General features: G+C 44.2%; 45 protein-coding genes (2 of these 45 cut by a window edge). 22 read left to right on the forward strand and 23 right to left on the reverse strand.

What is annotated here, in order from left to right; translation table 11 throughout:
* Positions 1-25, reverse strand: the beginning of a protein-coding gene (locus ACYX4N_RS13080; protein ID WP_476054319.1) for a TIGR03503 family protein. 1481 nt of this gene lie to the left of the window's left edge; only the first 25 of its 1506 coding nucleotides appear in the window; the start codon lies at positions 23-25; the stop codon falls past the left edge of the window.
* Positions 26-79: 54 nt separating this feature from the next.
* Positions 80-799 carry a DNA polymerase III subunit epsilon gene (dnaQ, locus tag ACYX4N_RS13085; RefSeq protein ID WP_474856011.1) on the reverse strand — a complete coding sequence of 240 codons (720 nt, stop codon included), beginning with the start codon at positions 797-799 and terminating at the stop codon, positions 80-82.
* Positions 800-910: 111 nt separating this feature from the next.
* On the opposite strand from dnaQ, the gene rnhA reads away from it, so the two are divergent.
* Complete coding sequence (rnhA, locus tag ACYX4N_RS13090; RefSeq protein ID WP_474835520.1) at positions 911-1381, forward strand: ribonuclease HI; 471 nt, start codon at positions 911-913, stop codon at positions 1379-1381.
* Positions 1382-1543: 162 nt separating this feature from the next.
* Here rnhA and ACYX4N_RS13095 read toward each other — a convergent pair whose 3' ends face one another.
* Entirely contained in the window at positions 1544-2524 is a 981-nt protein-coding gene (locus tag ACYX4N_RS13095) for an NAD(P)H-quinone oxidoreductase (protein WP_476056448.1), read from the reverse strand.
* Positions 2525-2738: 214 nt separating this feature from the next.
* Between ACYX4N_RS13095 and ACYX4N_RS13100 the strand changes: the two genes are divergently transcribed.
* On the forward strand, positions 2739-3932 hold the full coding sequence (locus ACYX4N_RS13100) for a class I SAM-dependent rRNA methyltransferase (protein ID WP_476054320.1): 1194 nt from the start codon (positions 2739-2741) through the stop codon (positions 3930-3932).
* Between the two features lie 109 nt (positions 3933-4041).
* Here ACYX4N_RS13100 and ACYX4N_RS13105 read toward each other — a convergent pair whose 3' ends face one another.
* The 6 genes from ACYX4N_RS13105 to ACYX4N_RS13130 all read right to left on the reverse strand — a co-directional run bounded on the left by ACYX4N_RS13105 (position 4042) and on the right by ACYX4N_RS13130 (position 13330).
* Positions 4042-4317, reverse strand: a complete 276-nt coding sequence (locus ACYX4N_RS13105) for a DUF2061 domain-containing protein (protein ID WP_476054321.1) — start codon at positions 4315-4317, stop codon at positions 4042-4044.
* A gap of 201 nt (positions 4318-4518) precedes the next feature.
* Positions 4519-4821, reverse strand: coding sequence for a PilZ domain-containing protein (locus ACYX4N_RS13110; protein WP_118495239.1), 303 nt, complete (start codon positions 4819-4821; stop codon positions 4519-4521).
* Positions 4822-5135: 314 nt separating this feature from the next.
* A complete protein-coding gene (hrpA, locus tag ACYX4N_RS13115; protein ID WP_476054322.1) occupies positions 5136-9131 on the reverse strand; it encodes an ATP-dependent RNA helicase HrpA in 3996 nt (1331 codons plus the stop codon).
* Between the two features lie 100 nt (positions 9132-9231).
* A complete protein-coding gene (locus tag ACYX4N_RS13120) occupies positions 9232-10578 on the reverse strand; it encodes a Na+/H+ antiporter NhaC family protein (protein WP_474807315.1) in 1347 nt (448 codons plus the stop codon).
* 461 nt (positions 10579-11039) lie between these two features.
* Positions 11040-12356 (reverse strand): helix-turn-helix domain-containing protein, encoded by a 1317-nt coding sequence (locus tag ACYX4N_RS13125; protein WP_476054323.1) that lies wholly within the window; start codon positions 12354-12356, stop codon positions 11040-11042.
* Between the two features lie 62 nt (positions 12357-12418).
* Positions 12419-13330, reverse strand: a complete 912-nt coding sequence (locus ACYX4N_RS13130; protein ID WP_476054324.1) for a diguanylate cyclase domain-containing protein — start codon at positions 13328-13330, stop codon at positions 12419-12421.
* Between the two features lie 374 nt (positions 13331-13704).
* Here ACYX4N_RS13130 and ACYX4N_RS13135 point away from each other — a divergent pair, with 374 nt between their 5' ends.
* The 3 genes from ACYX4N_RS13135 (at position 13705) to ACYX4N_RS13145 (ending at position 19871) form a co-directional block, all read left to right on the forward strand.
* Positions 13705-16410, forward strand: coding sequence for a TonB-dependent receptor (locus tag ACYX4N_RS13135; RefSeq protein ID WP_476054325.1), 2706 nt, complete (start codon positions 13705-13707; stop codon positions 16408-16410).
* An 81-nt stretch (positions 16411-16491) separates the two neighbouring features.
* Positions 16492-17610, forward strand: a complete 1119-nt coding sequence (locus tag ACYX4N_RS13140) for a metallophosphoesterase (RefSeq protein ID WP_476054326.1) — start codon at positions 16492-16494, stop codon at positions 17608-17610.
* On the forward strand, positions 17610-19871 hold the full coding sequence (locus tag ACYX4N_RS13145; protein WP_476054327.1) for a phytase: 2262 nt from the start codon (positions 17610-17612) through the stop codon (positions 19869-19871). Before ACYX4N_RS13140 ends, ACYX4N_RS13145 begins: the two co-directional genes overlap by 1 nt.
* A 229-nt stretch (positions 19872-20100) precedes the next feature.
* On the opposite strand, the gene ACYX4N_RS13150 is transcribed toward ACYX4N_RS13145, so the two are convergent.
* The 3 genes from ACYX4N_RS13150 to ACYX4N_RS13160 form a co-directional block, all read right to left on the reverse strand.
* Positions 20101-20520 carry a CBS domain-containing protein gene (locus tag ACYX4N_RS13150; RefSeq protein ID WP_474807327.1) on the reverse strand — a complete coding sequence of 140 codons (420 nt, stop codon included), beginning with the start codon at positions 20518-20520 and terminating at the stop codon, positions 20101-20103.
* A 181-nt stretch (positions 20521-20701) separates the two neighbouring features.
* Entirely contained in the window at positions 20702-21766 is a 1065-nt protein-coding gene (locus tag ACYX4N_RS13155) for an isoaspartyl peptidase/L-asparaginase family protein (protein ID WP_476054328.1), read from the reverse strand.
* A gap of 124 nt (positions 21767-21890) precedes the next feature.
* The gene (locus tag ACYX4N_RS13160; RefSeq protein WP_476054329.1) at positions 21891-25649 is read right to left on the reverse strand and encodes an ATP-binding protein; all 3759 of its coding nucleotides are present in this window, start codon (positions 25647-25649) and stop codon (positions 21891-21893) included.
* Positions 25650-25881: 232 nt separating this feature from the next.
* Here ACYX4N_RS13160 and sbcB point away from each other — a divergent pair, with 232 nt between their 5' ends.
* Positions 25882-27312 (forward strand): exodeoxyribonuclease I, encoded by a 1431-nt coding sequence (sbcB, locus tag ACYX4N_RS13165; RefSeq protein ID WP_476054330.1) that lies wholly within the window; start codon positions 25882-25884, stop codon positions 27310-27312.
* Positions 27313-27437: 125 nt separating this feature from the next.
* Complete coding sequence (locus ACYX4N_RS13170; protein ID WP_474855986.1) at positions 27438-29093, forward strand: FapA family protein; 1656 nt, start codon at positions 27438-27440, stop codon at positions 29091-29093.
* Positions 29094-29172: 79 nt separating this feature from the next.
* Here ACYX4N_RS13170 and ACYX4N_RS13175 read toward each other — a convergent pair whose 3' ends face one another.
* The 4 genes from ACYX4N_RS13175 to ACYX4N_RS13190 all read right to left on the reverse strand — a co-directional run bounded on the left by ACYX4N_RS13175 (position 29173) and on the right by ACYX4N_RS13190 (position 34364).
* Positions 29173-30606 (reverse strand): diguanylate cyclase, encoded by a 1434-nt coding sequence (locus ACYX4N_RS13175; protein WP_476054331.1) that lies wholly within the window; start codon positions 30604-30606, stop codon positions 29173-29175.
* A 103-nt stretch (positions 30607-30709) separates the two neighbouring features.
* On the reverse strand, positions 30710-31945 hold the full coding sequence (gene kynU / locus ACYX4N_RS13180; RefSeq protein WP_476054332.1) for a kynureninase: 1236 nt from the start codon (positions 31943-31945) through the stop codon (positions 30710-30712).
* Complete coding sequence (locus ACYX4N_RS13185; RefSeq protein ID WP_476054333.1) at positions 31935-33095, reverse strand: alpha/beta hydrolase family protein; 1161 nt, start codon at positions 33093-33095, stop codon at positions 31935-31937. The genes kynU and ACYX4N_RS13185 overlap by 11 nt, the downstream gene beginning before the upstream one ends.
* A gap of 93 nt (positions 33096-33188) precedes the next feature.
* Positions 33189-34364, reverse strand: coding sequence for a thiolase family protein (locus tag ACYX4N_RS13190; protein WP_476054334.1), 1176 nt, complete (start codon positions 34362-34364; stop codon positions 33189-33191).
* 353 nt (positions 34365-34717) lie between these two features.
* On the opposite strand from ACYX4N_RS13190, the gene ACYX4N_RS13195 reads away from it, so the two are divergent.
* The 7 genes from ACYX4N_RS13195 to ACYX4N_RS13225 all read left to right on the forward strand — a co-directional run bounded on the left by ACYX4N_RS13195 (position 34718) and on the right by ACYX4N_RS13225 (position 43153).
* The gene (locus ACYX4N_RS13195; protein WP_179983106.1) at positions 34718-35125 is read left to right on the forward strand and encodes a MerR family transcriptional regulator; all 408 of its coding nucleotides are present in this window, start codon (positions 34718-34720) and stop codon (positions 35123-35125) included.
* A complete protein-coding gene (locus tag ACYX4N_RS13200; protein ID WP_474807344.1) occupies positions 35122-36291 on the forward strand; it encodes an isovaleryl-CoA dehydrogenase in 1170 nt (389 codons plus the stop codon). Before ACYX4N_RS13195 ends, ACYX4N_RS13200 begins: the two co-directional genes overlap by 4 nt.
* A 253-nt stretch (positions 36292-36544) precedes the next feature.
* Positions 36545-38152, forward strand: coding sequence for a carboxyl transferase domain-containing protein (locus ACYX4N_RS13205; protein WP_476054335.1), 1608 nt, complete (start codon positions 36545-36547; stop codon positions 38150-38152).
* An 11-nt stretch (positions 38153-38163) separates the two neighbouring features.
* On the forward strand, positions 38164-38964 hold the full coding sequence (locus tag ACYX4N_RS13210; protein WP_474855970.1) for an enoyl-CoA hydratase/isomerase family protein: 801 nt from the start codon (positions 38164-38166) through the stop codon (positions 38962-38964).
* Positions 38954-40960, forward strand: coding sequence for an acetyl/propionyl/methylcrotonyl-CoA carboxylase subunit alpha (locus ACYX4N_RS13215; RefSeq protein ID WP_476054336.1), 2007 nt, complete (start codon positions 38954-38956; stop codon positions 40958-40960). The genes ACYX4N_RS13210 and ACYX4N_RS13215 overlap by 11 nt, the downstream gene beginning before the upstream one ends.
* Positions 40908-41861, forward strand: coding sequence for a hydroxymethylglutaryl-CoA lyase (locus ACYX4N_RS13220; RefSeq protein ID WP_476054337.1), 954 nt, complete (start codon positions 40908-40910; stop codon positions 41859-41861). The genes ACYX4N_RS13215 and ACYX4N_RS13220 overlap by 53 nt, the downstream gene beginning before the upstream one ends.
* A gap of 278 nt (positions 41862-42139) precedes the next feature.
* Positions 42140-43153, forward strand: a complete 1014-nt coding sequence (locus ACYX4N_RS13225) for a transposase (RefSeq protein WP_476054338.1) — start codon at positions 42140-42142, stop codon at positions 43151-43153.
* Here the strand turns inward: ACYX4N_RS13225 and ACYX4N_RS13230 are convergent.
* Together ACYX4N_RS13230 and ACYX4N_RS13235 are read right to left on the reverse strand one after the other, a co-directional pair.
* Positions 43122-44276 (reverse strand): MFS transporter, encoded by a 1155-nt coding sequence (locus ACYX4N_RS13230; RefSeq protein ID WP_476054339.1) that lies wholly within the window; start codon positions 44274-44276, stop codon positions 43122-43124. The two genes, ACYX4N_RS13225 and ACYX4N_RS13230, sit on opposite strands and share 32 nt — an antisense overlap.
* 75 nt (positions 44277-44351) lie before the next feature.
* On the reverse strand, positions 44352-44795 hold the full coding sequence (locus tag ACYX4N_RS13235) for an SRPBCC family protein (protein WP_476054340.1): 444 nt from the start codon (positions 44793-44795) through the stop codon (positions 44352-44354).
* 638 nt (positions 44796-45433) lie between these two features.
* Between ACYX4N_RS13235 and glgC the strand changes: the two genes are divergently transcribed.
* Complete coding sequence (gene glgC / locus ACYX4N_RS13240; RefSeq protein WP_476054341.1) at positions 45434-46720, forward strand: glucose-1-phosphate adenylyltransferase; 1287 nt, start codon at positions 45434-45436, stop codon at positions 46718-46720.
* 123 nt (positions 46721-46843) lie between these two features.
* Here the strand turns inward: glgC and ACYX4N_RS13245 are convergent, their stop codons facing one another.
* Together ACYX4N_RS13245 and ACYX4N_RS13250 are read right to left on the reverse strand one after the other, a co-directional pair.
* The gene (locus ACYX4N_RS13245) at positions 46844-47656 is read right to left on the reverse strand and encodes an alpha/beta fold hydrolase (protein WP_476054342.1); all 813 of its coding nucleotides are present in this window, start codon (positions 47654-47656) and stop codon (positions 46844-46846) included.
* 71 nt (positions 47657-47727) lie between these two features.
* A complete protein-coding gene (locus tag ACYX4N_RS13250) occupies positions 47728-49050 on the reverse strand; it encodes a spinster family MFS transporter (RefSeq protein WP_474855956.1) in 1323 nt (440 codons plus the stop codon).
* 169 nt (positions 49051-49219) lie between these two features.
* Here ACYX4N_RS13250 and ACYX4N_RS13255 point away from each other — a divergent pair, with 169 nt between their 5' ends.
* On the forward strand, positions 49220-50035 hold the full coding sequence (locus ACYX4N_RS13255; RefSeq protein WP_476054343.1) for an acyl-CoA thioesterase: 816 nt from the start codon (positions 49220-49222) through the stop codon (positions 50033-50035).
* A 37-nt stretch (positions 50036-50072) separates the two neighbouring features.
* Here ACYX4N_RS13255 and ACYX4N_RS13260 read toward each other — a convergent pair whose 3' ends face one another.
* On the reverse strand, positions 50073-50918 hold the full coding sequence (locus ACYX4N_RS13260) for an HDOD domain-containing protein (RefSeq protein ID WP_474855952.1): 846 nt from the start codon (positions 50916-50918) through the stop codon (positions 50073-50075).
* A 492-nt stretch (positions 50919-51410) separates the two neighbouring features.
* On the opposite strand from ACYX4N_RS13260, the gene ACYX4N_RS13265 reads away from it, so the two are divergent.
* Positions 51411-52709, forward strand: a complete 1299-nt coding sequence (locus ACYX4N_RS13265) for a glycosyltransferase (RefSeq protein ID WP_476054344.1) — start codon at positions 51411-51413, stop codon at positions 52707-52709.
* Between the two features lie 19 nt (positions 52710-52728).
* Here ACYX4N_RS13265 and ACYX4N_RS13270 read toward each other — a convergent pair whose 3' ends face one another.
* Positions 52729-53121 (reverse strand): SufE family protein, encoded by a 393-nt coding sequence (locus tag ACYX4N_RS13270; protein WP_476054345.1) that lies wholly within the window; start codon positions 53119-53121, stop codon positions 52729-52731.
* 16 nt (positions 53122-53137) lie between these two features.
* Positions 53138-53533, reverse strand: a complete 396-nt coding sequence (locus ACYX4N_RS13275) for a DUF2750 domain-containing protein (RefSeq protein WP_476054346.1) — start codon at positions 53531-53533, stop codon at positions 53138-53140.
* Between the two features lie 346 nt (positions 53534-53879).
* Here ACYX4N_RS13275 and ACYX4N_RS13280 point away from each other — a divergent pair, with 346 nt between their 5' ends.
* The 5 genes from ACYX4N_RS13280 to ACYX4N_RS13300 form a co-directional block, all read left to right on the forward strand.
* Positions 53880-54566: a biliverdin-producing heme oxygenase gene (locus ACYX4N_RS13280; protein ID WP_476054347.1), complete on the forward strand. Its 687-nt coding sequence runs from the start codon at positions 53880-53882 to the stop codon at positions 54564-54566.
* A gap of 229 nt (positions 54567-54795) precedes the next feature.
* On the forward strand, positions 54796-55602 hold the full coding sequence (xthA, locus tag ACYX4N_RS13285; RefSeq protein ID WP_476054348.1) for an exodeoxyribonuclease III: 807 nt from the start codon (positions 54796-54798) through the stop codon (positions 55600-55602).
* Positions 55603-55644: 42 nt separating this feature from the next.
* The gene (locus ACYX4N_RS13290) at positions 55645-56286 is read left to right on the forward strand and encodes an energy-coupling factor ABC transporter permease (protein ID WP_476054349.1); all 642 of its coding nucleotides are present in this window, start codon (positions 55645-55647) and stop codon (positions 56284-56286) included.
* Positions 56287-56389: 103 nt separating this feature from the next.
* Complete coding sequence (locus ACYX4N_RS13295) at positions 56390-57565, forward strand: FIST signal transduction protein (protein ID WP_476054350.1); 1176 nt, start codon at positions 56390-56392, stop codon at positions 57563-57565.
* Positions 57562-57671, forward strand: the start of a protein-coding gene (locus ACYX4N_RS13300) for a sensor histidine kinase (protein WP_476054351.1). It continues 1333 nt past the right edge of the window; 110 of the gene's 1443 nt are visible here — the first part of the coding sequence; its start codon is at positions 57562-57564; its stop codon lies off the right edge, out of view. Before ACYX4N_RS13295 ends, ACYX4N_RS13300 begins: the two co-directional genes overlap by 4 nt.

The raw sequence follows: 57671 nt of genomic DNA on the forward strand, positions 1-57671 counted from the left end.
TTCCCCAAGAAAACCACACTCTCACGCTACGCTGCTCCTGCACTGTTTGGCTATTTTATTTCTATTTAAATGTGTTTGGCTAAGACACCTCTTCTGGCTGAGGACGCCATAAGCACTTGCCACCCGCTTTTTCTACAATGTCTAAGCGAGCTTCATGTTGTGTTATTTCATCGGCGGTAGCTTTAATAACCTTTAATTTATTTGCGCTTCGCTTGACCCTGCGAATAGCGGTTGAGTCAGCATCATTACCCGAACTTGATGCCAATTTCAGCTTAGTCTGCCCACCGGTCATTAATAAATAGACGTCGGCAAGAATTTCCGCATCCAGCAAGGCGCCGTGAAGAGTTCGATGACTGTTGTCTATACCATAGCGCTTGCACAACGCGTCTAGGTTGTTTTTCTGGCCAGGGTGCATTTGGCGCGCAAGGGTCAGCGTATCAAGTACATCACAGATTTGATTGGTAATGACGCCCTTTGTTGAACCTTCCATTCCAAACTCGTGATCCATGAAGCCCACGTCGAAGGGTGCGTTGTGAATAACGAGCTGTGCCCCTTTGATAAAGCTGACAAACTCCTGGGCAACTTGAGAAAACGTAGGCTTGTCGGCAAGAAATTCATTGGTTATGCCGTGAACTTCAATTGCCTCTTGTTCAATATGCCGGCCCGGGTTGATGTAAACGTGAAAGTGATTCCCCGTCAAACGGCGGTTAACAACTTCAACACACCCTATTTCGATAATGCGGTGGCCTTCTTTGGGGTCAATACCTGTGGTTTCAGTATCGAGAACAATTTGGCGCATGGAACCTCTACTATAATTACACTTTCATTTTTTGATAGTATATCAACCCCTTTGCAATCCGCTAAGGGAAAACACAAGATAAATTAAGCGAGTTAAACTAAAGGAAACGCTGTGGCTCAAAAGACCATTCACATTTATACCGACGGCTCGTGTCTAGGTAACCCTGGCCCGGGCGGGTACGGTGCTGTACTAATTTACAAACAGCATAGAAAAGAGTTGAGCGATGGCTTTGCCCACACCACGAATAATCGTATGGAACTGCTTGCCCCGATTGAAGCGCTAAACAGCTTAAACGAGTCTTGCAACGTTGAACTGACTACCGATAGTCAGTATGTAAAAAATGGTATTAATCAGTGGATCCATAACTGGCGAAAAAACGGCTGGCGCACTGCTGATAAAAAGCCAGTTAAAAACGCAGATTTGTGGCAACGGCTAGATGAAGCGGTGAAAAAGCACAAGATAAACTGGCATTGGGTGAAAGGTCATTCAGGACACCCAGAAAACGAGCGTTGTGATGACCTTGCCCGCGGTGCTGCAGAAGCGAACCCAACAAAGCCAGATGAAGGTTTTGTTGGGAAGTAAAATAACTTAGCAAAGCGTCTTTAGTGAGAGCCTTTACTAGAAGCTCTCGCTCGTGGCTTTTACTGAAGACGTTTAACACGCGCTTTTACTAAGGGCTTTCTACCACGAACTATTATCAAGCGCTTTTTAACACGCGCGCTTACCAAGGCTTTCAACCACGAACTATTTCCAAGAAATGACCAACTTGCCCTGCGTGTCGTTGTTTTCCAATCGCGCATGAGGCTTATCGATATCATCAATACTATAATGGGTATCGATATTTACATTTAGCTCTTTATTTTCAAAAGCGGGCAAACATACGTTAGAGAAATCACGTATCAAGTCCGCTTTATACTCGTCGCTTCGATTTCTCAGTGTTGTACCAATAATGGAAGCTCTCTTTCCTAAAAGCAAAGACATATCAAGGTTATCAGCATACCGTCCTGCTAGCATGGCCAAGTAAACTACTTTGCCGTCTTGCTTCAGCACTTTAAGGTTTCGGTTAAGGTAATCGCCACCGACCATATCAAGTACCATATCAACGCCTTCAGGCCATACTTTTTTTAGAACGTCATCAAACTGCTGCTGTTTGTAGTTAATTAGATGTTCTGCACCATTTTTTTCACAAAGGTTTAGCTTGTCTTGGCTTGACGCTGTTACTGCGCTGTGTACGCCCCAATATCGACATAGCTGAGTGGCGGCCAACCCTACACCACTAGCGCCCCCATGTATTAAGGCACGTTCAGCTGGCTTAATATGAGCAATGGTGCGTAAACACTGAAATGCGGTAAGGAAAACTTCGGCAAGACCTGCAGCTTCAAAAAATGGCATGCCCTTAGGGATAATCATTAGGTGGGCAGGATTAACAATGACTTCAGTAGCATAGCCACCACCTGCGACCAAACCAAATACTTCATCACCTTGTTTAAAGGTACTAACATCGCTGGCAACTTCTGTTACAACACCTGCTACCTCTAACCCGAGGATTTCACTTTCCCCTGGCGGAGGTGGATAATTACCTTGACGCTGCAACGTATCTGCTCGATTTACACCGAAGGCTTTTACCTCTACTTTTACTTTTCCTGATGTTAGCGATAAACCGTCGCATTCCTTAACAGTCAGTTCGCTTGGGCTACATCCCTTTTCAAAGTCCACATAGCGCATACTTTTCATCTAATCCTAGTCTTAAAATTTCAATCGTAATGTGTCTACGTACTACTATAACAATCAGTTTGGGTTTCTTTTGAGTTAATACCCATCTAGATTGGTATTATTAAACACAGAACCTCTGAAAATGCGTATAATCGCGGCCATTACCGTAAGCTTCTATGATGGCTTACATCAAATATATATTGTTTAAACTACCACGAGAGCCTACATGTCAGCACAGGTCATATTACAACCGTCCAGAGATAAATCACTTCGCCGTAAACACCCTTGGGTTTTCGAGAGCGCCGTAGCTGAGTTAAAAGGCCGTGCGCGGGTTGGCGATACGGTAGATGTCTTCGACTCTGAAGGCGATTGGTTAGGGCGAGGCGCTTATTCTCCAAATTCTAAAATACGCGTTCGCATGTGGACGTTTAAAAAAGATGAAAGCATTGATAACGGCTTTTTCTTGCGCAGGTTAGAAACTGCGCTAACGCTGCGTAAGCGCTTGTTTGACCCTACCAAAACGAATGCGTTTCGTTGGATAGCGTCTGAAAGTGATGGTCTTCCCGGTATTACAATAGACCTGTACGACAATGTTGCCGTGGTGCAGCTTCTAAGCGCTGGCGGTGAAAAGCACCGAGATAAGATAGTATGGGCAATCACCAAGCTAATGCCTGATGTTCACATCTATGAGCGTAGTGACGTTGATGTACGCAAAAAAGAGGGATTAGAGCCGGTAACAGGCGTGCTTCACGGCGAGCCACCCATGCAGGTTACAGTAAAAGAAAACGGCATTAATATTGTTGTTGATATAGAACATGGCCATAAAACCGGCTTTTATCTCGACCAGCGTGATAGCCGTGCTGCCTCAGCACACTACGCAAAAGATGCTGACGTACTAAACTGTTTCAGCTACACAGGCACATTTTCTTGCTATGCCCTTTCAGGCGGTGCCAAGTCGGTAACTAACGTTGATGTGTCTCAACCAGCTTTAGATTTAGCTAAACATCATGTGGCAATTAACGGATTAGATGAAGATAAGGCGCACTATGTAAACAAGGATGTATTTAAAGCGTTGCGTGAATATCACGAAAAGGGCAAACAGTTCGATATGGTCATACTCGACCCACCAAAATTTGTTGACAGTAAAGCTACATTAAACCGTGCTGCGCGTGGCTATAAAGACATTAATATGTATGGCATTCACACAGTTAAATCTGGCGGATTGCTGCTAACTTTCAGCTGTTCAGGTCTTATGCCTGCCGATTTATTCCAGAAGGTTGTCGCCGATGCTGCCCTTGATGCTGGCCGTACTATAAAAATCATTGCAAGGCTAAATCAAGCGTCTGACCACCCTATTATTGGTAGCTACCCTGAAGGCTACTATTTGAAAGGTCTAGTTTGTGAAGTCACCGACGATTAGAAATGAAAAAGCGCCCTCGTTGTTATAGAAACTTGGGCGCTGCTTTCACTTATTGAATTAACGATAGGTTATGCAAATAGCTTAGAAAGCGAGCAATAAACCTTACATTCTAAGAAGCGAAGGTTGCAACATTATTCGAAAAGCCACGATTATTTGAAAAGCCATTAGATAGCTGCTGTGAAGACTCACTTGCTTGCCCTTCAGTAACCACCTCTTTATCCTCTAATTTTTTCCATACCATTTCGTGGAAATAGAAGGCCACAGTATTAATTGCTGGCTCAACTAATGCTACCGCACCGCCTACTACTAAGCTGCCCGTAAGTAGGTAGGCTACAGTAAAGGCTACTGAAAAGTGCATAACAGCAAAGGTAATTGTCTTTTTCATAATTATCGCTCTCTCAAAAGTTTAGATTCTGTTTGCTTTCGCATTAATGAGAATTATTATCAATTGAGAGAAAAGATTAAAATAGAAAAAACTGAACGGCTTATTCGCTTTATTGAATGATAAGCGACGACCGAATACTTGTGACGCTTGTAATAGCGATGGAAAGGCGAGGTTAATTTCGCCTTTTTACCTGGGAATAACCTATTTCATCTGAGAAATTTCAACGCCTATAATACAGCTCGAATCAGATTCAGGCTCACAGCGTACAACCGTAGCTAGGGCGGCCAAAGAAGGGATTTGTGAGCTAGACGATTCTATAGCAACACTCACTTGCGTCCCTACCTCAATTGAGGGTTCATCAACTTCTAACGACATTCCTGTGGCGCTTATATCTTTGCACATTGCCTGCATGGTGCGGCTCGACTCATCGTCAGTAATTTGCAACTGACACGGCGAATTTACCATCATCCTGAAAAAATTTCGCTTATCGTCGTATCCCAACATGTCTACTTCTCCTGATTTTTAGCATTACGCTGACGACTACAATTGTTGTTATAGGTTGATGGCGATAACTTGTCAATCGAACTGTCTAGTTTTTATTCAACAATGCTGCAAAAGTAGTATTGGTCTTACCTCAATGAGTCGACGATTATCTTTTATTATCGATAAAACAGAACGGCTGTATGCTTATTAGGTACAAATAATTAAGCCCCACAATACGCTGCATTATGGGGCGCTAATATAATTAACCAGTCTATGTAGATGCGCTTCGTTCTTGAAAAGCTATGCGTTACACATTGTCTATATCGAGAACGTCATCAAAAGTCTGCTAAATAGAGGGTTATACGCTTCGCTGATATGGGGTATGCCGTACCAAGTTGCTGCGCAAACAGAGAAACACGCAGCTCTTCTATCATCCAGCGCACATCATCGAGGGCTTGAGGCACTTTACCTTTGGGGTACTTACTGCACGCTTTTTCCCATTCTTTAATCGACTTTTCTACCGTTACCTGATGCATTCTGTCTTTGTTGGGGTCAATGGGAAGCTTCTCAAGACGACGAGCCAAGCCTTTAATATAGCGGTTCCAATCGTCCAGCCTACTTTCACCAATTTGAGAAACAAAGCCAGGGAACACCAATGACGCAAGATGGGCTTTACAGTCACCTAACGCGTTAATCATCGTTAGCGGTACATTGCCTTTCATCTGCTTTTGGCACTGATGAGCAAGGGTAAGCCCCTGCTCTACCTGCTTTGCGATTTCTAACACTCTGTCATTAATATTCGCTCGAGCAATCTCTAAACAGGCCTCAAAATCAGCTTTATTTCGAATGTCAGTGTCGTTAGTTTTGCAATAATCACTAACAATGGCGTCGATACCCGCAAAAATACAGTCATCGATAAGTGCTTTAACTTGCCCAAATGGATTGAAATACAAACCCAGCTTGGCTTTATTCGGTAATTTGCTTTGCAAATAATTAAGGGGTGACGGCATGGCGTTTTTAATCAATACATTAACACCCTGCTTATGTAGCGACTGCGCTTTATCCGCTTCTTCAATGAGCGCAATATCTACTTTATCGCCCTTTTGCACAAGTGCTGGGAATGCCTGAACTTCAAACCCGCCTACCTTTTGCACAAAGGTTTCTGGCAAGCTTTCGAAATCCCACTGTTCGATATTGTTGCGCTCTAACTCCGGTGTTGCGGCTTTCTCAAAGGTTTGCTTGACCTGCCCAGCACACTGTTGTTTAAGCGCGTGAAGATCGTCACCTTTGGCAATATCATCACCGTTGTCGTTCACTACCGCAAAGTGCATTTTCAAATGCTTATCAAGCTGATCTATATTCCATTCTTCGCTTTCAATAATAACGCCTGTCATTTTGCGTAACTTGTCGGTTACGGCTTCAAGCAAAGGCACCGGACGGTTGTTTTTATCTGTTTCACTGATATCAGCAAGACATGCTTCAGCAAAGTTAGGCGCAGGCACAAAGTTACGACGCAAGCGTTTTGGCAAGGTTTTAATTAACCCCACAATAAGGTCGTGCCTTAGTCCCGGCACCAGCCAATCAAAACCTACGTTATCAACTTGATTAAGCACAGGCAGCGGGATGACAACATTTACGCCATCATCTTCAGCGTTGGGTTCAAAGTTATAGCGTAGCGGCAGCGTAATATTTCCCTGCCGCCATACGTCAGGGAACGCGTTCGCTACCGACTGCCCAGGCTGCTGACGATACACGTCTTCTTCTTTAAAGGTTAAACTGTCGTTACTTCCGTGCTGTCTAAACCATTTCTTAAACGCTGCATCATTATTGGCTTCAACCGGGATACGTTTAGCGTAGAAGCTTACAAGCTCTTCATCATCTACAATTAAGTCGCGACGTCGAGTCTTTTGTTCAAATTCATCCGCTTGTTCCAGCAGTGCCTGATTTTCCTGTAGGAAGCTGTAATTGAGCTTAGTATTGCCCTCTACCAAGGCTTCGCGGATGAATAGCTCGTGGCAGATTGGCGGGTCGATAAGGCTATAAACCTTCGCACGCTTCATCACTATGGGCAGCCCAAACAGAGTAACCTTTTCAAACGCGATAACCGCGCCGCGCTTTTTAGACCAATGGGGCTCTGAATAGCTTCTTTGTACAACGTGTTCAGCTAAAGGCTCTACCCACGCTGGGTCTATTTTTGCCACCATACGGGCAAATAGCTTAGAGGTTTCTACAAGCTCAGCTGCCATTACCCATTTTGGCTGAGACTTTGATAACCCTGAGCCTGGAAAAATTAAGAAGCGTGAATTGCGTGACCCCATATACTCACGGTCTTTATCTTTAAAGCCCATGTGCGACAGCAAGCCGCTAGCAATAGCTTGGTGAATAGCCTGATAGTCGGCTTCTTGCTTAGAAATACCAAAGCCCAGTTCAGCAATAGACTTTTTAAGTTGGCTTACAATGTCTTGCCACTCGCGCATACGTAAATAGTTGATGAAATTCTGCTTACACCATTTGCGGAGCTGATTTTGGCTTAGTGCGTTTTGCTGTTCTCTAAACGCCACCCACAAGTTGTAAAGACTTATGAAATCTGAATCTTTATCGTGGTATTCGCTGTGCTTCTCGTCTGCTTGCTGGCGTTTTTCCTGTGGGCGCTCTCGTGGGTCTTGAATTGAAAGCCCTGCCGCAATCACCATAACTTCACTAAGCGCATTTGTGCGCTCGGCTTCTATCACCATGCGTGCATAGCGTGGGTCGATGGGCAATCGTGCTACCTGACGACCCAGCGGGGTAAGCTGCATCTTGCCGCTTTTCTTCGTTTTTCTATTAGCTTTGCCTTTCGCAATAGCTTGGATTTCTTCAAGTAAGCGAAAACCGTCGTTGATATTGCGGTTATCAGGCGGCTGAACAAATGGAAAAGCAGCGATGTCGCCTAGCCCTAACGCAAGCATTTGCAAAATAACCGAAGCAAGGTTTGTTCGCAGGATCTCTGGGTCGGTAAATTCTGGGCGGCCTAAATAGTCATCTTCACTATAAAGGCGAATACAAATACCGTCAGACACACGGCCGCATCGCCCTGCCCGTTGATTCGCTGACGCTTGAGAGATGGGCTCAATAGGTAAACGCTGCACTTTACTTCTGGCGCTGTAGCGTGAAATACGGGCGAAGCCCGGGTCAATTACGTATTTAATGCCGGGGACCGTAAGCGAGGTCTCTGCCACGTTGGTGGCAAGTACAATGCGTCTGCCGCTGTGAGACTGAAATATGCGGTTTTGCTCTGCCGCCGACAACCTCGCATACAGCGGAACAATTTCAGTGTTGCGATAATGCTGTTTGCTCAAGGCATCTTGGGTGTCGCGTATCTCGCGTTCGCCGCTTAAGAACACTAATATATCGCCCGGCGCTTCGCGCATTAGCTCGTCGACTGCGTTTACGATAGCGTCGCTTTGATCAATGTCATCATCATTATCTTCTGGCGCGTGATAACGAATCTCTACCGGATAAGTTCGACCGCTCACTTCGATAATCGGCGCATTATTAAAATGCTTGGAGAATCGCTCTGGGTCAATGGTGGCAGAGGTAATGATAAGCTTTAAATCGGGGCGCTTATCTAACAGCTGACGCAGATAGCCTAACAAGAAGTCGATATTAAGGCTTCGCTCGTGGGCTTCATCGATGATGATAGTATCGTATTGATTTAAGAATCGATCTTGCTGCATTTCAGCAAGCAGCATACCGTCGGTCATAAGCTTAACGTAGCTTCGTTCGCTTACCTGATCGCTAAAGCGAATTTTAAAACCTACCTTTTCGCCAAGGGGCGTGTTTAGCTCTTCAGCGATACGCGTAGCCACGCTTCTTGCTGCTAAACGTCTTGGCTGAGTATGAGCAATCATGCCATTTACACCGCGGCCTAACTCTAAGCATATCTTAGGAAGCTGTGTGGTTTTACCCGACCCAGTCTCACCCGCAACGATAACCACTTGGTTATTGGCAATCGCTTCTTTAATGTCTTCTTTTTTATCGCTAACCGGCAGCGGTGGGTATTCAACTTTGGGTAGGTTGTCTTTACGCCAATTACGCTTTTCTATTGATGTGTTGATGTCGCTTTCTAGTTTCTCGAGCTGCTTTTTAAGGCTTTCTTCGCTAACCGCGTTGTCCTGTATTGAACCTTTGGGATTAGCTGCTTTTTTCTTTGCTCCTTTTCCGTCAACACCAGATGTATCATTCACTTTTTGTGCAAGCTGCGTGATACGGCGCTTCAAACGAAACTTATCTGCGCTTAAACAATCGTCTAGTTTGTTGTAAAGAGGTTTTATAGCAAGTGGTGAAGACAAAGTGACATCCTAAAGCGAGTTTCTAATCATCAATAAAATTCGGGCGGTGATCCTAGAAGATACCGCCCTAAAAAGCCAGTGTGTTAAGCGTTACGAGAATTTAAGCGCTTTGGGTTAATTCATCGTCTTGCGCCGTTTTAAAACGGGGAAAACCAAACCAAATGGCCGCCACACCAAACACAAAAATAAGCATGGGGTACCAGCAATACGGCGTAATGGCCAAAGGTGAAATGCCCACTACGGCCGCTGCACTTAAAAGCTGCGCGCCGTAGGGTACTAAGCCTTGAAAGCTGCACGAAAAGATATCCAGTAATGACGCGGTACGGCGTGGGTCTACGCCGTATTTTTCGTTCAGGTCTTTAGCAATTGGGCCTGCTGTAACAATGGCAATGGTATTGTTTGCTGTCGTAATGTCTAGAAAGCTGACCAAGCCAGCAATACTAAATTCCGCGCCTTTCTTAGACGTGACTTTACGGGTTAAGCGTTCAATTAACCAAGTTATACCGCCATTTGCGTGCATTAACGCCACAATGCCGCCTATGGTTATGGCAATCATCGCCAAGTCCTGCATCCAGCCCATCCCTTTTTGAATGCTTTGCATCATAGAAAGTGGCGTAAAGCTACCCTGAACCAGACCCACTGCGCAGGCACTGGCAATACCCACTGCAAGTACGCTAATGACGTTAAACCCTGTTAGCGCGAAAGCAATAATGCACAAGTACGGCACTATACGCCAAAAATCATAGCTGCCGCCTTCAACAATGCCAGAGGTATCAACATCGACCATAAGCAGTAATGCCATGGTAACGATGCAGGCCGGCACGGCCACCATTAAGTTTGCCTTGAACTTGTCTTTAAGCTGTACACCTTGGGTACGAGTTGCAGCAATGGTAGTGTCTGAAACAAACGAGAGGTTATCACCAAACATAGCGCCGCCCACAACAATACCCAGCGCCATTTCCACCGGCAGCCCTAAACTTGTGGCAAGGCCTGCACCTATGGGTGAGAGCGCGGTAATGGTGCCCATGGAGGTACCCATGGAAAATGATATAAAACAGCAAATCAAAAACAGGCCCGGCAATATCAGTGCGGAAGGCACAAATTGTAGCGCCATGTTAACCGTGGCATCCCTAGCACCAATATCAATAGTCACGGCATAGAATGCACCGGCTAACAGGAATATAAGCACCAAAAGAATAATGTTTTTATCACCACCACCTTTACAAAAGGTTTGTACCTTTTCAGAGAAGCTGACCTTTTTACCTTTCGGATTTAAACATAGGCCATACCCAGCGCTGATAAAAAACGCCACCAAAATAGGCATCGCAGTAATATCGTTTGTGGTAATTCCTGTCACTACAACAAGAATTACAAAAAGCAAAATAGGCGTTAAACCTAACGGATTGGGTGCGATAGAATTTGGTGCAATGTCGTTATTTTCGTGCACAGAAAACTCTCTTTTGGTTTTAATTGCGTAACAGCAAAAGTTTAAAGGCTACGCTGAACAGCCACCTTGAGGGTGCGAGTGCGTAAAACAAGCTTCAACAAGACCATATCTTTTTGGTCTTTGACGATGCAAAGCTAAAGCTGCAAAGGATAAAAGGTTTTAAGGATATTGAAAAGACATTTACTTTCCAGTGACTATGTCATTTCAGGCCTAACAGATTATTACCCTCTCAATGAGACTTACAAAGTTTGTAATTGCGTCGTATTACGGCAGGTATAGTAGTTCTGCGTTAAGCTGACGCGACAAAGAGTATTGCGTTGTTTAAAGAGAGACTACAGCCATCTTGTTGTTAAGGGCCAGCGTCACATAATTATATCGTAGGATTAATAGTGCACTGAGATGTCAATTACAGAGGTCTTATGCTCAACAAATAAGGGGCGAACACGTTTTACGGTTTCTGTTCAACTTCTAAGTTCGCTAGGGGTTTTCCCTGTTAGTCGTTTTACCGTACGACGAAAGTTGGGCAAATCGTTAATACCCATTGCGTTGGCCGCAGCCTCGTTACTCACCTTGTGCACCGATAAAAGTAAAAGCGCATGATTGCGTTGAACTTCTTCAGACAGAGCGCGATAGCTAGTGCCGAACTCTTTTAATTTCCGTTTTAGCGTAGCTACGCTGACGTCTAGGGTTTCCGCCAATTCAGGCAACCCGATATTTGGCGACTGCGTATTGGAGGATGTACAAACGTAACGCCTCACAAAATCAGGTAAAGACAAACGGTTTTGCTGTTCAATAGACGTCCGTTTCTTCGTTTGCGTTGCGCTGTTACTCGATAAACTTTCTAAAGAAACGTGCGATTTAACTGAGTCTGTAGGCCGAGCCGTCAGCCCTAAGGGTTGGCTTGTTACCCTTTTTTCAATGCAAATACTGTTAAAGCGGCTATTAAACGATAATTTAAGCCCAAGGTGCGTTTCATAATCAGCAATATTTTTCGGTCGACTGCCTGTGAAGGTAAAAGACAAAGGTATTCGCTTATTCGCAATATTTTTAATGAGCGCCACCAGCGTTGCAAATGCCACTTCAAGAGTGAACTGAAGCTGTTTGCTGCTCATGCCTGTAAACTGAGGCACTAGTATTATTTTGTCGGCACTTTCAAACCGCTGAAACTGACATAGCGGTAAGCTACACCACCTAAATGTTTGGCGTTGAGTAAGGTGTAAAAGTAGCTGCTCAATATTTTCACATGTTTTAAGCACATGTAGCGGACTAGTAAGCCACTGCGAAGCGAAAGCACCACCCAGTAAAAAACTGACATCGTTACCTTTGGTTTGACTGTGCACATTGGCTAACAGCGATGAATATTGGTTTATGCTTACTAGCGAATTGTGTTGTAACGACTCCTCAAAAATACCTGTACCGCGCAAGAGCTTATTCTTATTACCGCCACGAGAGAGCGCCACATTGAGCACTGCCTGTACCAGCCAATACCCAGCGATCACTTTATCTTGGCTAGACATCACTACATGATAGCTACCAGCACTATCACTACCGGTGACATCCATGCTAAGCCCATCAGCATCACCATTTACAGAGACACCCACTACTAACTCATCAACATCATCTCTTACACAGACACCCACGCCTAAATCATCAACATCATCTTTTGCAGAGACACCCATGCTAGATACACGTGTTGAATGACACCGTTCAGCACCTGCAGCTGTATCTTCGTTTGCAGAATCTCGCAGTGCGTTGAGCCGTGGTAGTGTTAAATCCATTAGATATTCACCGCAGGTATCTTCGCGCACATACACCAACTAGTCTCACCAAACTGTCCAAACTACGCTGCACTGTCATGAGAACGCTCAAGCTCTAACAGCATGGTGTTAAGCACAGTCGCAAGGCGCTGATTAGGTAACAAAGTCACTTGAGCACTGCGTGCGGTGGTGTAAATAGCGTTGGCATTGAGGCTATGTCTAAAAGCCAGATGCTGAATACTTACTTTGATATCATTCAAGATAACATCGGCCTGCATGGGCGAGACGTCTGGCATCAAAATAGCAAACCTATCACCAGCGTAACGGCACGCTAGATCTTGCTGGCGCAAATTCATGATCACCAATTGCGCAATGTCGTGTAGATACCTGTCGCCTTCTGTATACCCGTGCTTTTGGTTAAACAAAGAGAAGTTATTGATATCGATGATGGCAATTACAGCCGACTTCCCGGATTGCTGTAATTTACTTATTTGTGCTTTCCAATATTCTGCGCGGTAAAGTTGAGTAATAGGATCGATAGCATCGTGATCCCGAACGTCCCACTCACGACGTCGTAATTGCAAATTTAACGCACGCTGCTCTAGGTGCCATTGATAAAGTGCCGCGGTCATCACTACCATCCCCACCGCAGCAGGGTAAGACTCAATCATACTTATCCAGTAAGCGGATTCGGGGTAATGAAAAAATTCGTCTAAAAAATCTAAACTGACAGAAAACAAGAAACAGCCTAGCCCTATAATAAGAAGGCTAGTTACTTTTCCAGGAGGACGGCTAGCGAGCGCTGCTAGCATCCACGCAAGCGTTAAAAAAGCGATGCTCCCCTCCCCCACAATATCTAGGCCAGATATCACGGTGCTTTCTTTTGCATTGCCAAATATAAAAGCTAGGCAAACCGCCAAAGTTACCACGCACAACGTAAATACCAGCCAAAGCTTGTGATGTCTAAATTGTGTTGAATTTGTAAAGGTAAACATAATGCTCTCTTTGGAAATCTCTAATATTGAATACATCACGCGCCAGTCCAGCGGCTTCCAGCGCTTAAAACAAAACGAGAGTCTTGCCCAAATTTGATGAAACTGTCGAGGGTCAGTTTGGCTCATCAATGTGACATATTGATGGCAACCTATTCAAAGAACGCGAAAAAACAAGATAAAACCATACAAAATCATAAACTTAGGCCAGGGTCAATTTAGCTCACCGATTTGAGAATTAGCGACATTTGCCGAAAGTAAGCCCCATGTTCCACTCAATCGTCATATAACTGTCATGGAGCATTCTTAGGGTACTTAGTCATTAACTTAGCACTTACTTCACACTCCTATTGACTGCTTAATTGATTGGAAAATAAATGAAAATTAAAACCGCGTACTCTTCTCTTACACTTGCCTGCGTAGCGGCGCTAGGCCTTAGCGTTGCGTCGCCTGCTTTAGCGGCGGATGGTGTCATTATTGGTTCAGTAAAAGACGCCGCCAAAGCACGCAGCTATACAGGCGCACAAATTAGAATTGTCGAGCTAGGACTTGTGACCGAAGCTGGCAGAGACGGCACGTTTCGCTTCCCTTCTATTCCTGAAGGCACTTATACCTTAGAAATCTCTTATCTTGGTGAAGACACAGTCACGCAAACGATTAATGTGACAGACAACGGTATTGCCCGCGCTGCCGTCGAATTTGGTAGCGGCGATACCATCGATGAGATTCTGGTGCATGGCCAACGAAGCGGACAGGCAAGCGCCATTAACCAGCAACGCGTATCTGACCGTATCTCGTCTATTGTTTCGGCAGACGCTATTGGTCAATTTCCTGATCAGAATGCTGCGGAATCGCTACAACGTTTGCCCGGCCTTTCTATAGAACGTGACCAAGGCGAAGGTCGCTTTGTGGGAATTCGCGGTATCGACCCAGACCTTAATAACGTAACCATCAACGGGCTTAATATTCCCTCGCCGGAGTCAGGCGTACGCTCTGTTGCACTTGACGTTATTCCTTCTGAACTTATTCAAACTTTAGAAGTATCAAAATCTGTAACCCCAGATATGGATGGCGACGCCATTGGTGGCTCGGTGGCGGTAAAAAGTGTAAGTGCATTCGATAAAGCCCGTGATACCGCAAGCGTTACTGTACAAGCAAGTCAAAATGACTTAGTGGACAAAACCAGTCCAAAGCTGTCTGGCACCTTTACTAAAAAGCTTTCATCTGAATGGGGTGTTGCCGGCGCTATCTCTTACTTTGATAGAGACTTTGGTTCAGATAACGTTGAAAGTAACGGTGATGACGAGTTGGAGCAACGTGACTACACAATCACTCGCGAACGTTTAGGGAGTGCGCTGAATATTGATTTTCGCCCCGACTTCAACAACCAGTATTTCCTTCGCACACTTTACAGCGAATTTTCTGATGACGAATACCGTCAAGGCAACATTTTCACTTTCGACGGTGAAGACTCGGAAATAGAAAGAGAAAGTAAAGATCGTTACGAAAGCCAGAGCATCTTTACTATTGCACTAGGTGGTGAGCACCAGTTAGAAACATGGAGAGCAAACTGGCAACTTGGTTATGCCAAGTCTGATGAAGACGAACCAGACGCTTTGTATTATGTATTTAAAACAGAAAACGACAGCATTGATGCTGATCTAAACACCATGCGCCCAACGGTTTCACAAAACGCTGATGCCATGGACTTATCTACCTACGAGGTAGATGAAATCAGTTTTGAAGATAACTACACCAAAGATACCGAAACCAGTATTAAATTTGACGCATCACGCCCTGTTAACCTGGGTGGATACATTGGTGAATTCAAATTCGGTTCAAAATACCGCAGCCGAGAAAAAGACCGAGACAGCAGCATCACGATTTTTGATGGTGATTTTGACGGGCTAGATGCCTCTCAGTTTGGTACTGCTAGCCCAGAGTATGCACTCGGTGACTTCGGCCCCGGGCTTAACCGCGGCGTAATGCGCAGCTACTTTAACGATAACCGCTCAAGCCTTGAAGTAGACAGCCTTAATTCAGAAGTTGAATCTCGCGGTGCCACATATGTAAACGAAGAAGATATTTTTGCGGCCTACGTAATGGGCAGCGTTGATATTGAAAAGCTTCACTTGGTCGCCGGTGTTCGCTACGAGCGTACCGACTTTTCAACGTCAGGCATGCGCGTAGAGCTAGTTGAAAACGAGCAAACCGATGTAGAAGAAGTGGTCAACACACCATGGGAAGCTGAACGCGACTATGACTACTGGCTACCGAGTGTAAATGCCAGGTATACGTTTTCTGACAAGCTACAGCTTCGTGCCGCCTACACGCAAACCATTTCACGTCCAAAATTTGAAGATGTGGCTGCGTTTCAAATTATCGAAAGTAAAACCGAAGAAGACGACGGCGTATTTGTAACTGAACGTGAGGCAGAAGTGGGCAACCCAGAGCTTCAACCTTATGAAGCGCAAAACGTCGATTTGTCCGTTGAATACTACCCTGGTGACATTGGCGTAATTTCAGCAGGATTGTTCTATAAGAATATCGACAATTTTGTTGTGTATGCAGATGTTGCAGGTACCACTGGCTGGGAAGGTTTTGAAGAAGTTATTCAGCCAATAAATGGTGACTCTGCTGATTTGACGGGCTTAGAACTGTCTTGGGTCAAAGCCTTTAACAACGGGTTTATTGTATCTGCCAACGCTACCTTTACCGACTCAGAAGCGACAACTTTCTTAGACGGCGAGAAATTTGAAACGCAATTACCGAACCAGTCAGATCGCATTGGCAACTTAACCATTGGTTACGAAGCGAATGATTTCAGTGTACGACTTGCTACCACGTATAAAAGTGAAAACTTCGAAGAAATTGACGGTGATATGCTGAGATTTGAAGATGACCATGTACAAATTGATTTCATGGCCCGCTATTACATTAACGACAGCATGCAGGTGTATTTCAACGGCATAAACCTAGGTGACGAGCCTTTCTATAACTACTTTGATACGCGCAGTCAAAACGCGCAGTACGAAGAGTATGGCCGTACCTTCGAGCTAGGTTTCACTTGGCAGCTTAACTAGTCACTTTTATTTGTTGTTAATATTCAGATGTTCGCAAGCTTCTAACATGGGGCTTGCGTCATCTGCTTTTGAGAGTCTTCCATGCACGGTTTACCCACATTTCTCCCTACCACAAAGGCAACAGTCGCAACCTTGTTTGCGGTTGCGTTTTGTTTCACCTGCTGCCTTACCTCAGATTTTGTAAAGGCAGAGCAAACAAGCCCCGCTTACAGTGCGGCAATAACTAACGTAGCTAGTAATAATACGAAGACTACCAACGAGCAGTATTCACATAATTATTATGTGCACACCACTATTGAAGGTTTATCGGTACCGGATGAAGCGGTTTCTTTTTTAACGTTAGGTGATTGGGGCCGCAACGGCCACTTTTATCAAAAACACGTTGCTAAATGGCTAGATATTGCAAGTTACCAACTAGATGCTGAATTTATCGCAACCACCGGCGATAACTTCTACGACAACGGTGTTGCCTCAGTTGACGACCCTTACTGGCTGTCTTCTTACGAAACTATTTATCATCAACCTCATTTATTCATCGACTGGTACCCTGTGTTGGGAAACCATGACTATCGAGGAAACTGGCAGGCGCAAATAGATTACAGCAGTAAGAGTCGACGTTGGGAAATGCCGGCGCAGTATTACAGTAAGACGTTAAAGCTTAACGATGGAAGCTCAGCTCTCTTGTTGTTTATCGATACGTCTCCGCTAAACCCCGACTATGCAGACGAAGCTAAATACCAAGAAGCCTACTCACAAGGGGCATCTGAACAGCTTGATTGGATAAATACTATGTTAGGCAACGATCAACACACCTGGAAAGTTGTCATTGGACATCATCCACTTTATTCAAGTGGTAAACGCTATGGCAAAACGGACGCTATCAAAGACGTATTAGAGCCCATTTTTCACGACCATGGCGTGAACCTCTATATTGCGGGGCACGAACACGACCTTCAACACAACCAATTACCCGGGGATGACCTAGTGCACGTAGTGTCCGGTGGCGGCTCAGAAGTGCGGCCTATTAGTAATTACGACTTTACACAATTCGCAAAATCGACCGGCGGCTTTGTCAGTGTAAGTATGACAGCTAAAAACATCTTCCTTCATTACATCGATCACAATGGGAAGACGATTTACACCCACACAATGAATAAAGCCAGTAAAGCGTCTTCGACGACCACGATTCAGGATCAATAATGACAATGGATAACCAAAAAACAAAAGGGCTACACCGAGCAGTAGCAAAGACCGTCGTTTTTACCGGTGCTCTAGCCACACTCTTTAGCTGTGCAGCTCAAAATGCAACAGCCACAAAAAACCAAATCGAGCCCACAGGCACTGTACTTAAGGTTACACATCTTAAAAAAGGTTTTGAACAAACGTTTTATTACCAAAACAATGATCAAGCTAACGCTTACAAAGACACCCATGCTAACGCTTACGAAGACACCCATGCTAACAGCGCGAAAAACACAGCACTTACAAAGACACCCATGCCAACAGCGTCTTACAATAACACCCATGGCAATCAAACGCTCAAGGTAGCGTCGTCAAAGAAAGGTCACTCTTACGAAGACACCCATGCTATTGACCTTCAAATAAACGAGCATAAAGGCATTTCACTTACTAACAGCCAAGGTAAAACTCAATTTATTGAAGGCAGCTACGCGTTTGCCCACGCTGAAGTAGCTAACCCTACGAACAAACAATGGGTGTCTTTGGTAGTGTTTAATAACAACACGCAACATATTGAAGCGTATCGCATATCTGTTGACACCCTGGCAGTGCAACAGCAGCTTAGCCAACCCGCAAAAGGCTCAGAAGCCATTTGCGCAGCAATGAGTGCGCAAGGACAGCCTCACATTATCAATGTGGATGCCACAGGTACTCTCAATCAATATGAACTGAACCATGATCAGTTTTTATCGCTACGCAGTTTCGCCATAGGCCCTGGCATCAAAAGTTGCAGTGTTGACCTCGATACACAAAACATCTATTTGGCGGACGAGTTCGCCGGGGTATGGAAGATTAACGCCCATATAGAAAGTGAGTTAGAGAAAACGCTTATCTTTCATGACGCAGATACACCAGTCGAAGGCGTGAGCGTCTTACCCTCTTCAACCCTAAATTCAAATAGCAGCCTTGTCGGTTGGGTAAGCCCAGATAAAAGCGGCGTATGGCTTCAAAGTCAATGTCACGCTGAATTCGTAACTTTGATGCACGATGAAGACGGGACCGCAGAAAGCATAGAACCTGAATTTATTCAGTTAGCTACTTTTGCAAATAAAGAAAGGCAAGGAATCTCTGTGGTAGTAGATGATGATGCATCGGGCAGGGTTTATTCTGTAGAACTGCCGGCTAGTTTGGCCGCCGCATACTTTAACGATGGGTGTCTTGCTAAAAAAGACGATGACACTCAAAACGGTTCCGATACGTCTGCCCAACATAAGGTGGCCACTGTTTTACCCTTAGCGCAAACTCAGCCTGTGCAAAACTATGGTGATGCAGCTGACGACCCTGCTATTTGGGTTAACTCACAGGCCCCTTCAGAAAGTCGCATTGTTGGCACCGACAAGAAAGGCGCATTGAATACCTACGATCTTACCGGCAAGCAACTTCAGAGCCTGCCGATAGGAAGAGTCAACAACGTTGATGTTGGGTATCGGGTTGCGGTAAACACTTTGAACATCGGCAGTAAAAATGAGTTTACTGATATTGCCGTTGCTTCAAACCGAACACATAACAGCTTGTCTGTTTTGGAAATAGATCATAACGGTAACCTCGCCCATTTAGGTGAGATTAAAACAACGCTTAGCGACATTTATGGTATGTGTCTTTTTACCAATAACGGTATAGCTCATGTTTTTGCGAACGATACCAGTGGTCGCTTCGAGCGATATGAATTATCAATCAACCAAGGCAAAGCAGTTGAAGGAAAGTTAAGTCAGAGCTTCTCTCTTCCCTCACAGCCTGAAGGCTGCGTGGTAGACACCCACACCAATACCGCTTACCTTGGTGAAGAGGCCACAGGCATCTGGGCGCTAAATATCAGCTCTACTGATAATACACCTACATTTATCTCAGCAATAAAAACACCCGTTGAAGCTGATGTAGAGGGCTTGGCACTATTTACCGTTGATGGCAAGAAATACCTCATTGCATCAAGTCAGGGCAATAACAGCTACGCCATCTATCACATACATGAAGAAAACCCTGAAACGTTAACACTTATGGGGCTAGTTAAAATTGCTGCTGACAAGGCAAAGCAAATTGATGGGGTCTCGGAAACTGACGGACTAGAAGCAACGAACGCCAACCTTGGTGGTGATTTTACTGAAGGACTGTGGGTAGTGCAAGATGGCCGAAACGTAATGCCAAGCCAAAAGCAAAACTTTAAACTTGTCGCAGGTACGACGCTCAAAAACGCAATAAGAGATTTGGTAAATAGACAAGGTTAAAGGCACATGGTGTGAGTAACCACCAACACCCACGCCAATAATAGAGAAAGGGGGGAAGTTTAAAGCTTAACCTTTCCCCTTTACTCTCAAAACTTGCTGACTTATCGCTGTAGCTTAATTGCGCTTAAGGTTGCATTAGCTAAAACATCGCAAATACCACCTTAGATATTGCAGACAGCCTTAGGTTTTGCAGACAAGCTTACATAGGCAGCGCAAAATCTAATATCAGCTAGCCTGCTCGCTGATAACCATCATTTAATTGAACGTCAATGGCGCGAAGCACGGCCGTTCGGTTAATTGAGCCTAAAAGCACACCATCGTCATCTACTACCGGGTAAACCCGCGGCTTCTCTTTAAGCAGTAATTGCGCTAGCTCTATCACAGACATGTAAGGTTTAACCGAAACCACCGGCGTTTTCATGATTTCCCCGACCCTACAAATTTGTTCGCGATAGTAGCTTGAGGCTATCATTTGAGCGATACAGTCTTGCTCGGATAAAAAGCCCACGACCTTTCCCTTTACGTCAAGCACTGGCCCACCACTTTGCCCACTGGCTAACAACGCTTCGACAGCCTGCGCAACGGGCATATCGACATTAAGCTTCACTGGGTGAGTATTCATATAATCACTGACTTGCAACGATTCCATTTTCAATTCTCCAGCCGTGGCGCCTAATGTGACCGATACTGCGACTTATTGGGCTTTACGGCACTTCAATTATTATTAACCACATGTGAAAGCAATTTTCCCCCACACTTTAAGATTAGACCTTTCGTTGCCTACAAGCCAGCACATTTAACATTAAAATAACAAATGTTTCTTGCAGTGATTAGTCTTTGTAGATTGCGACTTTCACATTGCCATTTACATCAATGCTCGCGCGGTACATTCCCGCTGAATTAAACGGCATTGCAACGTTACCTTTTGCGTCAATAGCAATTACACCACCATCACCACCAGCTTTCACTAGCACGTCGTTCACCACGGTATTCGCAGCGTCGTTTAACGACAAACCTTGATACTTCATCCGCGCGCAGATATCTGCTGCTACGTTGTATCGTATAAAATACTCACCATGCCCAGTAGCCGATACCGCACAGCTTTCATTGTCGGCATAGGTGCCAGCACCAATCACCGGTGAATCACCAATACGCCCGTATCGTTTAGCCGTCATTCCGCCGGTGGATGTTCCGGCCACAATGTTGCCCTCGCCATCTAGTACCACCGCCCCTACGGTTCCAAAGCGCTCGTTGCCCTGCTGTAAACCATAACCATTTGAAGCCTGCTCCATACGGGCTTTCGCTTTATCTAGAGCCTGCTTGCGAAACTCAGTGTCGAAAACCGAATTGTCCACCTGCTCAAGGCCATTCTCTTTGGCATAATCTTCAGCCCCTTCACCGGAAAGCATAACGTGTGGAGATTCATTCATTACCAGCAGCGCTGCCTCTATTGGGCTTCGAATTGTCTTAACACCCGCAACAGCGCCAGCATTTTTATTGCCGCCATGCATGATAGACGCGTCGAGTTCATGCTCGCCGTCAAAGGTATACACAGCACCAATGCCCGCGTTAAACAAAGGTGAGCTTTCAAGAATTTTAATGGTTTCTACCACCGCGACTTCACCTTTTACACCGTCTTGCAGCAAGGTATAACCGTGCTGTACTGCTTGCGTTAACACCTTTTTATACGCCGCCTCTTTTTCAGCCGTCATCGAAGACTTTAAAATAGTGCCGGCTCCGCCATGAATGGCGATGGCAACCCGTGAGCTTTCTTGGTGAGTATCAGCCGCTGATGCGTTAGCACTAACGAGCGTTAGCGAAGCTACTAAGGCACTGATTACACATAAGGTATTTCGAGTTTTATTGGACTGATGAAAAATGCGAGGAAGGTTCAAACGGTTAACTCCTTTAAAAGTTATAAAACACCGCTTAGTTCCGTGGCAGATGAAACCAACACAAACGAGCGATGTGATTATCGTATTTATAGCGAATTAAGATGACACACTAAAAGATGATAATCTAGGCTACTTCAAGAAGTTCTAAAAAGGTATTAAGATCGTCGCCGATAGATGGAAGCAACGCCTTTACTTTCTCCCAATCAGCTACTTTTGATAACTCCCAAAGTGATTCAAAATCTTTTCTCAGCTGCACGGCACCAATATCAGCAGACATTCCTTTGAGTTTAAGCGACAGAATTTGTATTTGTGAAAAGTCTTGATTCTCTACAGCCCTTTCTAAAAGTTTAAATTTTTCAGGTGCGCTTTGAGAATAGAGCTCACAAACCCGAGAGAATAAAGCTTTATCACCCATAATTCGTGCTATAGCATCCTCTTTTTCCCAACAGTCATTGCTTATTTTATTCGTTTGCTCGTTAGAAATAATTTCAGGCTTACCTAATGCGTCGGTAGGCTTAGAACGAACAGGAGTATTAGAGCTTTCCTGTGAATCTGTTATTTCATTCATAGACTCAGTACTGTGCGCTAAATCTCTATCAATAGCGCCAAGCAGGCTGTCTACTAAGGGGGGCAACGACGCACTATTACTTGTTTTATCAGCGGGTTCTGAATAAGAAGTTTTGGTGCGCTCAGCGCTTTGTGAATCAATATCTGAATTTTCAAGCTCGGTGCCAGCCACCTTGGTAACTTGATTTACTAGCCACTGCCTGACTTTTGGGATAAGTACATCTGCAATAACCGGTTTAGTGGCAAAGTCGTCCATCCCTGCTCCTAAGCACTTTTCCTTCTCGCCCAGCATAGCGTTTGCTGTCATCGCTATAATGGGGACATCGGCATGCATTGCTCCAGCTTTTCCCTCTCGAATAGCACGAGTCGCCTCGTAACCATTCATTTTAGGCATTTGGCAATCCATTAAAACACTGTGAATACGACGCCCTTTTTCATCGCATTTACGCAGAAAAGCAACGACTTCTTCACCGTCAGCGCAGGTGTATAATTTACAAGGTAAACACTCTAGTACGCCCTTAGCCACTTCCCTATTTATCATATTGTCATCAACGATAAGTAAGCGAGTATTTTCAATTGAAATGTGTGATTTAATTTGGTCTTCAGCCCAATTTTCGGCTTCTGGTGCACGACTAAGGCTGTCTTCAGTGGTGACTTTTTTAATCAAACCACCATACTTAACAACATCTAACCCTTGCTTTACCGTTATAAACGTAGAGCGGAAAAGGGGTTTAGGTAGGTACAAAGGCGTCAAATGCTTAAACGCATAGGGTGCCCCCTCTAGCTTTTGAAGAATATAAACCACGGGCATTTTGCTAGCCTTTCCGCCCTTTTCACTTCGCTCCCATTCTCTGTCTATTTCACCAATTAAAGCGCTGGATTCATCAAGTAAAAGTACATTGTAATCTTGCCACTGAATAGCACTAGCGGGCCCATCTAAGACTTCAGAAGTAGCGCCTACATTCTCAGCAAGTTTACATATGTGCGCTTGCAGCGGTAAATAAGCAGATGAAACGCCAACTTTAACGTTACTAAGAAGTGACTTTTCGTCTTGTTCAATTTTGTCAGAACTTGCTTCATTGTCCGATGTAGTATCGGGAAGTGAAATGTAAAACGAAAACTTACTCCCCGCTCCTAACTCCGACTCAAAGGTAATATCCCCACCTAATAATTGGCATAACTGCTTGCAAATAGATAGTCCTAGCCCTGTACCGCCGTATTGTGTCGCCACTGTGGCATCGGCCTGGGTGAACGCAGAAAAAAGCTTGGGCTGATTGTCTTTTGCTATACCGACACCTGTATCTTCAACACTGAAATGTAACTGCAGAACGTCAGACACCGATTCGCTTAAAAACAGAGTAAGTTTAACGTGCCCTGTTTTGGTAAACTTAATCGCATTGTTAAGTAGGTTGCTCAATACTTGGTTAATTCTGTGGGGATCTGAGTTAATTTCTATCCTGGGTACTTCCGAGGTATCCACCAGTAACTCTAGTCCTTTGCTTGCCGCTTTAATAGCGAACACTTTAGCAATAGACTCGATAAGAGAGAGTATTTCGAAATTTTGCTGGTTAATATCCAGTTTACCCGCTTCTATTTTTGAAAGATCTAGTACATCATTTATAAGCACGTTTAAGTTGTTACAGCTGATTTCCATCATGGAGACCAGTTGCTCTGCCTTCTCGTTAAGCGGTTGGCGTTTTAATAAAGCTAAAGAGCCCACTACCCCGTTGAGGGGCGTGCGCATTTCATGACTGATATTAGAAATGAATGAACTCTTCACCTTACTTGCTTTACGCGCTTCTTGTGTTGCCTCAACCAACTCTTTTGTTCTACTTACCACTTTCTCTTCAAGTTTTAAGTTGACTCGCTCAATGGCATCTTTCGCTTTTTGTTCATCCGTAATGTCTCTAATTACTACAGCTACGCCAGAAAACTGTGAATGCTCTCCCCATATCGTTGAGGTAGTTATCAATAGTGAACGCGCATTTTTATCATCATCGACATAAGGCGTGGTGAAAGTAACTTGCTTGCCACCTCTAACAAGCTCGTCCTCTAACCCTGATAAGGATAGTGGTTCGAAAGATGAATAATGCTGATTGAGGATTATCTGGGAGGGGATCCCAAAAAGGGACTCCGCAGCTTTGTTCCAACTTTTGACAATACCCGTAGAATCCACACTAAAAATGGCATCTTTTGAAATATCCACAATAGCAGCTGATTCACCACGCACTTTGGCTAGCTCAATATTCTTTTTATTACTGCGATAAACAAAAAGCAGAATGCTTACAAAGATGATAGAGATGACACCAATCACGCTGTAAACGCTCAGCCGCTTTTCATTTATCAGCGCACTCACTTGAGATTGCGGTAGTAAAATGTGCAAGTAAAAGCCTGAGCCCTGACCTTTCGCTCCTAGTGTGAACGCCCTTGAAACAGCGTAATGTACGCTCTGGCTTTCATTTTTGGAGGTAATCTTTCCGCGCCCGTTGAATTGAGATACTGAGAATTCGCTTTGCCACGTTACAGACGGGTTTAAGTCTTTAGAAAAGGATTTTTGGCTATCGGGATGTACTACAAAATAGCCATCACGGTCAGTGACATAGAGCGACTGGTTGCTCGTTAAGGATTGGGTCATTTGAGAAAGCATGTACTGCGCGTTAACGTTCATAATTAACATTCCGTAACGCTCGCCACTTTCACTAAAGATTGGTAAGGAAAGCCGAATGACGCTTTTGTAGGGGTATTCTAATTTTCCATATTCCCGATTCAAGTTGATATCGGAAATGTAAAATTGTCCTTTATTACTTTTAGCGCTTTCAATGAAATAATTGCGTGTTGCTTTCGTCTGTAAATCAGTATTGCTGGCGATTAAAACACTCCCGCCCTCGCGCTCGACCCTTAAGAACTCGTTCCCTTCTTCGTCTACCTTAATGACCCTTAACTGATCGATTTCTGTGTTATTTTCGATAAAAGCGACAAATATAGTTTCTAAGCGATGCTTCCACTGTTCAAGCGTAGTGCCATCTTTAGGGTCTAACTTATTGTTCTGCGTAGCTCTAACTATTCCGCTTATCGGCGGCGTTTGGTGCAAAAAATTAAGGGCGTTGAGATGTTTGACTAGCTGTGTTTCGGCGACATTTTCCACGCTTAATGCGCTTTTCTCTAAGGCCTCAAACGCCTGACTCTCCGCCGTCGCTTTTATACTGCTTTCAAACAAACTAACAACTAACACAATCAGTAAGGTAGCAAGCACAGTAGCCAATATAAAGGTACTTTTAGCTTCGTTAAACGCTGGTTTAGATGGAAGGACTGACAAGCCAATAATTTCCGTATAACTTGTAATAACCTAAAACTAGTCAGAGATGGTTTGTTTCGCAAGTTTACAGTCTAAAATTTTTATATAAAAACAAACGATAAAACCGTAAGTTACAACGTCACTCTAGCCTTTCGAATGTCTGAATTATTGGGTATAAAACCAACAGCATTTGGTATTAAAATTATCGCGGTGTACACTGCGTACAAGGTTTTACTAATAAGCAATGGTGGTTATGCACGCACCTACATTTTTGTGGCACGATTTTGAAACATTTGGCACCAGCCCACAAAAAGATCTCCCCTGCCAATTTGCCGCGGTCAGAACAGATATGGATTTAAATGTTGTTGGAAAACCCATCAACATTATGAGCGCCATTGCTAATGATTATCTGCCTCACCCAGAGGCATGCTTGGTTACCGGCATTACGCCACAGCAAACCATAAGAGATGGGTCAAACGAGGCAGATTTTGCAGCGCGAATTTACCAAGAGATGTCTACCCCAAACACCTGTAGTGTAGGATTTAATAGTATTCGCTTTGACGATGAAGTGTCGCGCTATTTGTTTTACCGTAATTTTTACGACCCCTATTCACGGGAGTGGCGAAACGGGAACAGTCGCTGGGATATTATTGATGTAGCAAGAGCGTGTTATGCGCTTAGACCGGAAGGAATCAATTGGCCAGAACGAGAAGATGGTACGCCTAGCTTCAAATTAGAATCGCTCACTGCAGCTAATAACATTGGTCACGAAAATGCACACGATGCGCTTAGCGATGTCTACGCAACCATTGCTTTGGCAAAGCTTATTAAAGAAAAGCAGCCTCGTTTATTTGAGTATGCATTGTCGCTTCGCAATAAACATACGGTTATGCAGCAAATTGACCTAAGCAAACCTTCGGTACTTTTGCATATATCTTCTAAATTGCCTGCCTCTCAGGGGTGTTGCACATGGGTAATGCCAATTGCTAAACATCCAACCAATTCAAATGCGTTTATAGCGATAGATTTATCCCATGATATAGACAGCGTGGTAAACGACTCAGCCGAAGAAATAAGACAGGCGCTTTACGCGCCAGCGGATACGTATTCAGATACAAAAGAACGACCTGGTCTTAAACTTATCCACATTAATCGCTCCCCTTTTATTACCACAGCCAAAGCAATGACTGAGGAAAACGCCGCTAGGTTAGGTCTTGATCGCGAACGTTGCCTAGACAATTACAAAACACTCGCAAGCACTAACGAACTCGCGGCTAAACTTGTGGGCGTATATGATGAAGAACGTGAAAGTACAGAGCATGACGTAGACCATGCCTTGTATAGCGGTGGTTTCTTAAATGACGAAGATAGACGTTGGTGTGAGCGTGTTATTGATGCAGCCCCTGACGACCTTGCCACCTTGGCCGATGAAACACAGCATGAAAGATTGCGCAAACAACTGTTTCGTTATCGTGCGCGCAACTACCCTAATACACTTACCGCTGATGAGATGACGAAATGGCAGTATCACCGTCAGGCTCGACTAACAGACTCCGCATTTGGCGGCTCGATTACACTAGAAAATTACATGATGCGGCTTGAAGCGTTAGCTCACGAGCACAGCGACAACCCCGACAAGCAGGCCATACTGCGCGCCCTGTATCAGTATGCTAAAAACCTTTGACGGAGGTTTTATAACATCATAAATTAATGATAGTTGAACTAAGGCGGTAAAGGATAAAACGTAGTCAAGGAATTGATGACCTCCGCCGATAATAACAATACACGCGCGTAAGGGAATAAGTAGTCATGAATGGCGTTACAATAAGCTTCGACAAATCAAGAACCTATATAAACATTATGCTCAATCCTTCTGAATTTACATCAGAGGTGGATATTCGTGATGTTAGACAGCAGTTGGAAAGTGGCGAAACCAAGCGTCTGTATGTGTCAGAAAAAGCGTTAAAATCAGCCTGTGAAACGGCCAACCATTACTTTAAAACAGGTGATGGTACTGTGGTTCAAGAACGCATTGGCGAACGCAAAAACGCCGAAGTTGAATTTCGGGTACCTGAAGACGGCATGATTGCGAATTTGGTCCTCACTACCCCCTATGGCGGTAAACTCCCATCCCTTGCGACCGTAAAATCATTAGCGGTCAAAAATAGAGTGATTCGAGGCGTTAGCACTAAAAAAATAGACGCCATGCTAAAAGCCGCAAGAAATGCGGCGCCTGGCACTGTATTAGAGGAAACCATAGCTAAAGGGCTTCCTGCCCGAAATGGAAAAAACTCCAAATTTATTCCCCTTGTTCCGAACGCACTTGAACGAATACTAAGACCGCAAACGAACGAAGGTGAACGCGTTGACATGCGCAACTTAGGCGAAGTGATATGCGTGAAAATAAACACGCCTGTTCTGCGCCGTACTCCACCTACAAAAGGTCGTTCTGGCTTTGACGTGAAAGGAAACACAATCTCTGCCGCCCCTGGTGAATGGGTGGACTTTAAAATGGGTACAGGGACGGTGGTGTCTGATAGCGACGCAAACCTATTAATGTCATCCATTTCAGGGATGCCTAAATACCGTGACCAAATTATGAATATAGATGATACCTTTATTTGTAATGGCGTTAACGTTGGGTCAGGGCATGTAAATTATGAAGGTGCTGTATTAGTCAACGGCGATGTTACCGAGAAAATGCAAATTAAGGCGGCCGGAGACGTTACTATTAACGGTTTCGTAGAGTCGGCTTACATTGAGTCGGGCGGCGACATCATTATCACTGAAGGTGCAATGGGCAAGGTAAACGATAAGCAAGGTGACTACCAGTGCAAACTCGTTGCCGCAGGAAGTATTCACGTACAGCATGGCCAAGGCATCGATATCCAGTGCGCTGGGAATATAACTGTCGGTAGACAGCTTGCATACAGTCGTCTGCGCTGCGGTGGAGCTGTGATTGTAGGGCAAATTGATAAGCCAATGGGCAATTTGTTTGCTTGTGACATAATCAGCCAAGATAGAGTTGAAGCAGGAACGCTCGGCGCTGTTTCTGGAAGTACGTTAAAAGTTGACTTCAGCCCTGGTTTTAATCAGCTGCTAGAGCGCAAAGATTCTCTTGATGAGTTATTAAGGCAGATTCGCGAAAATAACCTAAAGCACAAAGAAAAAATCGACCTTATTCAGGGTAAAAAGATTCCTAAAGAGCTGCAGCGCAAGGCAGCGGAAGCGCTTGAGCTTTTCAACAACGAAAGCGCGCTTCTTGAATGGTTAGAGAATAAAGCTAACGACGTTAAAGCCGCAAAAGAAAACTATCAAACAGATATAAAGCTTATTGCAAATAAAAGGCTCTATCCGGGTGTATCTGCTAAATTAAATAATCGAAACTGGCGTTCTGAGAGAGAATACGATCGCGCTCAAATCCACTACGACTCACACCAGTGGCATTATGAACCAATTATTTAGATGATGTTTAGGCTAGCGAAGCTCGGTTTTTCAGGCTTCGCACATCTGCCTTTCTATTTAGCGGCAGGATAATCCAATTTTACTGAGCAATGGTCACATTGCCGTAGCCTTGCCGCTTAGACTGATAAAGTGCCTTTATAGTGCGTTCAAGCCAATCTGGGAACTCTTCTGAGTCTCGCAATTCGGCCATACCAATTGCAGTTTTATATTTGTCACTTAGAAGATAGTGGGTATCCATGCACTCTAACAGCCTATCTGCAAGCGTTTTTGCTGAGTCTAACTGGGTCTGTGGACAAAGTACGACGAACTGCTCCCCAGTGAACCTTGAAACAACATCAACCTCTCGTACAGTATTAAGGCAGTTTTGAGCTGCGGTCTTTAACATCTCTTCTCGAATAGAAGGGTCGTGAGAAAATAGCTCTTCATCAACAGGCGTTAAATCGATAGCGATTAATGTAGCGGTAGTATGAAATTGATGAAAGCGCGATATCTCTTCTTCCGCCCGCTGTATCATGTGATTACGATTATATAGACCGGTGATCGTATCGTGAGCCGAAAGAAAACCTAATGTTTTGTTTTTCTCTAACAACGTGGCTTGAAGCGCACTTATTTCTTCATTTTTTTGTTGAATTATGCGCTTGTAGCCACCCACATGGCGGTTTCTCGAAATTAGCCACAACAAGCCCAATAATACAATCGCTGAACTTAATATCATCGCTGTATAGTTGCGGCTGTAACGTATTTGCACGTTGTTCCATTGCTTATAGATTTCTACTTTCTTTGTCTCTGGAATTCGCTCTATTGCGACATTAAGTTTATCGATTAAATGACCGAACGACTTATTAACGCCAAATGCGAGAGAGTCAAAGGGTTCAGCGTAACCAACAATGTGTAAATCTTCGAGTTCAAGGTTATTAATGTGCATATTCACACTCATTAGTGAACCTACCATTACGTCAAATTCACCATTTGCGAGTTGCTTAAGGCCCTCTTCCTCGGACGGGATGAGTTTTAGACGCAATCCAGGGTAATGACGTGAAATATATTCGACTTGGCGGTAACCCTGCACAATACCTACTGTACGATTTCCAATCCCTGAATAGCCCTGCAGCATGGGCATCCCTGTTCGAGCAACCAATACATTTGGCGCCTCAAAATACGGCACACTAAAGTCTAAAAACTGCTTGCGATAATCAGAGGTGTTCATCATGGGGATGACTTGGCATTTGCCTTGTTGAACAAACTCTAGGCTTTCCTGCCAGCTCTGTGTAGAAACAAGCTTAAACTTAAGCTCGCTGAGTTCAGCAATAAGCTGCATGTACTGGGCTGAAATACCTACGTGGATGCCATTTCTTATCGCTTCATAAGGCGCCCAGTTAGGGTCGATACAATAGGTTACTTCAATTGAATTTTGAGATGCTAATGGTTGCTCCGGTGCAGCTTGCAAAAACGCGCTAAAAGCGGCTCCTACAAACAACACTGTGCAAAGCAGGCCTTTTCTTATTTTTCTCAACTGCACACCCAAAAGAATAGTTACATCAATAACAAGTCAACCGCGAAGTATTAAGGTTAAATGCAAAAAATGCAATAAATTCGACTATTTAGTCACTATTTAGCTAGGTAACACTCTGCTGTTGCTTAAATTCTTCCCGATCATAGCGCTTTTCACTCATGATAGCAGCCAATGCTATTACCGCTTTTTCAATATCAGCAAAACTTAAATACAGTGGCGCAAAGCCAACACGAAGTATATTTGGTGCACGAAAATCGGCGATGACGCCTTCTGCTATCCACGCTTGGCAGATAGCATAAGCATCATCGTGAGCAAGCGCAATTTGGCTACCTCTGTTATCAAGCGACGGGCTAACCACCTTAAGCTCATCCAATAAGCCCGCTCTTTTAGCTTCTGCGATAAAAAAAGCTTGGAGCTTTTTAGATTTTTCATCAATGGCTTTAATTGAAACGTCTTCGAACACGTCAAGGGCAGCATCTAGAATGCTCATGCCAATAATGCCTGGCGTACCGCACAAGTTTTGTTTTATTGAGGTATCAGGGGTGTAGTCGGGAGAAAATGAAAATGGCGAGCTATGGCCCATCCAACCTGATAAAGGCTGTTTATAAGCGTCTTGATGTCGTCGGGCAACATAAATAAATGCAGGAGCACCTGGGCCGCCATTTAAATATTTATAGGTACAACCCACGGCGAAATCTACATTGCACTCATCTAGGGCTACGGGAAACGCGCCCGCACTGTGTGCCAAGTCCCACAGCGTAAGTATTCCTTTATTATGCGCCTGCTCAGTAATACTCTTAATATCAAGCTTTAAACCACTTCTGAAGTTTACTTGGGTCAGCATTAGCACAGCGATATCTTCGTCAAGTAGGGCACCAACACTGTTTTCATCTACGTACCGAATACTGTATTCACTGCCGAGTAAATCGAGCAAACCTTGAACCATATAAATATCGGTGGGGAAATTGTTTCTTGTTGTGGCGATGACTTTTCTTTCAGGGTGCATTTTTAAGGCAGCACTAAGCACCTTAAACAAATTGATTGATATCGAGTCGCAGCATATTACTTGGCCTTGCTTTGCGCCGATAATGGTACCAATTTTATCTCCCACCTGCTGTGGTAATGAAATCCAGTGATGCTTGTTCCAGCTTGTGATAAGGCCCTCACCCCACTGATTTTTTACTACCTCACTGGCGCGCTCTTCCGCTTTCTTGGGTAAGGGGCCAAGAGAGTTACCGTCAAGATAGATAGTATTGTTTGGCAACGAGAATTCGCCAGCCTTGCTAAAAAGCGGATCTTTTTTATCAAGTTGCTCAGCAGAAAAAACCTTATTCATCATGTTGACTCATAACCTCAAGTAAAGCATCAAAGGACGTAGATTCTGGATGTAGCCAGTCGAAATGACCACCGTTTGTTATTATTCTATTTTTTGCGCCGGGCATTGTAGCGTGGTGTTCGGGTACAATACTATCTTCGTTGCCTTGCATTAGTATTACCGAGGGCTTGATTTTAGCTGCGACTGGCGTAGCCATTTGGTATTCACGTTCGTTTTCAGCTGGCATGCCACCCATAAACTGTGGCGTGGCTGTCTGACAGCTATTTTCACCAAGGGCATAACTTTGCACATTCGTTATAGCGGCAAGGCCCATTACTTGTTTAATGCCTGTACCTACATCGCTACTCGATAGTTGCTGTGCGGCAAGTAAGCCAAGGTGCCCGCCTGCAGAGTGCCCTACCAAATATATGTTGCCACTATCGCCTGTAGCTTCAATATTCTCGATAGATGCTTTCACAGCACTTGTTACATCTTCCAAACTACCGGGCCAACCACCGCCTTCATCGCCTACGCGGCGATACTCCATTGCATAGACACCCATCCCAAGCTCTGCCAAGGCATGATAAAACCCTTTAGCATGGTCGTACCCGTATGCTTTGAGCCAACACCCACCATGAACGAAGATAACGGCGTACCCAGCAAACTCATTTTCATCACCACCGCGGCCATGCCATACATACACAGTCTGAAGTGGGTCACTCCCATAGCTGAATTGGCTATCATGCTCTGACCTTGGCAAGACACCCAACGCAGAATATGGCACTTGGGTCAGAGCGCGAGGTATTTCATTCGTATGGGCGTTTACATCATTATTTGCATGGGTGTCATCCGAAGTATTTTTCGGGGAAAGATTCTGTACATTATCGTGGGTGTCTTTGTAATTCGGTGTTGTTTGGGTGACACCCAACGTAAACAATAACTCTTGCGGGTCTGCATGAAACTTCGAGTTAGCATGGGTGTCATTCGAAGGCACCCTCGAAGCGGCATTAGATGCTAAATGTCGTTCACTCGCATAGGTGTCATCGTAAGTTACGTTGTTATTTACAACACTAGCCTCATTCGGAAGTGAAGTCGCTTGAGTATTTACGGCCGACAACAGCGTCGCTAATACAACTAATGTAATTAGAGAGATAGCTTTGATAGAAGATTTCATATTGATAGTTTTTATTTCAATTAAATCATAGAGTACCAAGTAAATGGTGGCACTCTATGATTAATTTTTTGACATCTTATCGCCGGTCTTTGTTTAGATCATTTCAACAGCCAATGCTACGCCTTCACCGCCACCAATACATAAGGACGCAATACCTTTTTTCCCGCCACGTTGCTTAAGCGCATGCAGCAGAGTTACCAAAATACGTGCGCCTGATGCACCGATTGGGTGGCCCAATGCACATGCACCACCTTTCACGTTCACTTTACTTTCATCAAGCCCAAGTTTCTTGACTGCCAGCATAGTTACCATTGCAAAAGCTTCATTAATCTCAAACAAATCAACTTCTTCTTTTGTCCAGCCTGCTTTATCCAACACTTTTTCCATTGCCCCTACAGGTGCCACAGTAAAGTTTTCAGGTTCAATAGAATTTGTAGCGTGAGCTACTACACGTGCCAGTGGCGCTAGACCAAGCTCTTTCGCTTTACTCTCACTCATAACAACCAGTGCTGCAGCACCATCGGAGATTGAGCTTGAGTTCGCCGCAGTGACCGTACCATCTTTTTTGAAAGCAGGCCTTAAAGTTGGTATTTTCTCAGGACGTGCTGAACCCGGGCCTTCATCGGTATCGACCACGGTGTCGCCCTTTCTAGACGAAATTGTTACAGGCACTATTTCATCAACGAATGTACCGCTATTTATTGCTTCATGTGCTTTTGAAAGCGAGCTTAGTGCAAATTCATCCATTTCTCCGCGAAATATATTTTCTTCATCGGCCGTATCTTGCGCGAAACATCCCATTGCTTTGCCATCATAAGCATTTTCTAGCCCATCAAGCATCATGTGATCTAGCACTTGACCATGGCCCATACGATAACCCGTTCTTGCTTTAGGCAACATGTAGGGTGCATTACTCATGCTTTCCATTCCACCCGCTACAACTGCTGTCGCACTGCCTGCTTTGATTAAGTCATGCGCCATCATTACCGATTTTAAGCCCGAGCCACATACTTTATTAATGGTTGTTACTCCTGCGCTTAACGGAAGCCCCGCCCCCAGTGAAGCTTGTCGTGCAGGTGATTGACCAAGGCCAGCGGGTAATACACACCCCATAATGACTTCATCAATTACAGAGACATCCATCGCTTTACAGGCTGCTTTAATCGCAACTTCTCCTAATTTGGTCGCAGCAAGCGAAGACAAATTACCGTTAAAACCACCCATTGGTGTGCGCTTAGCTGCGACAATGACTACTGATTCGTTACTCATAACCGTGCCCTTAAAGTTCATTTAAATTAGATAGTTAAGTGAAGAACGCCACACAGATGTATACAAAAGTAAACACCCCCTAACAGCTACAACGTCTTGCCTTCACCATGAAAAATTGACGTTAGCAAAATGTTACTTTACCTTAACGTAAAATGTAATTAACGTTAACGTAAACCTGTACCAAGTGTGTGTCAACCAAACACTACGTTTTAATACAGCGGTATAGAAAATACGCTGCTTTATAACAATAGTGCGATTGCGAAGACACCCAACTTAATACAGAGAAATTAATTACAAAGACACCCACGCTAAGAAAAAGGGTGTTAAACAGCGCTAAAAACAAGGTACGTGTAATGAGCAAGTACGAAGACGAAACAACATATGCAATAGGTGAACTCGCGCGAGAGTTTGACATTACTCCTCGTTCAATTCGTTTTTATGAAGAGCAAGGGCTAATGTCGCCGTCCAGAACTGGGCAGAATCGTGTTTATTTAAACAAAGACAGAGTGCGCTTAAAGCTTATCTTGCGCGGAAAACGTTTAGGTTTTTCCCTTGCTGAAGTCAAAACACTGTTCGACATGTACGACACTAACCCCAACTCGGCCATTCAGCTAGAGGCCATGCTTGAAATGACTGAGCAAAAAAGAGCAGTGCTTAAACAACAATTAGAAGATATTCAGATGCTAATGACAGAACTGGATGATGTTGAAGCACGCTGCCGTGAAGAACTCGCAGAATTAAAACGAGGAAATATCGCATGAACACCTCCTACCCTACTTTGAATTTTGGACTTGGTGAAGACATCGAGATGTTACGTGACCAGGTCTACCAATTTGCACAAAATGAGATTGCACCTCTGGCTGAGCAAGCAGACGCAGATAACCAATTCCCAAATCAACTGTGGACTAAGCTTGGTGATATGGGTTTATTGGGTGTAACTGTTTCAGAGCAGTACGGTGGTTCTGACATGGGCTATCTCGCCCACACTATTGCTATGGAAGAGGTTAGCCGCGCTTCAGGTGGTATCGGATTGAGCTACGGCGCACACTCAAACCTATGCGTTAATCAAATTTTCAAAAACGGTAACGACGCTCAGCGTGAAAAGTACTTGCCTAAGCTAGTAAGCGGTGAACACATCGGCGCGTTAGCAATGAGTGAGCCTAACGCAGGTTCTGACGTTGTTAGCATGAAATTAAAAGCTGAAAAGCGCGGCGACAAGTACATTCTCAACGGTAACAAAATGTGGATCACAAACGGTCCTGATGCACATACTTTTGTTATTTATGCAAAAACCAACCCTGAAGCCGGCCCTAAAGGTATTACAGCATTTATCGTGGAGCGTGACTTTCCGGGCTTTAGTCGCGCACAGAAACTCGACAAACTTGGTATGCGCTCGTCTAACACTTGCGAGTTAGTGTTCGAAGATTGCGAAGTACCAGCCGAAAATATTCTTGGCAAAGAAGGCGAAGGCGTTCGTGTACTAATGAGCGGCTTAGATTACGAGCGTCTTGTTTTATCCGGCGGCCCACTCGGCATTATGCAATCGTGCATGGATATAGTTGTTCCTTATATTCACGACCGCCAGCAGTTTGGTCAATCAATTGGTCAATTCCAACTGGTACAGGGCAAAGTCGCTGATATGTATACACAAATGAATGCGGCTCGAGCCTATGTATACACCGTTGCACAGTCATGCGATCGCGGTGAGACAACGCGCAAAGATGCGGCTGGCGCGATTCTATACTCAGCAGAACTCGCCACAAAAATGGCATTAGATGCCATTCAGCTGCTTGGCGGTAACGGTTATATCAACGAATACCCGACGGGGCGCCTATTACGTGATGCCAAGCTATACGAAATTGGCGCGGGAACGTCTGAAATCCGCCGTATGCTAATAGGCCGCGAGCTATTCAACGAATCGAAGTAAATCGGGATTACGGGTGGAAGGCTAATTCTACTGAACAATGAAAGATTAAACGCTCTTTGTTTTATAGAAATTAGCAAGACACCCACCCTAAGATTTATTAGGACATTTACGAAAGCTAAACTTTATTTACAGGCCAATGAATTACAAAGACACCCATCGCAACGAAAATGCTTGGCATGGGTGTCTTGCTAATCGTCATGCTAACTAGTGGCTAAGCGACAACGATCGCCTATGCCCAACACAAGGAGGGGTTATGCCCGTTCTTCGCTCAAGTATAAATACGAAGTCCGAAACATTTATCGCAAACGCCGAGCACATGCAGGCTCAGGTAAATGATCTTGTCGAAAAAATAGAACAAATTTGTCAAGGTGGCGGTGAGAAAGCGGCTGAACGCCACGTGTCACGGGGAAAACTTCTACCTCGTGACCGAATCAATGCACTGATTGACCCAGACACACCTTTTCTAGAAATAGGCCAGTTGGCCGCATGGGAAGTGTATGACGACTATGTGCCTTGTGCAGGCGTTGTTGCGGGAATAGGAATTGTTGCTGGCATCGAGTGCATGATTGTAGCTAATGATGCTACTGTGAAAGGCGGTACTTACTACCCTCTAACCGTTAAAAAGCACCTTAGAGCACAAACAATTGCAGAACAGAATAACTTACCTTGTATTTATCTAGTGGATTCAGGTGGTGCAAACTTACCTCGCCAAGATGATGTATTCCCCGACAGGGATCATTTCGGCCGTATATTCTTCAACCAGGCGAATATGTCTGCAAAGAATATTCCTCAAATTGCAGTCGTTATGGGCTCCTGTACAGCAGGCGGCGCTTATGTTCCTGCCATGGCTGATGAAAGCATTATCGTTAAAGAACAAGCGACTATTTTTCTGGGCGGACCACCACTTGTTAAGGCTGCAACAGGTGAAGTGGTAACTGCAGAAGAGCTCGGGGGCGGTGATGTCCATACTCGTATTTCTGGGGTTGCTGATCATCTTGCCAACAATGACCATCATGCACTTACTCTGGCACGAAATGCTATCTCTAGACTAAACCGAAAGAAACCTGAAACCTTAGACGTTGCTGAGGTGAAACCACCGCGCTACGACACCAGAGAAATTTACGGCATTGTGCCTGCCGATAGTCGCCAGACTTACGATGTAAGAGAAATCATTGCGCGTATTGTGGATGATTCAGATTTTGATGAGTTCAAGCCGCTTTACGGCACAACTTTGGTTTGTGGTTTTGCACGCATTTTCGGCTTTCCTGTAGGCATTGTGGCTAACAACGGCATACTTTTCGGTGAAAGCGCGCTTAAAGGTGCTCATTTTGTCGAACTCTGCGCCATGCGGAAAATCCCCCTCGTTTTTTTGCAAAACATCACCGGCTTTATGGTTGGCAAGCAATACGAGCACGGTGGAATTGCAAAACACGGTGCCAAAATGGTAACCGCGGTAGCGTGCGCTAATGTACCAAAACTCACTGTGCTTATCGGCGGAAGCTTTGGTGCAGGTAACTACGGCATGTGCGGCAGAGCCTATGACCCACGTTTTCTTTTCATGTGGCCAAATGCTCGCATCTCTGTAATGGGCGGTGAGCAAGCGGCTGGCGTTTTAGCTCAAGTAAAACGCGACCAAAAAGAGCGTTCTGGCGAATCTTGGAGCGCAGAAGAAGAGAAAGCATTTAAACAACCTGTTATTGATACCTACGAGAAGCAAGGTCATCCATACTATGCATCTGCAAGGCTTTGGGACGATGGCGTTATTGACCCGGCGGATACGCGATTAGTGCTTGGGCTATCGCTGTCAGCGACCCTCAACAAGCCTATCGAAGACACCCATTTTGGCATATTTAGAATGTAGGAGTTCGGGTTATGGAACAATCAGTTATTTACAGCGTAGATGATAAAAACATTGCCACTGTCACCTTAAACAGGGCCGATAAACACAATGCCTTCAACGATGAAATGATAATCGAGCTGACTCGTTTGTTTAAAAAAGCGGGCGAAGACGAGAACGTACGCGCCCTTATTTTAAGAGCTGAAGGTAAGAGTTTTAGCGCAGGCGCCGATCTTAACTGGATGAAAAAAATGGCCAGTTATACCGAAGCACAAAATGAAAGTGACGCTCTTGCATTAGCAACCATGCTACAGACGCTTTATAAAATGCCAAAGCCCACAATAGCTAGAGTACAAGGCGCAGCTTTCGGAGGCGCAGTAGGTTTAATTGCCTGTTGCGATATTGCTATTGGAAGTAAGCTCAGCAAGTTTTGCTTAAGCGAAGTTAAAATAGGCCTTATTCCAGCGACGATCAGCCCTTACGTTGTTGAGGCAATGGGGGCACGTGTATGCCGACGCTACTTTCAAACCGCTGAAGTGTTTTCTGCGCGTAGAGCACGAAGACTAGGTCTATTGAGCGAATCAGTTACTGAAGATGAGCTAGATAGCACTATCAACGATATTTTATCAAACATATTGAAAAATGGCCCCCAAGCAGTGGCGAAAGCAAAAGGCTTGGTGCAATGGGTGTCTACGCAAGACATTGATGATGCCCTTCTCGCAAAAACGAGCAAACTTATTGCACAAGTTAGGACTTCTGATGAAGGCCAAGAAGGTTTGTCAGCTTTTTTAGAAAAGCGCAGTGCGTCATGGGTGGAGGTACAAAATGATAAATAAATTACTAATTGCAAATCGTGGCGAAATAGCCTGCCGCGTTATAAAGACAGCCAACGCACAAGGTATTAAAACCGTAGCTGTTTATTCAGACGCCGATGAGAATGCACTTCATGTACAAATGGCTGACGAAGCAGTTTATTTAGGGCCATCTCCGTCAAAAGAAAGTTACCTACGTGGTGAACTCATCATTGAGAAATCGAAAGAACTTGGCGTGGATGCTATTCACCCAGGTTACGGCTTTCTGTCTGAAAATGCTGAATTTGCAAATCTGTGCGCAGAAAACAATATTATCTTTGTAGGTCCACCCGCATCTGCAATAGAAGCGATGGGTTCGAAATCTGCCGCGAAGCACATCATGGAAAAAGCAGGCGTTCCATTGGTTCCAGGCTATCATGGCGACGAACAAAGTGAAGCGGTGTTGAAAGGCGCTGCCGATGAGATGGGCTACCCGGTGCTTTTAAAAGCCGCAGCTGGTGGCGGCGGTAAAGGCATGCGCCAAGTGTGGAGCGAGAAAGAGTTTTCTCAGGCTTTAAACGCCGCTAAACGTGAATCTATGGCCAGCTTTGGCGACGACCACATGCTGGTTGAAAAGTACCTTACGCGCCCTCGTCATGTTGAAATACAAGTTTTCTGTGACACCCATGGTAACGGTGTATATCTTTTCGAGCGTGATTGCTCGGTTCAACGCCGTCACCAAAAGATTATTGAAGAAGCTCCTGCTCCCAATATGTCTCAGTCAGTAAGAGAGAAAATGGGTGAAGCAGCGTTACTGGCAGCCAAAGCCATTAACTACGTAGGTGCGGGAACAGTTGAGTTTTTACTTGATGAAGACGATTCATTCTACTTCATGGAAATGAACACACGCTTGCAAGTAGAACATCCAGTGACAGAAATGATCACCCGTGAGGATTTGGTTCACTGGCAATTAACTATTGCTGAAGGCAAACCGCTTCCTAAGCAACAAAAGGAACTCACGCTAACAGGACACGCATTCGAAGCACGGATTTATGCTGAAGATCCGAACAACGAGTTTCTACCTTCCACCGGCACGCTGTGCCTGTTACGCACACCACAAGAAAATTGCGTAGTCCGTGTTGATACTGGCGTTGTCGAAGGAGACGAGGTAAGCGTATTTTACGACCCTATGATTGCCAAACTTGTGGTTTGGGGAGAGAACCGTGAGATAGCCCTCAAGCGCCTAATTAGTGCGCTGGGCGATTACTATATTGACGGTGTAAGCACAAACATCGACTTCCTAAAGCGCGTCGCTACCCATCCTGCATTCGGTGCTGCTGAGTTGACAACTACATTCGTTGAAAAGCATAACGATTCGTTGTTTAACCATGTAGCTAGCGAAGACACCCATTCTAATATCCCAGCAATGGCGTTACTTTCCCTAGTAAGTAGAAAAGTTACCTTGAGTAATCGCACACCTGAAGTATGGTCCACTGCGGGTGCGTGGCGGTCTAATGGAAATCACCAAGAAACTCTAACCTTGCTTTGCGGCCAAGAAGAGGTCGATGTTGAGGTAAAACATCTACTACACGAGAATCAGCCTGTCTGGGAGCTTACGGTAGCTAACGAAAGCTTCGAAGTAAGTGGCAAAATCATAGATAACACGCTGAAAGCGACAATCAATGGATACAAATCAACTTTTTCGTTTTCAGACAATGATGGGGTGTTTACTCTTTTTAACAAAGACACCCATGCTAAGTTTGGTGTAGTTTCGCCCTCGTTAGGTGATGATAACAGTGATGGTGATGATGCCAATTTAAGTGCTCCTATGAATGGAACAATAGTCGCGCATTTAGTTGAGAAAGGTCAGCAGGTTAAGAAAGGTGCTCCAATTTTAGTCATGGAGGCGATGAAGATGGAGCACAGTATTATTGCGCCACACGACGGCTCAGTAGAAGAGTTCTTCTTCAACCCAGGTGAATTAGTGGATGGTGGGGCCACGCTATTGGCGTTTTCTACTGAAGAAGCAACCGAGGTTTAATGTGACGTTTCCTAAAGAAGTAAGTATTGTCGAAGTCGGCCCTAGAGACGGCCTTCAGAATGAAAAACAGACTTTAAGGGTTGAACAAAAGGTAGAGCTTATAAAGCTTCTATCAGAAACTGGCCTAAACCGTATTGAGGCTGGTAGCTTTGTTTCGCCCAAATGGGTGCCTCAAATGGCGAATTCAGGTGAGGTTATTAAAGCGCTAAATTTAAAGGCGAATATCCGTTATTCTGCGTTGACACCCAACTTTATGGGGCTAGAAGCGGCCATAGAATCAGGAGTAAAAGAGGTTGCTGTATTTGGAGCAGCATCTGAGTCGTTTTCACAAAAGAATATCAATTGCTCAATTAGCGAAAGCTTAAAGCGTTTCGAAGCACTGTTTGAACTAGCCAACCACAATAAAATAAAAGTCAGAGGTTATGTCTCGTGTGTAATGGGCTGTCCTTATGAAGGTAAAGTCTTACCTACTGCTGTTACACAGGTCAGTAAGGCGCTGATTGACATGGGGTGTTACGAGGTTTCACTAGGCGATACTATTGGGGTGGGCACTCCAAAAGCAACTAGTTTAATGCTTGATGATGTACTAAAAGAGATCGATGTCAGCAAGGTTGCAGTTCACTTTCACGATACTTATGGGCAGGCATTAGTTAACTTATATACGGCGCTAGGATATGGAGTTTCTACCATAGATTCGGCTGTTGCAGGACTAGGAGGTTGCCCTTATGCCAAAGGGGCCAGCGGTAACGTCGCAACAGAAGATGTCCTGTATATGTTGAATGGCATGGACATTTCCACAGAAGTGGACATGAACAAGCTGCTTGTAGCCTCGTCGTATATTTCTGACTTATTGGGTCGTTCGCCCGTATCAAAATCAGCCAACGCGCTGATGGCCAAATAACCTTTCGTAACTGTGGCGTGCGCACACGACCACAACTAACAAAGACACCCATTATAAGCGTCAAGAGAATTATTGGGATGGGTGTCTTTGTAAACTTCAAGAAAATGGATGCCTCTTCAAACTTTCTTAGAATGGATGTCTCTGTAAGCTTTTGTAAGCTAGCTGTCCCACTGTGATTGATGCGCAATCATGAAAACCGCTCCTCTGTTCAGGTCACAGAGCAGAACCTCAGATGGTAAGGTCTGTTCAAGTAACATGACCTTGCTGGATGGAACAAAGTGGCACAAAGCAGAAAGTCCCTCATCAGTCTTCAAGACACACCTTACTATCACTGTATATCTCGGTGCGTAAGACGCAGCTACCTTTGCGGGTACGATCGACATAATAATGTTAGTTACGAGCATAGGAAATCTTGGGTAGAGAAAAGGCTTCTATTTTTAAGTAAAGTTTTCTCCATAGACATTTGTGCTTATGCTGTCATGAGCAACCACGTTCATGTTGTTTTATGCGTAAACAAAAGCGCAGCTCTTTCCTGGCCGACACAGACTGTTTTACAGCAGTGGCATAAAATGCACAAAGGCACCCTGCTCACTCAAAAATACATGAAGGGCGAATTACTTAGCGATAGTGAATTAGATGCAGTTCAAGCTACAGCTGAAGTTTATAGAAAACGTCTCTTTGATATCAGTTGGTTCATGAGGAATTTAAATGAGTTTATTGCAAGAAAAGCCAACGAAGAGGATAACTGTACAGGTAGATTTTGGGAGGGTCGCTTTCGTTCACAGGCTTTATTAACTGAAAAGGCTCTACTTTCCTGTATGGCTTATGTCGATTTAAACCCAATTCGTGCAAAGACTGCAACAAACATACAGAACTCGTATCACACAAGTATACATAGAAGACTAGCTGCAAACGCATTGAATAACAAACCGGTTAAAGGGCTAATGCCTTTTAAAAATCAAAGAATAAGTAAAAACCACCGCTGCTTAAATTTCACCCTAAATAACTATTGTGAGCTTCTTAATCACTCTATTAAGTTACTCAGCGATAGCAATAAAGAAACCGCTATAAAAGAAAGTGATGACGACATAAAGCTAATCGGCCTCGGCAAAGCTCAATGGCTCAAAGTCATCAATGATTTTGAAAGCGCTTTTTCTTTTGCTGCTGGAGACTCAGCCTCCATGCAGAAATTCAAAGAAAGCACTCATAGAAAGCGAATGGCCAAACAGAGAGCAGCATCGCTCTGCTTCGATCTTAAATCTACTTTTCAGCGGGTAGAATTACAGTCATAACAACTGCGACCAAAAGTACTCCTGTCATTATATATACTACTGAAAATGGTAATACAGGGGTGAGCGCAGCGTAGAGAGCACCAAATGCTAATAAAATTACTCCTATCGCAGTGTTAGAAAAACCGACTAACTCAGTTCGCTCATGGCCATCTTTAACGTCTAAACTATATGTCTTTCTTCCTGTCCGAACACCTGTATGAGCAATTGAGAGTAAAAAGAAAAGGAATGCCGATGTGACAATAGAGGTGGACTGCAAGTAAAGAAGCCCTCCACATGAACACAATGCCAGCAAACCAGATAACCGTAGTGTTAATTTTGCACTTTTATCAGCAAGCCTACCCCAAATAATTGAAGATAAAAGCGCAGCCGCAGCCTCAGCACCTATATAAACTGGAAGCAACTCTTGCGCATCACCATTTTTTTCAATCATGAAATAAGGAGCCACGAGCGCCGAATGCACGAAAAGCCCCCTAACAAAAATAAATTTATAAACAGTAGAGTCAAAGTTAATACTAAAGGTTTTCTCTTCGTCGCTACCGGTGTCCACATTTGTCTTGATGGGCCACACACATACCAAGGTCAAAACAAAGGAAATCAAGCTTCCACTTAAAATTAGCGAAAGTACGTTTGAAGAAAGGCTGCCATCTAATATAACCAGAGGTATTGAAATTACTAATGTAACTACCCCAGAAATAGTAGACGCCAACCCTATCAAATTGCCGCGTTCTCCTTTTGCCGCAACATCTGCTTCCATATCTTTAATAGTTAACGAACACGCTGAACGACCTAAACTTAGAAATATAAGAGAGGTTAGGAGCAAAGCGCCTGCTGTGAAGCTAGAGAAGAACATGACCGAAAATAGCATTCCGAGTACAGCAAATGCCTGTATTGCCATACCAATGCGCCAAACGATATACCGCTGCGCGTGTTTTCGAAGATAAACGCTGATAAGAACCTGGGGAAGAAGCGCACCTGATTCTCTGATAGGAACTAACCATCCCACCATCCAAAGTGGAGCACCAACACTTAGGAGCACTGCCGTCAATGTGGTCTTAGCTGATATTAATAGGTCGGCAAGCTTATTAAGAGAAAGGCCGGCAATAAGGAGATTTTTTTCTTTCATGGACAATGCCACGTACCGTAAACCAATTCACTGCTTACGGCACTTTTATATTTTCAGATCAAAATGTTGCGCATATCAACCGTTGTTTTCAACCAGCACCTTAAGGTTTTCAAGCCCCATTTCGAAATCTGGGCCAATCATACTATCCATCATCAGCGCGAAATATTTATTTACTGGATTATTGTCGACCGAACCTTCATCTCTCCAAGTTACTATAGAACCGTCGACTGTAGATTCTATTTCGACCACACCAGATGAGCCCATGTCAAAATCAGGAAAATATAAACGATAGAGAACGCGTTTGTTGTGCTCTAGTTGCGTGATTTCCATCTCGCCATTCCCTTCCGTTTCACTCATCCATCTCGAACGCATCCCAATAGCCCTATCTGGACCAGAATAATCAAGCTTCATGTTTGGATCGCGTTTAAACCACACTCCCCACTTCTGCCATTCTTTTAAATCAACGACATACGGATATATCTCAGAAGGCTCGGCGTCTATACTAACTTTCCTTTCCACACTATATTCATTTGGAATAAAAAAGCTTGTAATTACAAACAATAGAATTACAACACCAACCATTACTAGAACTTTCTTTAATGCACCCATCTGAGACTCCACAAAAAACAGTTATTCAAATATAACATCTAATTAACAAATGTCACTTAGTGTCGCATTCAACGCTTTCGCGAAATTACCGTTAGATAGACACCCAACCATCTATTTTTAACGGAGTTAAAGGTTTTTCGGCGTACAGGTACCTTTTATGTGTTCGTAATTTTAGATGAGTGTCTTTTTAAATCCTTCTAATACAGGCTACTTCGTCTTTCCCCTTGTGATAGCGGATACCTCGACTATGCTTTATGGGTATGAATTTTACGATGAGTGTCTTGCTTAACCTTGCTTAACTCCTACGATGGATGTCTTGTTTAGAAAAACCGTAAAGCAACAAAAAATTCAAAAATTTAACCATTTCATCACAAAGCAAGAAAATCGCACTGTTATTATAAATTATCTTGTGTAATATGGGTTTAGGTTATCAGTAAAGCCTGTTCAGTAGGGCCTTTCATGCATAGCGCTATCATCGCAACACCTCGTTTTCTTTTTATATTTCTATCGATACACAGTTGTCGCTTTTTTACAGGAGTTTTTAGGAAATGGCAGATCAAAGTTCTCGTTACATCAGTAACCTCACCCGCGATACATATGCGCTTATTTTAGCTGGGGGGAAAGGTTCAAGACTACACGAGCTCACTACTTGGCGAGCCAAACCCGCGCTTTATTTCGGCGGTAAATTTAGAATCATCGACTTTCCCCTATCAAATTGTGTTAACTCAGGCATTCGAAGAATTGGCGTCGTCACTCAGTACAAGTCTCACTCCTTAATTCGCCACTTGGTCAGGGGTTGGGGGCATTTCAAGAAAGAACTCGGTGAATCAGTTGAAATTCTTCCTGCGTCTCAACGTTTTTCCGACAGTTGGTATGAAGGCACCGCCGATGCTGTTTTTCAAAACATCGACATCATCCGTGATGAACTGCCAAAATACGTAATGATCCTATCAGGTGACCATATCTATCGTATGGACTACGGTGATTTGCTCGCTAAGCACAAAGAGTCTGGTGCCAAGATGACTGTATCTTGTATGTCAGTTCCATTAGAAGAAGCAGCGGGTGCTTTTGGTGTGATGTCCGTAGATGAAAACTACCGTATTAATGGTTTTGAAGAAAAACCTGCCAACCCTACCCCGCTTCCGAACGACCCCACGCGCTGCCTAGCCTCTATGGGCAATTATGTATTCGACACCGAGTTTTTATTTGAACAACTGCGAGTAGACTCTGAAAATATGGGATCTCAGCGTGATTTTGGTAAAGACATTATTCCATCGATAATTGCTGACCATCCCGTATATGCCTACCCATTTGAACAAAGTGGCGGAGATAACGCTTACTGGCGTGACGTAGGTACAATTGATTCGTTCTGGGAAGCCAATATGGAGATGGTAGCGCCAGTACCTCAGCTTAATCTTTACGATAGAAAATGGCCTATTTGGACGTACCAAGAACAACTACCGCCTGCTAAGTTTGTATGGGAAGATCACGACAGACGTGGTGAAGCTATTAACTCTGTTGTATCCGGTGGCTGCATCATATCTGGTTCTACCCTTCGTTCTTCTATTTGTTTTTCTAACGTACGTGTACATTCATACGGGTTAATAGAAGATGCCGTCATCCTTCCAGACGTTGAAATTAAACGCCATTGTAAGTTGAAAAAGGTGATTATTGATCGCGGCTGCGTTATACCGGAAGGAACGACCATTGGTTACGACCACGAACAGGATAAAGCACGAGGCTTCCGTGTCTCAGAAAAAGGCGTGGTACTTGTAACACGTGAAATGCTAGGCCAACCAGTGGGTGGACTAAGCGCCTCAAGCAAACAGAGTTAATAAACCTTTCAAGAGCCTATGAGATTGGTTTTGGCGCATAACGCCAAAATCAATCTCAAATAAACCGGCTAAACCTTTAATTACTTAGCCCAATTTATGTGACCAACAAGCGAACCCACCCGCTTACTCCGCCTCATTGCTCCACCTTGTAAGGGTTTGCTCAATAAGGCTCGCTACCGCTTCAGGATGCTCTAACGGGAACATATGACCACCATCAAATACCACATGTTCAATTGCATTATGCTTCATTAGCCGCGAGTACATTTCAGGCTTACATACATTACTGCTGCTACCCGTCGCCAATACTGCAGGACACTTGAGCTTTCCTTTGTATTTCCCGAGGTTATGAGGCACATTGCGGAATAAATCAGCTTCTACGTCAGCCCTAAATGTAAGTGAGATATTGTCTCCCTTAGTCTCTGTAACAGACTTCACGTAGTCTCTTACGCATCGTTTATCCATACCTCTAAATAGTGCTTTGCCATGAAAATACGCAACCATATCGGTATTGCTTGGCCAACGTGTATTACGCGTTTGTGCGAGTTTTGCAGGCGTTAGCTTATTAATTAAAGGCGTATGTTTAGCGAATTTAAAGAAATAACTCAGTGGGCCAACCACTAGCGGCGGGTCGAATAAAATAACGCCCCGAAATAGCTCAGGCGCCTCACACGCCGCCATGTAGGTAATTACGGCGCCAAACGAATGCCCTACACCGTAAACACCGCGCGGATCTTTATTTTCTTTCTTAATATGTTTGATGAGTTCTTGAACTTGATTTCGCCAGTTGCCATTTACGGGAAGCTGAGGGTCGTGCCCAAATCGCTCAACGTGCAAACGGTTGAAGTGGCTGGGTAACGCCGAAAACATGGCATTATAGCTTCCTGCAGGAAACCCGTTCGCATGGGCAAAATGAAAACTCAACTCTGACGAGGACACCTATACACTCCTTCACATTCAAACAATAAAGGGGCCTATTATCAGCCCCTTACCATGAAATATCGATAATACTACAAGCCCCTAGATTCTGCCATTTCCCAATCTTTTACAATCTTCGTGCTTGTCCATAAGAACACAGCAATTGAAATGGCGTAAGGAACTACTAGGTAAATCAAAGCTTGTCTTAACGCCTCAGTCTCGCCTAAAGACGGCACCAGCGCTTGGCTTATAATACCGGTAAGTGTAGGGCCACCACCTAGCGCAATTATATTTAAAACAAAGAAGAAGAGTGCCGTCGACATCGCCCTTACGTTTATCGGCGCAAGGGTTTGTGCCATTGCAAAACTAGGCCCTAAGTAAGAGCCACTTGTAAATAACAGCAGCGCCATAAGCCCAACCGACAGCCACAAATCTTGAACTTGTAAAGATGCATAGAAGGCAGGCACACCGATAATAAGCGCGATAGCAGGTAGTAATGCATAAGCTTTCTTATTGTGCTTGCCCCACCTGTCAGCTACATAGCCACCTAACCACACGCCCAATGCGTATGCAGTACCGTTGATAATGCCAAATACAATAAGAAGTTGTGTAATATCTAGCCCTGCAAATGCTCGCACGTAGTAATCAATGACCCAAGTCGATATTGCATAGTTACCGAACGAACCAAATGAAATACCCAATGCCATTCCCCACCACGTAGGTATTTTTAGCAGCATTTTCAATGACGATTTAACACTGGGCTTATTCGCGTCATCTGCACTTGGCGCAGAAACTGTTCTAGCAGGCTCTTTTACCGTCAACTTCAGCAAAATAGCCAGTATTACTCCAGGTATACCCACGCTGTACATTACCGTACGCCAGTCGGCAGATCCGCCCTGTAAAAAGAACGCTGAGGCAAAAAACGCCAGCATTACACCAAATGGAATGCCTAAAGAATAAATAGCCAGAGCTCCAGCGCGTTTTTCTTTAGGGAAAAGGTCAGAAATAATACTGTGCGATGGTGGGCTGCCCCCAGCCTCTCCAATACCTACACCAATACGAGCAATAGCGAGTTGCATGTAGTTGGCTGCCAATCCAGATGCTGCAGTAAAGCCACTCCAGAGCGTTAATGATATTGCGATGATATTTACCCGGCTATAACGGTCTGCAAGCCAAGCAATTGGGATACCCATTACAGTATAGAGTAACGCGAAGTAGATGCCTTTAAGCCACCCCAACTGAGCGTCATCTAACCCAAGATCGGCTTTAATGAAGGGCGATAATATTCCGATAATTTGCCTATCTATAAAGTTAAAGGCATACACTAAGGTTAATATGAACAGAACGTAATTGCGGTAACTTCTAGATGTTCCAGCTTCATTAGCGGGAATACCTTCAACGTGCGTATGGGCCATAACAGTCCTTTTGAGTGACGATATCCCAGTCTACGCAGCTGGTAAAAAAATACACAACTAATTGTTACTTATTTGTTAACATAACGAAAATTTCTAACTCAGGCTTTTCGTTCCACAGCGCTTAATGTACGATGACACCCACTTAACTCATCAGACCAGACAAGCCAATATGACAGTAGATGAATTGCTCAATATTCCCCAACTATTACAAACATCGGAAAATACCTGGAAAGTTGACGGGCTCGTCATTCCTAAAACTTGGGGTCAAGGACGAACGGCGTTTGGCGGCATTTCTGCCGGTATGCTGTATACCGCTGTGAAACAACAAGTAACTGATAATCGGGTGTTACGCTCTTTTACTACTAACTTTGTTGGCCCTTTGTCCCTCGAAGCCCCCTTCTCTATCGAAGTTACCCTATTAAGAACGGGTAAAAATGTTTCGCAGTATACCGCGCATGCCATTCAAGACGGCAAAAGCTGCGTCTTTTCCCAAGCGTGTTTCGGGGTCGCTAGAGAATCTGGTATTAAGGTAGAAAATAACGAAAGGCATGATATGCCTTTGCCTAGCAAAGCAAAATTCATCCCGCAAATACCTAAAGTTACGCCAAAGTTTTTACGTTACTTTGACTTAGCCATTGAAGATGGCGGTATTCCTTTTACGCGAAGAAAAACAAGCCACTACCACGGATTCATGCGGTTTAAACAAGCTCCTGCGGCGATAACTGATGCACACATCATTACCATGATTGATGCCTGGCCGCCTACGCTATTGCAAATGATGAAATTGCCGGCACCTGCTAGCACGGTTAGCTGGAATTTAGAATTTATCCACCCGCATAAGCCAGTAAGCCCTACTGATTGGTTCGGCTACAAAGCCCATACTAGACAGGCAGCTGACGGTTATGGCCACACGGAAGCGACAATTTGGGATAAAGATAACGAAGTCATTGCAATAAGCAGACAAACCGTAGCGATTTTTGACTAATCGCTACGGCATTAGCTATGTCTGAAGGCGTTTAGCCTTAATAGAGCATAAACGCGTTAGGATTAAACAAGGAAATAACCGAAATACATTGAAGGTTAGTTATATCTAGCGCGTCTTCCAAATCCTCGCGATTTAGCGACAACGCCTCGTGCATCTCAGGTTTTAAATTGTGATAGCTTGGATAAATTTCTGGGTTTACGTTATCTAGTGCTAACACGTAAGAAAGCTGTAGAATTTTATCTTCTACATTTGTCTCTACATCTTCGCCTTTGTGAATACTGGCAATAGGCGTATAAATTGAACTAGGGATTTCCCATTTTTCAATCAGTCTTGCCGACAGGTCTGCGTAAGTAAATCCTAATACGCCAAATTGAAGCTCTGCTGGGCTTACCCGTGCATTAAACGCCTGACAACGGGTTGCCGACTCAGGAAAAAGCGAAACGGTAACTAGCTCTCCAATATTGTGAAGCAGCCCGGAAACGAAAAGTCTTTCGGGCTCTCTAATATTGCGCATATCGGCAAAATACTTGGCCAATAACCCGCAAGAAACGCTTTGTTCCCAGAACTTGTCTAAGTCTATTGCTTGGCCATTTACTTCGCTAAAAGCCTGACTTACACCATAGGCAAGCGCCAAGTCGTAGGTCGAACGGGTCCCCACCACCTGGATAGCCCTTGTTATGGTGTCAATCTTATTGGGAAAACGATAGAGTGCTGAGTTTGCCACTCTAAGCAGCTGGGTAGCCAATGACGGGTCGAAAGCAATGATATCGCCAATATCGTCAATGCTTGAAGCTTCATCGTCCATACAAGCTTTAAGTCGCGTTACCGAGTCTGGTAAAACAAAGAGGTCTTCCGCTTTCGAAACTAATTCATCTAAATTCATTCGTGCACTCTCTTCAATGCAGTCTTTGTCATTGTCGTGTTCAAGGCACCTCCATTCGCCATGAGCTTAATTAAGGTATAGGCGTTAAAACTAAAGAGGTCAATTAATATCGCCTAGTAAAAAAGTATGATTTCTTTACTAATCAGGCAGTTAAAAAAACTCTTAAAAGGGTAACTATTAATTAATGTTTCTTTGTAATTATAGGCTGTTTTTCCAACCCTGAGCATTATCAATTTAGGTAATACCCTAGACTACAATACACCTTTGGAGTTCCTTTAACATGCCGGAACGTCGCGTATTATAACGAGCAGCTTGTTTTTACAAACCTAAAATTCTTTTTCAAAGAAAAACTTAGGGTAATTACCTATAAGAATTAGAATTTCTAAGGCAGAGCCCCTTTTATTAATGACGTACGTAGTTTTGTGATAGCATTTGCCGCAAAATAACCGTGCAGTTCAGGCACATTTTTGAATAAGAGTTGTAACCCATACCATGTTAAATGTTGTTGTAGTCGGCTATGTGTGGCCCGAGCCAAATTCCTCAGCCGCTGGGCAGAACATGCTCTCTATTATTGAGCGTTGCTTAGCCGCTAACTTCAACGTGAATTTCTTAACAGCCGCCACCGACAGCGAGCACAAAGCCGATCTTCTAGCCATGGGGGTAAATGTTCAGCCTGTGGCGCTAAACTGCAGTTCATTTAACACTCTTATTGCAGAGATAGCCCCAGACGTAGTTATTTTTGATCGCTATATGACTGAAGAACAGTTTTCTTGGCGAGTAAAAGAAGTTTGCCCGAATGCGCTAAGAGTGCTTAATACTGAAGATTTACATAGCCTTCGCCAAGCACGACATGAAGCGGTAAAAAAGCATGGCGATGCAAGCCTAGCGCATCTACATAGCGAACTGGCCCAAAGAGAAATTGCGTCGATTATTCGAAGCGATCTAACCTTGGTTATCTCAACAAAAGAAATGGCCTTATTGACTGAACACTACGGTGTACCTTCAGCGCAACTTCAGTACCATCCTCTTACAGTTGGCCGTTCTATTAGCCCTGCCCCATCTTTTGAGCAACGCTCACATTTTATCCATATTGGTAACTTTCGCCATGCGCCAAATTGGGACGCGGTTTTGCAATTAAAGCAGCACCTGTGGCCTTCAATCAAAAAAGCATTGCCTCATGCTGAATTGCATATTTACGGCGCTTACCCACCTAAAAAAGCAACGCAACTTCACAATGAGAAACAAGGCTTCTTAGTAAAGGGCTGGGCCAACGATGTTGAGTCTGTAATGAAAAATGCTAAAGCCCTTATCGCTCCCTTGCGATTCGGCGCGGGGATAAAAGGAAAGCTGCTTGATGCAATGCGCTGCGGCACACCAAGCGTCACAACCTGGGTTGGCGCAGAAGGTATTGTTGAAGATAGCGTTAATGTAAATAGCGAGATGAGCGCCAAAGTCGAACACGAGGTTAAAAATCTGCAATCGGCACAATGGCCTGGTGCTATATGCGATGCTGATACTTCTAATATGGCGGTTATTCAAGATTACGTTGAAAGAGCCGTAGCGCTGTATGAAGATGAGAAGATATGGAGTTTAGCCAATAAAAATACGGCTAGTTTGCTAAGCGAATTTAAACAGCAGCAGCCAGAGGTGGCGCTTATTGAAAGAATAAGTGAGTTAAAACAAGGGCTGAATAAACATAGAGATGCTTTGTTTATGCAAAGTTTGTTGTGGCATCAAACGCTTGCAGCAAGTAAATATATGAGCCAGTGGATTGAAGCGAAAAACAAGTAGAGGGGCGAAGTTGAAGCGCCTATACGCCCTTCAACTTCGCTATCACTGACTTTATTCCGTTGCCTCGCGATTGACTTAGATAACGCTCTAACTGGCATCGAGACAAGTAACTTTCGAAGTCAAAACTTTCACGCTGCGCTTGGGGCAAGGTATTGGCTTTTTCAAGTAATACTGCAAGTACACCCCGAATCACCTTACTTGGTGAGTACGCCATAATGCCGCCTTGTTCCGTCGAATATGCCATCCACACAGGGCTTTCACACCCTTCAACTGCCGTGTCCGAAGTGCGTTCATCTAGAGGGAGTGGCGTTAAAGATTTACCCGCTAACATAAGCGTGCGAGTGAAATCATCCCACCCTTTCGAAGCGGCAAGCGATGAAGCTAAAGGAAGCAAAGTTTCATCCGAATTCATCTGCTATAAGCCCAGTTTAGTTGCCGTTTAGTTCGGCAGCTAAATCTTCTGCGGTCATAACTAAGTTTTCAACGTCGCTTGTTGTTGGAAACATAACCAGTTCCACACCATTTTTTGTGAGACCAGGCAGCCAAGTTTCTGTAAATTCAGCCAAATCAACGCTTACGCATTGGCCTTCTATTTCATTTATTTCTACGAACTTTTGCGCCAAGTCGCGATGTGGGAATACGGGTAATTGAACACTCTCGCCGCCTTCGAACATAACAAAGCCTTCACTGCCCTGTATCATCCATATTTCTTTTGCTTTCGCTATATAGCTAACAACAAGTTCTTGTCGCTCTTCAGCGCTTAGCTTCATGGCTTGTTCAATGACCGCATCGCTCAACTTGTCTGCAATTGTTTCTGGAAACACGCTTATTCACCTATCTCAAAATTTGGGGCAAGTATACCCGCACCAGCAAAAGGCGCAATGCAATAGTCACCAAAACCTCTCTTACAAAGACACCCACGCTAAAAACAACAAACCATCCTTACAAAGACACCCATGCTAAAAGCAACAAAACCACCCTTACAAAGACACCCACCCTAAAAACAACAAACCATCCTTACAAAGACACCCACCCAAACCAGCAATCAACCAAGCTAATTTGAAATTATTTAGCTTTTCTTCAATTCACTACCGGTTACAGAGACACCCATGCTAAAGTAAAGCCCAATCGATAATGACTACTCAGTAACAACGCCAAGATACTTATACCATGCGCAACCTTTTCACTGCTCTTAAGCAAGACACCCATGCAAACCACGATATTTTGGAAAATACTTTCCCATTTTCTATCTATCACAAAGACAGTTTGTTCGATGAAAAGGCATACCTCGCTATTTTAAAAATCATGAGTATGTTCCACCAAGCCGCGGCAAACGCCGTTCAACGAGCTGAACTCAAAGTTCCAGCCCTCTCATCGGTGGCTTCGATGATAAACAGTGATGCAATTCAAGATGCGCTAAATCAAGATATTCTTGCGCTTGCCAAAGATTCAATTAACAAAGACATCCACGCCTCAGAAACATACACAGAGCAGGCTTACAAAGACACCCACCACAACAAACTATCTATGCCAGACAGCAGCTCGCCCACCAGCCAAGCTATTTCAGCTATATACGTATGGTTAGGCTCATCGATGGGTGCGAATATCATTGTTCGAAGGCTAAACGCCATGGAGCGCGATATACCTACAAACTATTACCAAGCAATGGCTGGGTGTGCGAAAGCATGGGTGTCATTCAAACAAGAAGTCGAAAAGCTACTCTCTGAACTCGATTTAGAAAGTGAAAGCTTTGTTGCAGATGCAGTAAAAGATGCGAATGCATGGTTTGAATATCTGATTTCATTAGCTGATGCTGACGTACAAGACAGCACTAGTCAGGCGGTTGAAGTTAGTTAGCATAGCGTAGTTAAAAACAAAAGCTATTTCCACCATAGGCAGAAATAGCGCGGTAATTCGTTTCAATCAAACCCACCGGCATCACCGGGCGACGCACAAGCTGCCTAGCTATAAATAAACTTAATCCATCCAATCGACTGAATGCATTAATATATCGGTAGTTCTTCGTTAAGCGCTTGCTTAGTTTCTGGTAGACTTAACTCAACGTTGAAACAACAAAAACATAAACATGAAAGTAATCTCATTTAATATAAACGGCATACGCGCCCGCTTGCACCAACTACAAGCAGTTATTGACGCTCACCAACCAGATATTATTGGCTTGCAAGAAATCAAGGTTCACAACGAGCAGTTTCCAGTAGAAGCCGTGGAAGCCATGGGCTATCACGTTTATTTCCATGGGCAGAAAAGTCACTACGGCGTAGCGTTTTTAGCAAAGAAAGAAGCCCTTTCCGTGTCTATGGGTTTTCCTACCGACGAGGAAGATGCCCAGCGTAGAATGATCATCTTAAAAACCACTGATGAATCTGGCGAACCCGTAACTATCCTTAACGGTTACTTTCCTCAAGGTGAAAACGAAAAGCACGAAACAAAATACCCAGCTAAGCGCAAGTTTTATAAAGACTTAATGACGTATTTGAACGATAACCATACGCCGGATGAGAACGTCATTGTAATGGGCGATGTAAACATCTCCCATACGGATCTAGACATAGGCATTGGTGAAGAAAACAAGAAGCGCTGGTTGAGAACAGGTAAATGCAGCTTTTTACCGGAAGAGCGCGAATGGTTGAATACACTCATCGACTGGGGCTTTGAGGATAGCTTTAGAACACTTAATCCTGAAACTAATGACAAGTTTTCGTGGTTCGACTATCGCTCAAAAGGTTTTAACGACAACCGCGGCCTTCGCATTGACCTAATACTGGCTACAAAAACTTTGCATTCACGCCTGCAGGACGCTGGCATCGATTATGAATTAAGAGGCATTGAAAAGCCGTCGGACCATGCCCCAATTTGGGCCGAATATAACTAGTTAGCTGATAGCGAATAAAGTAGCGCCGTATAAGGAGTACCAGTGAGTTCATTACAGTTGTTGGCATCGCTAATCTATGGCGCGTTTTTGCTGGGCGCGGCTAAGCACATCGACTTTACTCACTTTGCTCGCAACAAACAGCAGCAACACCTTATATTCGGCACTGCTGCCTCTCTATTTGTGCTTTGGTTGTTTAAAGCGGGAATTTTTGAAGGCTTAGATGTTCATTTTCTAGGCCTTTCTGTTCTCACCCTTATGTTGGGCTTTAGAAATGCCATTATTGCCTCATTTATCGCGCTTTTGGGGGCAAACCTCATAGGTTACGGCACGTGGGAAAACTTCGGTGTGAATGGTCTGCTTGGAACTATTTTACCAATTGGAACAACCTATCTTTTCTACATGCTGTCTTTCCACCATATCCCCAGACAACTGTTTGTCTATATTTTTGTGTGTGCTTTTTTTCCCGCCGCACTATCAATCGCTCTTAAAACCTTATCGCTAGGCGCCTTCTATTATTTTGAAGGTACGTATACTTGGGACATCGTTTTCGATAACTATATTTTACTAATCCCGCTATTAGTGTTTCCAGAAGCACTTCTAAACGGAATGGCTATTACTCTACTTGTTATTTACCAGCCAACTTGGGTGTATACCTTCCACGACAAATTTTACCTGGATAATTAAACCCTTTACCTCTTCAAATCACTTCACTTATTAAACTAAAAGTTAATAAGATTTTTCTAATTTCAATCTATGATTAAAGAGTGAAGTCGAGTGGTAGAGCTAAATGAAAATTCAGACATTTGCATTACAGTGCGACGGTACTGCAAGCGTAACATCGCAACTAGAGAGTGTTTTAGCCGATGAAAGGCCTTCACTACTCATCGGTTACGGCAATACCGATTTATCATTAGATACACTTTCAAGAACTATAACCGATACAGCGCTACCATTTTTCATCTCTAGTTCTTGCTTAGGTGCGTTGCTTTGCGATAACAACATAGCCTCGCCTAACTGTGATTTAGCCTTGTTCTGTATTAACGATGAAAACGGGGCTTACGGTGTAGGCAGTGCCGACATTACTGAATGCAGCCCATTTAAAGCGGGAGCAGTATCGCTGCAAAAAGCATTGGCAAATGCAGAAAGACCCTATGAGAGTCCAGCACTTATCTGGTGCTCGCTTCCCCCAGGCGATGAAGAAAGCATACTCGAAGGTTTTGCTAGCGTCGTAGGAACAAAGGTTCCTATCTTTGGGGGCTCAATGGCAGACAATACAGTTTCAGGTAATTGGTGCACAGTAACAACGACTTCCTCAGGGCCTCAAACCGTTGCCGTAGCAGTTCTATACCCTTCAACACCTTTGGGTTTAAGCTATAGCTCTGGTTACAAACCTACTGAAACTGTCTTTAAAGCCACTACAGCTCAAGGTCGACAACTTCACCAACTCGATAATGGTAAAGCCAGCACTGTCTACAATAATGCGACTAATGGCTTGATTGCACAACAGCTTAACGGCGGGCAAATATTAGGTCTTACTTCATCGGCGCCTTTGGGTAAGCCAGTTGCGTTGGACAATGGTGCAGTAAACTATCTTCTCTGCCATCCCGACTCGGTAGACGAAGATGGGACCCTTCATGTTTTTTCCGAAGTCCGAGAAGGCGAAGAGCTGGTTTTGATGGAAGGCAATATTACAAGCCTCACCTCTCGTGCAGAGCGTGTTATTAATAATGCAATTATGCTGCTTCCGGAAAACAAAACGCCCGTTGGCGTATTGATGATTTATTGCGCCGGATGCCGGTTAATGGTTGGCGATGAGATAAATGCTATGTTGAACTCGTTACAAAAAACGTTTCCGTCTCTACCTATTTGTGGCCCGTTTACGTTTGGCGAACAAGGGCGATTTTTAGACGGCAAAAACAGACACGGTAACCTCATGATATCAGCGGTAGTGTTTTCCCAATGAATAAAGATTACGAAAACGTTTTAGAAGATCTGGCCCTTGTTTACCGCTTGAAACAACAAGCTGAGGCTCATAAAAAAGAAAGCGATGCATTGCTAGAAGGCACCCG

It is taken from the genome of Alteromonas sp. ABH4_452, assembly GCF_056311825.1.

Coding starts and splice junctions, on each gene's coding strand:
- ACYX4N_RS13280 (WP_476054347.1), top strand. CDS start 53,880: ATGCGCAACCTTTTCACTGCTCTTAAGCAAGACACCCATGCAAACCAC.
- ACYX4N_RS13150 (WP_474807327.1), bottom strand. CDS start 20,520: ATGGAATCGTTGCAAGTCAGTGATTATATGAATACTCACCCAGTGAAG.
- ACYX4N_RS13140 (WP_476054326.1), top strand. CDS start 16,492: ATGCACGGTTTACCCACATTTCTCCCTACCACAAAGGCAACAGTCGCA.
- ACYX4N_RS13125 (WP_476054323.1), bottom strand. CDS start 12,356: ATGGATTTAACACTACCACGGCTCAACGCACTGCGAGATTCTGCAAAC.
- ACYX4N_RS13185 (WP_476054333.1), bottom strand. CDS start 33,095: ATGAAATCTTCTATCAAAGCTATCTCTCTAATTACATTAGTTGTATTA.
- ACYX4N_RS13295 (WP_476054350.1), top strand. CDS start 56,390: ATGAAAATTCAGACATTTGCATTACAGTGCGACGGTACTGCAAGCGTA.
- xthA (WP_476054348.1), top strand. CDS start 54,796: ATGAAAGTAATCTCATTTAATATAAACGGCATACGCGCCCGCTTGCAC.
- ACYX4N_RS13190 (WP_476054334.1), bottom strand. CDS start 34,364: ATGAGTAACGAATCAGTAGTCATTGTCGCAGCTAAGCGCACACCAATG.
- ACYX4N_RS13105 (WP_476054321.1), bottom strand. CDS start 4,317: ATGAAAAAGACAATTACCTTTGCTGTTATGCACTTTTCAGTAGCCTTT.
- ACYX4N_RS13265 (WP_476054344.1), top strand. CDS start 51,411: ATGTTAAATGTTGTTGTAGTCGGCTATGTGTGGCCCGAGCCAAATTCC.
- ACYX4N_RS13205 (WP_476054335.1), top strand. CDS start 36,545: ATGCCCGTTCTTCGCTCAAGTATAAATACGAAGTCCGAAACATTTATC.
- ACYX4N_RS13100 (WP_476054320.1), top strand. CDS start 2,739: ATGTCAGCACAGGTCATATTACAACCGTCCAGAGATAAATCACTTCGC.
- sbcB (WP_476054330.1), top strand. CDS start 25,882: ATGCACGCACCTACATTTTTGTGGCACGATTTTGAAACATTTGGCACC.
- ACYX4N_RS13200 (WP_474807344.1), top strand. CDS start 35,122: ATGAACACCTCCTACCCTACTTTGAATTTTGGACTTGGTGAAGACATC.
- ACYX4N_RS13210 (WP_474855970.1), top strand. CDS start 38,164: ATGGAACAATCAGTTATTTACAGCGTAGATGATAAAAACATTGCCACT.
- ACYX4N_RS13095 (WP_476056448.1), bottom strand. CDS start 2,524: ATGCGCTATGTGGACTTTGAAAAGGGATGTAGCCCAAGCGAACTGACT.
- ACYX4N_RS13255 (WP_476054343.1), top strand. CDS start 49,220: ATGACAGTAGATGAATTGCTCAATATTCCCCAACTATTACAAACATCG.
- ACYX4N_RS13145 (WP_476054327.1), top strand. CDS start 17,610: ATGACAATGGATAACCAAAAAACAAAAGGGCTACACCGAGCAGTAGCA.
- ACYX4N_RS13130 (WP_476054324.1), bottom strand. CDS start 13,330: ATGTTTACCTTTACAAATTCAACACAATTTAGACATCACAAGCTTTGG.
- ACYX4N_RS13250 (WP_474855956.1), bottom strand. CDS start 49,050: ATGGCCCATACGCACGTTGAAGGTATTCCCGCTAATGAAGCTGGAACA.
- glgC (WP_476054341.1), top strand. CDS start 45,434: ATGGCAGATCAAAGTTCTCGTTACATCAGTAACCTCACCCGCGATACA.
- ACYX4N_RS13195 (WP_179983106.1), top strand. CDS start 34,718: ATGAGCAAGTACGAAGACGAAACAACATATGCAATAGGTGAACTCGCG.
- ACYX4N_RS13260 (WP_474855952.1), bottom strand. CDS start 50,918: ATGAATTTAGATGAATTAGTTTCGAAAGCGGAAGACCTCTTTGTTTTA.
- ACYX4N_RS13230 (WP_476054339.1), bottom strand. CDS start 44,276: ATGAAAGAAAAAAATCTCCTTATTGCCGGCCTTTCTCTTAATAAGCTT.
- ACYX4N_RS13110 (WP_118495239.1), bottom strand. CDS start 4,821: ATGTTGGGATACGACGATAAGCGAAATTTTTTCAGGATGATGGTAAAT.
- ACYX4N_RS13170 (WP_474855986.1), top strand. CDS start 27,438: ATGAATGGCGTTACAATAAGCTTCGACAAATCAAGAACCTATATAAAC.
- kynU (WP_476054332.1), bottom strand. CDS start 31,945: ATGATGAATAAGGTTTTTTCTGCTGAGCAACTTGATAAAAAAGATCCG.
- ACYX4N_RS13135 (WP_476054325.1), top strand. CDS start 13,705: ATGAAAATTAAAACCGCGTACTCTTCTCTTACACTTGCCTGCGTAGCG.
- ACYX4N_RS13220 (WP_476054337.1), top strand. CDS start 40,908: ATGGTGGGGCCACGCTATTGGCGTTTTCTACTGAAGAAGCAACCGAGG.
- ACYX4N_RS13215 (WP_476054336.1), top strand. CDS start 38,954: ATGATAAATAAATTACTAATTGCAAATCGTGGCGAAATAGCCTGCCGC.
- dnaQ (WP_474856011.1), bottom strand. CDS start 799: ATGCGCCAAATTGTTCTCGATACTGAAACCACAGGTATTGACCCCAAA.
- ACYX4N_RS13270 (WP_476054345.1), bottom strand. CDS start 53,121: ATGAATTCGGATGAAACTTTGCTTCCTTTAGCTTCATCGCTTGCCGCT.